At 45.6% G+C, this 57,671-nt stretch carries 38 protein-coding genes and 15 tRNA genes (2 of these 53 only partly in view); 25 read left to right on the top strand and 28 right to left on the bottom strand.

Features of this window, described 5'->3' with window-relative positions; genetic code table 11:
- The 9 genes from FLM48_RS13690 to FLM48_RS13650 form a co-directional block, all read right to left on the bottom strand.
- Positions 1–1,093, bottom strand: the 5' portion of a protein-coding gene (locus tag FLM48_RS13690; protein ID WP_179024999.1) for a tryptophan halogenase family protein. It extends 401 nt beyond the left edge of the window; 1,093 of the gene's 1,494 nt are visible here — the first part of the coding sequence; it begins with the start codon at positions 1,091–1,093; its stop codon lies beyond the left edge, outside the window.
- Between the two features lie 53 nt (positions 1,094–1,146).
- Complete coding sequence (locus FLM48_RS13685; protein ID WP_179026376.1) at positions 1,147–2,163, bottom strand: cupin-like domain-containing protein; 1,017 nt, start codon at positions 2,161–2,163, stop codon at positions 1,147–1,149.
- 24 nt (positions 2,164–2,187) lie between these two features.
- Positions 2,188–2,925, bottom strand: a complete 738-nt coding sequence (locus FLM48_RS13680; protein ID WP_179024998.1) for a SapC family protein — start codon at positions 2,923–2,925, stop codon at positions 2,188–2,190.
- Positions 2,926–2,979: 54 nt separating this feature from the next.
- Complete coding sequence (locus FLM48_RS13675) at positions 2,980–4,509, bottom strand: tryptophan halogenase family protein (RefSeq protein WP_306294385.1); 1,530 nt, start codon at positions 4,507–4,509, stop codon at positions 2,980–2,982.
- A 158-nt stretch (positions 4,510–4,667) separates the two neighbouring features.
- Complete coding sequence (locus FLM48_RS13670; RefSeq protein WP_179024996.1) at positions 4,668–7,676, bottom strand: TonB-dependent receptor; 3,009 nt, start codon at positions 7,674–7,676, stop codon at positions 4,668–4,670.
- Between the two features lie 349 nt (positions 7,677–8,025).
- A complete protein-coding gene (locus tag FLM48_RS13665; RefSeq protein WP_179024995.1) occupies positions 8,026–9,024 on the bottom strand; it encodes a LacI family DNA-binding transcriptional regulator in 999 nt (332 codons plus the stop codon).
- Positions 9,025–9,060: 36 nt separating this feature from the next.
- A complete protein-coding gene (locus FLM48_RS13660) occupies positions 9,061–10,389 on the bottom strand; it encodes a glycoside-pentoside-hexuronide (GPH):cation symporter (RefSeq protein WP_179024994.1) in 1,329 nt (442 codons plus the stop codon).
- 38 nt (positions 10,390–10,427) lie between these two features.
- Positions 10,428–11,963: an MFS transporter gene (locus FLM48_RS13655; RefSeq protein ID WP_028771807.1), complete on the bottom strand. Its 1,536-nt coding sequence runs from the start codon at positions 11,961–11,963 to the stop codon at positions 10,428–10,430.
- Between the two features lie 34 nt (positions 11,964–11,997).
- Positions 11,998–13,326 carry a GH1 family beta-glucosidase gene (locus tag FLM48_RS13650; protein ID WP_179024993.1) on the bottom strand — a complete coding sequence of 443 codons (1,329 nt, stop codon included), beginning with the start codon at positions 13,324–13,326 and terminating at the stop codon, positions 11,998–12,000.
- Positions 13,327–13,696: 370 nt separating this feature from the next.
- Here FLM48_RS13650 and FLM48_RS13645 point away from each other — a divergent pair, with 370 nt between their 5' ends.
- From FLM48_RS13645 to FLM48_RS13625, 5 genes are all read left to right on the top strand, one after another.
- Positions 13,697–14,983, top strand: coding sequence for a sugar MFS transporter (locus tag FLM48_RS13645; RefSeq protein WP_028771809.1), 1,287 nt, complete (start codon positions 13,697–13,699; stop codon positions 14,981–14,983).
- A gap of 69 nt (positions 14,984–15,052) precedes the next feature.
- Positions 15,053–17,605, top strand: coding sequence for an exo 1,3/1,4-beta-D-glucan glucohydrolase (locus FLM48_RS13640; RefSeq protein WP_179026375.1), 2,553 nt, complete (start codon positions 15,053–15,055; stop codon positions 17,603–17,605).
- Between the two features lie 426 nt (positions 17,606–18,031).
- Positions 18,032–18,931 (top strand): fructokinase, encoded by a 900-nt coding sequence (mak, locus tag FLM48_RS13635; protein WP_179024992.1) that lies wholly within the window; start codon positions 18,032–18,034, stop codon positions 18,929–18,931.
- A 133-nt stretch (positions 18,932–19,064) separates the two neighbouring features.
- Entirely contained in the window at positions 19,065–19,775 is a 711-nt protein-coding gene (locus FLM48_RS13630) for a YdcF family protein (RefSeq protein ID WP_179024991.1), read from the top strand.
- A gap of 12 nt (positions 19,776–19,787) precedes the next feature.
- The gene (locus tag FLM48_RS13625) at positions 19,788–20,462 is read left to right on the top strand and encodes a DUF2982 domain-containing protein (RefSeq protein WP_179024990.1); all 675 of its coding nucleotides are present in this window, start codon (positions 19,788–19,790) and stop codon (positions 20,460–20,462) included.
- A 57-nt stretch (positions 20,463–20,519) separates the two neighbouring features.
- On the opposite strand, the gene FLM48_RS13620 is transcribed toward FLM48_RS13625, so the two are convergent.
- The 4 genes from FLM48_RS13620 to galU all read right to left on the bottom strand — a co-directional run bounded on the left by FLM48_RS13620 (position 20,520) and on the right by galU (position 23,477).
- Positions 20,520–20,906 carry a polymer-forming cytoskeletal protein gene (locus tag FLM48_RS13620; RefSeq protein WP_037470394.1) on the bottom strand — a complete coding sequence of 129 codons (387 nt, stop codon included), beginning with the start codon at positions 20,904–20,906 and terminating at the stop codon, positions 20,520–20,522.
- A gap of 92 nt (positions 20,907–20,998) precedes the next feature.
- Positions 20,999–21,493 carry a ferredoxin-type protein NapF gene (napF, locus tag FLM48_RS13615; protein ID WP_179024989.1) on the bottom strand — a complete coding sequence of 165 codons (495 nt, stop codon included), beginning with the start codon at positions 21,491–21,493 and terminating at the stop codon, positions 20,999–21,001.
- A 50-nt stretch (positions 21,494–21,543) separates the two neighbouring features.
- Positions 21,544–22,560: a UDP-glucose 4-epimerase GalE gene (gene galE / locus FLM48_RS13610; protein WP_179024988.1), complete on the bottom strand. Its 1,017-nt coding sequence runs from the start codon at positions 22,558–22,560 to the stop codon at positions 21,544–21,546.
- The gene (galU, locus tag FLM48_RS13605; protein ID WP_179024987.1) at positions 22,557–23,477 is read right to left on the bottom strand and encodes a UTP--glucose-1-phosphate uridylyltransferase GalU; all 921 of its coding nucleotides are present in this window, start codon (positions 23,475–23,477) and stop codon (positions 22,557–22,559) included. Before galU ends, galE begins: the two co-directional genes overlap by 4 nt.
- 401 nt (positions 23,478–23,878) lie before the next feature.
- On the opposite strand from galU, the gene phhA reads away from it, so the two are divergent.
- The 5 genes from phhA to maiA all read left to right on the top strand — a co-directional run bounded on the left by phhA (position 23,879) and on the right by maiA (position 28,818).
- The gene (gene phhA, locus FLM48_RS13600; RefSeq protein WP_179024986.1) at positions 23,879–24,676 is read left to right on the top strand and encodes a phenylalanine 4-monooxygenase; all 798 of its coding nucleotides are present in this window, start codon (positions 23,879–23,881) and stop codon (positions 24,674–24,676) included.
- An 18-nt stretch (positions 24,677–24,694) separates the two neighbouring features.
- Positions 24,695–25,033 (top strand): 4a-hydroxytetrahydrobiopterin dehydratase, encoded by a 339-nt coding sequence (locus tag FLM48_RS13595; protein ID WP_179024985.1) that lies wholly within the window; start codon positions 24,695–24,697, stop codon positions 25,031–25,033.
- Positions 25,034–25,256: 223 nt separating this feature from the next.
- Positions 25,257–26,804 carry a transcriptional regulator TyrR gene (tyrR, locus tag FLM48_RS13590; RefSeq protein ID WP_028771819.1) on the top strand — a complete coding sequence of 516 codons (1,548 nt, stop codon included), beginning with the start codon at positions 25,257–25,259 and terminating at the stop codon, positions 26,802–26,804.
- A gap of 262 nt (positions 26,805–27,066) precedes the next feature.
- Entirely contained in the window at positions 27,067–28,053 is a 987-nt protein-coding gene (locus FLM48_RS13585) for a fumarylacetoacetate hydrolase family protein (protein ID WP_028771820.1), read from the top strand.
- Positions 28,054–28,158: 105 nt separating this feature from the next.
- Positions 28,159–28,818, top strand: a complete 660-nt coding sequence (gene maiA, locus FLM48_RS13580; RefSeq protein WP_179026374.1) for a maleylacetoacetate isomerase — start codon at positions 28,159–28,161, stop codon at positions 28,816–28,818.
- A 20-nt stretch (positions 28,819–28,838) separates the two neighbouring features.
- Here the strand turns inward: maiA and FLM48_RS13575 are convergent, their stop codons facing one another.
- Positions 28,839–29,729, bottom strand: a complete 891-nt coding sequence (locus tag FLM48_RS13575; protein WP_179024984.1) for a LysR family transcriptional regulator — start codon at positions 29,727–29,729, stop codon at positions 28,839–28,841.
- 111 nt (positions 29,730–29,840) lie between these two features.
- On the opposite strand from FLM48_RS13575, the gene FLM48_RS13570 reads away from it, so the two are divergent.
- The 4 genes from FLM48_RS13570 (at position 29,841) to FLM48_RS13555 (ending at position 43,229) form a co-directional block, all read left to right on the top strand.
- The gene (locus FLM48_RS13570) at positions 29,841–31,052 is read left to right on the top strand and encodes an MFS transporter (RefSeq protein WP_256870939.1); all 1,212 of its coding nucleotides are present in this window, start codon (positions 29,841–29,843) and stop codon (positions 31,050–31,052) included.
- Positions 31,053–31,170: 118 nt separating this feature from the next.
- Complete coding sequence (locus FLM48_RS13565; RefSeq protein WP_179024982.1) at positions 31,171–32,211, top strand: nitronate monooxygenase family protein; 1,041 nt, start codon at positions 31,171–31,173, stop codon at positions 32,209–32,211.
- Between the two features lie 631 nt (positions 32,212–32,842).
- Positions 32,843–42,814 carry an RHS repeat-associated core domain-containing protein gene (locus tag FLM48_RS13560; protein WP_179024981.1) on the top strand — a complete coding sequence of 3,324 codons (9,972 nt, stop codon included), beginning with the start codon at positions 32,843–32,845 and terminating at the stop codon, positions 42,812–42,814.
- A 1-nt stretch (position 42,815) separates the two neighbouring features.
- Complete coding sequence (locus FLM48_RS13555; RefSeq protein WP_179024980.1) at positions 42,816–43,229, top strand: DUF2750 domain-containing protein; 414 nt, start codon at positions 42,816–42,818, stop codon at positions 43,227–43,229.
- Between the two features lie 162 nt (positions 43,230–43,391).
- On the opposite strand, the gene FLM48_RS13550 is transcribed toward FLM48_RS13555, so the two are convergent.
- The 13 genes from FLM48_RS13550 to FLM48_RS13490 all read right to left on the bottom strand — a co-directional run bounded on the left by FLM48_RS13550 (position 43,392) and on the right by FLM48_RS13490 (position 53,074).
- Positions 43,392–44,096 carry a transposase gene (locus FLM48_RS13550; protein WP_179026373.1) on the bottom strand — a complete coding sequence of 235 codons (705 nt, stop codon included), beginning with the start codon at positions 44,094–44,096 and terminating at the stop codon, positions 43,392–43,394.
- 101 nt (positions 44,097–44,197) lie between these two features.
- Positions 44,198–45,571, bottom strand: a complete 1,374-nt coding sequence (locus FLM48_RS13545) for a sigma-54 dependent transcriptional regulator (protein WP_179024979.1) — start codon at positions 45,569–45,571, stop codon at positions 44,198–44,200.
- Complete coding sequence (locus FLM48_RS13540; protein ID WP_179024978.1) at positions 45,568–47,430, bottom strand: ATP-binding protein; 1,863 nt, start codon at positions 47,428–47,430, stop codon at positions 45,568–45,570. Before FLM48_RS13540 ends, FLM48_RS13545 begins: the two co-directional genes overlap by 4 nt.
- A gap of 96 nt (positions 47,431–47,526) precedes the next feature.
- A complete protein-coding gene (locus tag FLM48_RS13535) occupies positions 47,527–48,924 on the bottom strand; it encodes a TRAP transporter large permease (protein ID WP_179024977.1) in 1,398 nt (465 codons plus the stop codon).
- Complete coding sequence (locus tag FLM48_RS13530) at positions 48,924–49,553, bottom strand: TRAP transporter small permease (protein ID WP_179024976.1); 630 nt, start codon at positions 49,551–49,553, stop codon at positions 48,924–48,926. The genes FLM48_RS13535 and FLM48_RS13530 overlap by 1 nt, the downstream gene beginning before the upstream one ends.
- Before the next feature lie 57 nt (positions 49,554–49,610).
- Entirely contained in the window at positions 49,611–50,624 is a 1,014-nt protein-coding gene (locus tag FLM48_RS13525; protein ID WP_179024975.1) for a TRAP transporter substrate-binding protein, read from the bottom strand.
- Between the two features lie 259 nt (positions 50,625–50,883).
- Entirely contained in the window at positions 50,884–52,116 is a 1,233-nt protein-coding gene (locus FLM48_RS13520; protein ID WP_179024974.1) for an MFS transporter, read from the bottom strand.
- 318 nt (positions 52,117–52,434) lie between these two features.
- A tRNA-Val gene (locus tag FLM48_RS13515) sits at positions 52,435–52,510 on the bottom strand.
- Between the two features lie 36 nt (positions 52,511–52,546).
- Positions 52,547–52,622, bottom strand: a tRNA-Val gene (locus tag FLM48_RS13510).
- Between the two features lie 36 nt (positions 52,623–52,658).
- Positions 52,659–52,734, bottom strand: a tRNA-Val gene (locus tag FLM48_RS13505).
- A 37-nt stretch (positions 52,735–52,771) separates the two neighbouring features.
- Positions 52,772–52,847, bottom strand: a tRNA-Val gene (locus tag FLM48_RS13500).
- 37 nt (positions 52,848–52,884) lie between these two features.
- Positions 52,885–52,960: transfer RNA gene (locus FLM48_RS13495), tRNA-Val, on the bottom strand.
- Between the two features lie 38 nt (positions 52,961–52,998).
- Positions 52,999–53,074 (bottom strand) — tRNA-Val (locus FLM48_RS13490).
- A gap of 492 nt (positions 53,075–53,566) precedes the next feature.
- Here FLM48_RS13490 and gltX point away from each other — a divergent pair.
- From gltX to FLM48_RS13435, 11 genes are all read left to right on the top strand, one after another.
- Positions 53,567–54,976, top strand: a complete 1,410-nt coding sequence (gene gltX, locus FLM48_RS13485; RefSeq protein ID WP_028774841.1) for a glutamate--tRNA ligase — start codon at positions 53,567–53,569, stop codon at positions 54,974–54,976.
- 102 nt (positions 54,977–55,078) lie between these two features.
- Positions 55,079–55,154: transfer RNA gene (locus FLM48_RS13480), tRNA-Ala, on the top strand.
- A 267-nt stretch (positions 55,155–55,421) separates the two neighbouring features.
- Positions 55,422–55,497 (top strand) — tRNA-Glu (locus tag FLM48_RS13475).
- A 109-nt stretch (positions 55,498–55,606) separates the two neighbouring features.
- Positions 55,607–55,682: transfer RNA gene (locus FLM48_RS13470), tRNA-Glu, on the top strand.
- Positions 55,683–55,790: 108 nt separating this feature from the next.
- A tRNA-Glu gene (locus FLM48_RS13465) sits at positions 55,791–55,866 on the top strand.
- Positions 55,867–55,975: 109 nt separating this feature from the next.
- Positions 55,976–56,051, top strand: a tRNA-Glu gene (locus FLM48_RS13460).
- A gap of 108 nt (positions 56,052–56,159) precedes the next feature.
- Positions 56,160–56,235 (top strand) — tRNA-Glu (locus FLM48_RS13455).
- 108 nt (positions 56,236–56,343) lie between these two features.
- Positions 56,344–56,419: transfer RNA gene (locus tag FLM48_RS13450), tRNA-Glu, on the top strand.
- Positions 56,420–56,529: 110 nt separating this feature from the next.
- Positions 56,530–56,605: transfer RNA gene (locus FLM48_RS13445), tRNA-Glu, on the top strand.
- Positions 56,606–56,649: 44 nt separating this feature from the next.
- A tRNA-Ala gene (locus FLM48_RS13440) sits at positions 56,650–56,725 on the top strand.
- 205 nt (positions 56,726–56,930) lie between these two features.
- Complete coding sequence (locus tag FLM48_RS13435) at positions 56,931–57,128, top strand: hypothetical protein (RefSeq protein ID WP_179024973.1); 198 nt, start codon at positions 56,931–56,933, stop codon at positions 57,126–57,128.
- 183 nt (positions 57,129–57,311) lie between these two features.
- Here FLM48_RS13435 and FLM48_RS13430 read toward each other — a convergent pair whose 3' ends face one another.
- Positions 57,312–57,671, bottom strand: partial view of an ABC transporter ATP-binding protein gene (locus FLM48_RS13430; RefSeq protein WP_179024972.1) — the end only. It continues 1,470 nt past the right edge of the window; the window shows 360 of its 1,830 coding nt (coding positions 1,471–1,830); its start codon lies off the right edge, out of view — the gene reads right to left on this strand; it ends in the stop codon at positions 57,312–57,314.

Raw genomic sequence — 57,671 nt, 5'->3', positions numbered from 1 at the left:
CATTTTGATTGATACCATTTAATGGGAACATCTGCATCAAGCGGATAATGCCGCGCTGGAATAGGTGAATACCGGTTGACTCAAGCGGTTCGATGAAGCCGCTGGCGAGGCCGATTGCAATACAGTTTTTATTCCAATGCTGTTTACGGGTACCAGTTTGATAGCGAATAACCCGTGGCTCGTTTAGTGGCTCACCGTCAATATTGGCTAATAACTTCGCCTTGGCTTGCTCTTCGCTCATATAATGGCTGCAATAGACTAAGCCATTGCCGGTACGGTTTTGCAGTGGGATCCGCCACTGCCAACCCGCTTCTCTGGCAATCGAGCGGGTATAAGGGACTTGCTTATCGGTGCAACTGGTTTGCACGGCAATTGCGCGATCGCACGGTAGCCAATGTCCCCAGTCTTCAAAACCTGTATGCAGCGCTTTATCAATCAGCAAGCCTCTAAAGCCAGTACAATCAAGGAATAGGTCGCCTTCTACTGTTTGGCCATTATCGAGTTTGATAGCGGTAATATGACCGCTATCATCGTCTAGCAGCACATCTTCAATTTTCCCTTCGACACGTTTACAGCCATGGTCAAAGGCAATTTTTTGTAAAAACTTTGCATAAAGCCCGGCATCGAGATGATAGGCGTGGTTTAGATCGCGACTTGGCAATACCGCAAATCGTCCACGACGGGCTGCTAAATGTTCGGTGCAATAGTCGCCAATCTGGGAAGCAACCCCTTGCTGTTGGCCTTTCACCCAAAAACTGGTAAAGCTTGATGCCCAGCAATCTTTGCCTAAGAAACCAAAAGAGTGAATGTATTTGTCTTGACCATCTTTCCAGTTCTCAAATGAGATCCCTAGCTTAAAGGTGGCATTGGTTGCCGCCATAAACTCTTGCTCGTTAATACCCAGTAGTCGATGAAAAATATGCAAGGTGGGGATGGTCGCTTCACCTACGCCTACGGTGGGGATTTGGTCTGACTCTATTAAAGTGACATCTAGGGCTTTACCTAATAACTTGGCTAACGATGCAGCCGCCATCCATCCCGCAGTTCCCCCGCCAGCGATGACGACTCTTTTTACTTTGTTATCCTGTTGCATGCTTGTACCTCATAGTCTCGCTTACATTAGATTGCGGTCAACGCGGCGAGTTATTATCGTTTTAGTTGGTTGAGCAATTCTGCTCGAAGTTGGCGTGCACTGTGTTCATTCATGGGCTTGGCTAATATGCCTTGAGCATCTGGCTGAATATGTCGATTGTCATTATCATCATGGTCAAAGATGTAGTAGTCAAACAGGGCTTTCCAGGCCTGGCGTTGATCTTTAGGTAAGTTGCGTAAACTCAGCATTGCATGGTTTAACGCCGACTCTGGCCGTCCCATAAAAGCGTCACTATTGCGCCACCAGTGAGTGATAAGTGTGTTTAATGGCGCTAGACCTTGGACATGGTGCCACCACATACTCGGAATAAACAGTGCATCACCAGCTTCAAGTTCTATCACCTGCGCAGCGTCGATAGCTTGCTGAAAACGCGGGAAACGATCAAAGTCTGGATTGTCAAAGTCGACCATACTGATGCTCTGACCTCCTGGGGCGTGTTCCAAAGGCCCTGGGTATAAATTGCTGATCTGCTCGGGTGCAAATAGGGTAAAGCGACGTTTGCCTGATATACAGCAGGCAAGGTTGAGCGGGAAATCATAATGGGCAGCAATTTTACTTTGATTGCCAATCCAGATATTGGCCAGTGGCGCGATATCGGCAAAATCGATAGCGTTGTTTTCAGAAAAGCTTGGTAAGTACTGTTGTAAATTGGAGGAGCCAATGTACATGGTCGGCGCTTGTGGGTTTTTTGCCTGTGACAGTATCCGCTCTAACACTGCAGGCATTGGCACTTTGCTCGCGGTGTAATTGAAGCCTGTATGTAGATCATCGTAAAAAATCCGCCCTTGAGCACTGTGGGGCGCTAAGTAGGCAGTAACCGGCAGGCCACTGTAGTGGCTGAGCAGATATTCGCACATACGCTGATCAGAGTGCTTTGCAGCTTGCACTGCGGGCCAATGGTCACAAAAGCCCTTTAGCACCATAGGCTTGCTTGACTGCATTAACGCAGGCGGGAATACGCCCTTAACAAAATCTTGGTAATGGTCGACTTGCCGATTGACATTGAGCATCACAACACCTTCCTCAACTGCCGGTTAACTTTGTAGTTCAGGGCTGAGTGCATTCTTGCGATTAAGTAGCTCGCGAATGTTGTTTTGCGAGGCAATCATCATATAAATTGCCTGTAAAAAGCCACTTTGGTGTAGTTGGGCAACAATGTCGCTATCGAGAGCTTGCAACACATCTTCATTGATAGTGTAAAAGCCAATCATTTGATGTGTTGCACCTGAGTCCAGAGTGACCTCTAATGTAAAAGGTTCAAGTAGATCGTGGGCCAGCAATGTCGCGGTAAAGGCTTTACTCTCTTCTAATCCGTGGTGTATTGCTTCAAGCATATCTGCCGCATTGTCTAAAAACTCGGTATTGCCGCCATACTCTAAAAACAGTGCTTCACCTTTTTCTGTATTGACGCGCGGATTATCCATATCGATATGTAACACTCGCTGCTCTACTTCAACGCCATCTTCTACACCGGTGCGCTTACCGATTAAAAAGGGTTGGCGCTGTACGGTCAGTGGAATATACGAAACGGTCCACTTTCCTTGGTCAATAAACAAGTTCTCTTTGTCTTTAAAACCAAATAGAGCGACCGCATAAAACTCACCGGTAGTGGGATCTTTTTGATAAAAGATCGGGTAGTGGGCTTGTACACTTCGATATTCAGATGGAAAGGTTAGGGCATACCAAATATCGTCACCGTACTGAGGGCTACGCTCGGTGATCACTTTAAGGTCTTTATGATCAACGCTATTTAGAAGAAGGGTGTTGGCCATGTTAACTCCAGTTTGTTGTCATTTTATAGTTTTAAACTAGTGAGCAAATCTTTGCTAATGGTTGGGGGCTAACCCATGTTGCTGTATTTGTATTAGTAAATCTCTGTTGCTGCTAAGGTGGCGTTGCAATTGCTTGCCTTTGGCCACATTTTGATTGAACAATTGTGTCGCCTGCTGTTCGCTCATTTTCCGAAGTCGCTGCGGGGCATTTGTCTCAAAGCCCATGCCATAAAGAATGTATTGAAAACTGGCGGCAGGGAATAGCTCTTCAGTATGATGTGTGTCCCAATGATAAGGGAAGTGGTGCTGCCAAAGCGCTAGCTGCTCAGCTAAGTGTGCTGGAATGGTATTGCTCTCACAGTTATCAATCCAATAATCGCTGTCGCTGCGCTGGGTTAAGATATAGTGCAGTTTCAAAAACTCTATGATGCGCTGCCAGCGGTAACTAAAGCTGTCATTAAAGCGGCTAGCGATAATATCCATTGCCGCGCGATTTGCAGGCATTTGTTCGGCAAGCATTTTGGCAGACAACTCCACCATTGCCAGTGCCGAAGCTTCAAGTGGCTCGATAAATCCCGATGCCATTCCCACTGCAACGCAGTTTCGATGCCAAAACTTTTCTCTGTGTCCTGGAGTAAATGTCAGGTGACGCAATGGCAACTGCTCACTTTGTTTATCGCCAATACTGCGCGCTAAGTAGCGGCGCAAGTCAGTTTCTGCTTGGGTAGAATCACAATGGGCACTTGAGAACGTGTATCCAACACCGCGACGAGATGGCAGGCCAATATCCCAGATCCAACCAGCACTTTGCGCGGTTGAGTGGGTGAATGATGCAATGCTATCTTGCGTGTCAAGATAAGGGACTTGCGCAGCAATGGCAGCGTTGTTAAACAACACTTTATTTTGGTGGACCAGTTTTATGCCATAGTGCTTGCCAAGTAGTAGTGACTGCATACCACTGCAGTCGATAAACAGATCGGCTTCGATATCACCTTGATCAACGGTAGATACCGAGGCGATATCACCATTGGCTGCGCTATTGACCTTAGTGACATCACTAATGATGTGCTTGACGCCAAGCTTGTCAATACAGTGTTGCTTGAGGCACTGACCAAACTTGCCCGCATCAAGGTGATAGCCGTAGTTGAGCGCGAAGCCATACTCTTCGGTATTGAGCATTTTAGGTGCCAACCCTAATGAGGCTATTTTACCTTGTGGGCAAACCGCATCGGCAAAGCTCACCTGATCACGAAAAGGTTGCCAGTATTGGGCTAAATTAATTTGATTGAAACCTGCTGGCGGGGTAAAAGGATGGCAATAGCTATCATTGCCATTGCGCCAGCCATGAAATGCTGAGCCTTGTTTAAAGCTTGCATCGCATTGGGTTAAAAAGTCACGTTCGCTTAAGCCAATTTTTTGCAGGGTAGCACGCATAGAAGGCCAAGTGCCTTCACCTACACCAATGGGGGGGATTTGGTCAGACTCAATTAGGGTGATGCTGATACCTAGGTTTTCATCTGCATTAAACTGCGCGGCCAAAACGCCTGCGGTTAACCAACCCGCAGAACCTCCTCCGACTATCACAATTCGCCTTAATGCATCATTCATACAACTTGACCTGGGCCTTTTAGCGCTAAAAAAATAATATGATAAATAACTTTAGTTAACAGCCTGTAGCTGCTAATTAAAACCATTTAACAACAAGGTAACGCCCATTGCTGGGCGCTACCAGTGTTTTTTAGTTAAAAGGTGTATCGTGCACCTAAGCTATAACGCGCACCAGTCTGCGTATAGTTAAGTACTTCAGTGGTTGAGCGGCCGTGAACACGTGTTTTCTCATCGGTGATGTTTAACCCTTCAAAGAATACCGTTAAGCCTTCAACAGCAGCGATATCGTAGCTAACGTTGAAGTCAACTTGCGAGTATGCTTCGGTATATTGTGGGTTAGCACCTGTACCTTGACCCGTTGAATTTAGGAACTCATCACGCCAGTTATAAGCAAGACGAGCTTGGAATCCATAGTTCTCATAGATCAAGATGGCATTGGCGGTGTCACTGATATTAGTTAATACGTTTTGTTCAGCATCTGCAGGACGGCTATCCGAAGCAGGGCGGCCTAAGTTCGCATTATCATAGCTGTCACCGGCATTAACCAACGTGTAGTTAGCTTGAATACCAAAGCCTGATTCACCGAAGAAATGCTGAACAGCGAATTCCCAACCATCAATCACTGAGCTGTCAGAGCTATTAGACGGTTGGTCAAGGATAAAGTTAAGATCTGGATCGCCCGCTTGGCCAACAATCTGAATATTACCGTTATCATCTAAGAACACATGATCTGGATCTGATGACGCGTAGTTATCATAAATCCATTGACGTTGCTCTTGGTCTCCCACAATACCGGCATTGACTGCGGCTTGTGCATAAGCACCATTGGTTGGGTCGGCAATATTATAAATATTCGAGTTGACCTTGCCGCTATCAATGAAGTTTTTCACATCTTTGCGGAAGTAACCGACAGAAACATAACTGGCATCGTCATAGTACCACTCGGTAGAGAGGTCATAGTTGGTCGATTCAAGTGGTAATAAGCTTGGGTTACCACTGGTACCGCTACCACCACCACGGTTCGCTAGTGTACCAACAGTGGTACCACCTTGAATCGAAGTATAGTCTGGGCGACCAATTGTCTGGCTAAAGGCGGCACGGACATAAAAGTCATCAACCACTTCCATATTAAAGTTAACATTAGGTAGGAAGTAATCGTAGTCGCCTTTCTGAGTCTGATAAACTCGGTTGTCAGAGACTGTACTCGATAATGCCACTTCAGTTTCAGCTATCCAAGTTGCGGTATCGTAACCGGATACAATTGAGGTTGATTCGACATCTGTTTGCTCATAACGAACGCCAACATGAACGTCAAATGGCATGTCGCCAATTTCACCTTCATAGTTGTATTGGGCGTAAGCCGATACTGATTCTTCTTGAGTAAATCTATCGGTGTCACGACCGTAATCGGTTGATGGGCAGAATGCGTTACCACAATCACCCACTTCGCCTGAAGTATAAAGCTCAGCCGCACGAGCACGAACCGCTTCAAAGTCCCAGAAGAAGATAGTATTTAGCGGATCTGTCGAAGCGCTACCTTGGTAATCAGAAAAGTCACCTTTTGAACCATCAAGCTTATCGTGAATGGTATCAGCAGGGAACCAAGCTGGGTCTAAATCGCCGGCTTGGCCAACACCACCCCAGTCATTACGTTGTACGTTCACTGATTTAGAGTGATTATTAACATTGGTTAGTGCTAAACCAAAATCAATGCTACCAGCGTCTTCTAAATCAAATACACCATTAATTTGCAGTTGATCTATCTCAGAGCGGTTCTCTGAGTTACCAAACACAGAACCGGTAACACGCATATCTTCTGGTCTTACTGCATTACCACCACCAACAGCGAGGACTGGAATCTCACCAGTAAAGTCTGTTGCAGCGCTCGTACGGATAAAGGCTGCGGTACTTAAGTTAGCAGCGCTACCATGTGGGCTATTGGGCGTACGCTCAGCGTAAGAGTCATGATAATCAAGTTCTAATGCTAAACGGTCTGTTACGTCCCATTCAATGTTGAAACCCAATGATCCTGATTGGTCACGTGTACCTGACATACCCGCAGCCATTGATAAATCTGCACCGCCGTCAGGGTAGGTTTCTGAATAAACCAAAGGTGATGAAACTGGGCCATCAGACCATGTACTTTCTTGAGTAGGTACAAAGTTGAACCAGGCTGATACATCTTGATGCTGAGTATCAATATCATTTTGCATCATCGTGTAATCAAGGGTAGCGCGAATTGAATCAGTAGGCTGATATTGCAGTACTAGTTGGCCGTTAATACGTTCGCGTTGCTGCTCTTCAAAACGATAAATCGTCGTTTGTGGCACACTGTAAATATCATCTTCACCAGCACGGTTAATCTGGTTGTCATCTTTTGGTACACCGCCCCATTCAGCGTTATTACCGCTCCAATCTTGGTCAACAATACCTGGGTAGCTACGCCAGCCGGTACCGACCTGCGCTTGCTGGTTACCGCTTTCACGCTTCTGGTAGCTGGCAGACAGTGAAATACCAAATTTGTCATCAGCAAACGTGTTTGAATAGAGACCTGATAGCTCAGGTGTTACAGAGCCTTTGTCAGTTGATGTGTCATCAACAGCTTTGGCACCGAATGTCGCTTTAAGACCCGGTGAGCTTAGTGGACGGTGCGTGAGTACATCAATTGTTGCACCGATACCGCCGGTTGAGTTTTTAGCTTGGCTGGTTTTCTGTACTTCTACTGCACTAATCGCTTCTGACGCGATATTGGCAAAATCAAATGAACGTGAACCAGTAGTAACTGGCATTTGACGTCCATTGAGCATCACCAAGTTTTGATCTGCACCAAAACCACGTACCGAGACGCGACTACCTTCACCATTTTGGCGGTCGATAGACACACCGGTAATACGTTGTAAAGATTCTGCTAGGTTACTGTCAGGGAATTTACCGATATCTTCGGCGTTAATCGCATCGACGATACCGTCTGAGCTGCGTTTAAGATCCATTGACTTGATTAGACTACCGCGAATACCTTTAACTGCGATAACTTCAATTTCTTCATTTTGTTCTTCAGCGTAGACAGGGTTTAGCACGGTTGCACTCAATGCGAGTGACAAGCTAGTGGCTATCCTTGTTCTTTTAAACAGTGTTTGCTGCATTTCCATCTCTCCCCGGGAAATAGTGAAACTCTCGTTTTCATCGTTTTCTATGTAAGCGCTTACAAGTACCGCTAAAAAAATGAGGTCTTATAATTTTTAAAAATTGTAAGCGCTTACACAAAGCTAGATTAAATCGTTTGTTTGGTCAACAAAAATATCACTTTAATGTAACATTTGCTGCGGGGTTTTAGCGTGCACTTTGCATTAAGTATTTGTTAGTATTGATTTTGGTGTGATTTCGGGTGGTAAATAAAATTGATAGAATTGTATTGTAATTATGTGTCAATTCCTGGTCGTGATTCACACAACCAGGATGTTGTTCGCCAACAAGAATTATTGGTGCGGAGGGTTAACGCAGACTAATCGAGTCCCGCAGTACAAGTTTTGGGTCGAATATGTTGTTAAGGTTGGTTTGCGGTGATTGATAACACTGTTTAAGGACCATTTTAGCCGCCATATGACCCATTTCTGCGATTGGATAATCAACCGATGACAATTTAGGGAACATATAGTTAGCCAACACATTATTATCAAAGCCCATTACGGACATATCGTTTGGCATCGACAAACCTTTACCCCGGACTGCATCCATGGCGCCGGATGCCATTTCATCGTTGGCACAAACAAGGGCGCTAAAGGGTAAGTTAGTATCATGCAGGGCGCGAAACCCTTTGGCGCCGCTTTCTTCGCGGTAATCGCCTTCAAATACCAGTTGCTCATGAAATGTTAAGCCATGTTCTGCTAATGCGCGTTTATGGCCATGCAATCGGTTTTGGGCATCCTCTTTCCAATAGGGCCCAGCGATATATGCAATATCACGGTGGCCTTGGTCAATAACCGCTTTGGTGGCGATATACCCACCGAGTTCATTATTGAGGTGGACACAGCGATCTTCTATTTGTTCAATATAGCGGTTAATCAATATCACGGGTATTGAGCCTTTGCACAACTCAATTAAATATTCATCGGATACCGCTTCAACGTGCAATATGAGCGCATCACAACGGCGGCTAATTAAGAATTCAATGCCTTCTTTTTCGAGTTGTTCTTCACTGTGACCGGCAGCAATAATGACGTGTTTGTGGGCAATACGAAATTCGGCTTCGATACCGCTCATCATTGAACCATAGAAGTGACCTCTGAGCTCAGAGACCAATACTCCAACACTATTTGAACAATTAGAAGCCAGTGATTGGGCAATGGCGTTGGGGCGGTAGCCAAGCTGTGCCATAGCGTCGAGCACTTTTTTCTCGGTTTTCTCGCTCACTTTGGCGTTCTTATTCATGACTCGTGAGACGGTTGCTAATGAAACGCCTGCTAATACTGACACGTCGTAAATCGTTGCCATATGCTTCCTTTTCTTGCAGCTACTTTTTAGTGCTAATTAGCTACTTTTGGCATTAAATGCTAAATGAATTTGTTCTATCTTACTGCTCGTTAGGGTGTAGCGTGTCATGATTAATGCAGCAATTAGTGACCCTAACGCTGGAAACAGGGTAAAGGAATATAATATCCCTTGCTGTGTTTCAGCCGTTTGCGTGGTATCGGCTTGGTAGCCATAATAGGCTAATGCCCAGCCCGCGAGGGCACCACCTAGTGCGATACCTAACTTGATGAAAAATATCACAGTAGAATATACCATGCCAGAAAGTCGTATACCTATTTTCCACTCACCATAGTCAATGGTGTCAGCCATCATTGCCCATAATAGCGGCGTAGCCATGTCGAGCAAAAACTTCCAGATGAAAAAGGCCGCGCAGGCTAGCAGGGTTTGATCAGGGGCAATGAAGATGGCCAAAGCGCAGACAGCCACTGCAAGTAATTGCAAACTAATGTAAGCCTTAATCTTGCACACATACTTAGCTAAGGTTTGCGAGAAAGCACAGCCTAGCATACTGCCCACCATGCCTATGGTCATGAAAGGGGTGATGAGATCTTCGCGAACTAAGATGTATTTGACGTAATAAACCGCGAGGGTGATTTTTAATACCTGTCCGGTCAGCAAAAACAGCCCGGCAAGGCACAGCAGCCTAGCTTGATCATTTTGCCATAATAGTTTGAGGCCATCGATGAAGTTGTGCTTATGTTCACTGGGTACCCGAACTCGCTCTTTGGTTCCGGCGAAGCAAACTAAGAAAAATAACACTCCGACGACGCTCATCGCCGCCATGGTTAGCTGATAACCTTTGGCTTTGTCACCACTACCAAACCATTCTACTAAAGGCATAGTGCATGAAGCCACAAACACACCGCCTAACATGGCCAATACAAAACGATATGATTGCACGGAGACACGTTCTTTCGGGTTAGCTGTGAGTGCTCCGCCGAGGGCGCAATAGGGAATATTGATTGCTGTGTACACCAGCATCAATAGGGTATAGGTGACAAAAGCATAGATGAGCTTTTGATCGTCAGCGAGATCAGGCGTGGTAAAGGCAAGGACACTTATTAATCCAAATGGCAGCGCTAACCACAGCAAAAAGGGTCTAAATTGTCCCCATTTACTGCGTGTACGGTCAGCAATATTACCCATGATAGGGTCAGTGACGGCATCAAAGATACGCACAATAAGAAACATGGTACCAACAGCTTCTGGTGCCAAGCCGACTACATCAGTGTAGTAAATAAGCAGGAACATCATCACGGTTTGGAAAATGATGTTACTGGCGGTATCACCTAAACCATAGGCAATTTTTTCTTTAACTGAAATCATTTACAACACCTAAATAGTCTTAATGAAAAGCAAACTAACTATGCCATGCTGGGCTCATTACGGCGCTTGATCAATGTCAGGGTAATGTCTTCATTGCGCGCACTGGTTAATGGATAAAAACACATGAGTAGCGCGGCGGCAAAAGCAAATGCCGCCGGTATCCAGCTCATCAGCAGTTGCATTCCGGGCAGGGAAGCGGCAATCGTTTCAGGTCGCATGCCGTCATAGCCGTAACTGGCTAATACTACTAGTACCAAGGCGCCAGCGAAGCCGCCACCGGTTTTTTGTACGAAAGTGCCGGCTGAATAAATCAGTCCAGTTGCTCGGCGACCATTTTTCCACTCTGAATAGTCAGCTGAGTCGCCTAGCATGGAGAAGAACAGTGTTGGCATCATGGCTGCAAAGAATTCCGCTGCGCACCCAAAGGCAAACACCAAGGCGATGTTGTCGGCAGATACCCAATAAAAAGCTGCGGTTAGCACTGCACTGGCTAACAGAGTCACAATGAATAATTTACGCTTATCAAAGCGCTGTGAGAAGTAACTGGTAGACAGTGCGCCCAAAATGGAGACGATCAATAGCGCAATGAAATATTTCCCCGCCATCAGTTCATCACCAACTTGGTACTTAAAATAGTATGCGATAACACCATATTTAATGCCATTGAACATCATGGTAAGAAAACCAATACCCAGCAAAATTAGCCATGGCTTATTGGTGAGTAGGTCTATCATATCTTGCTGAGTACCACTGATATTGGTCGAGGGTTGTTTCAACAATCGCTTAATCAATAGCCCCATGCCAACAAATACAATGACAAAAAACAGCGCTGAATAACCGTTGCGATAATAGAAAAATAGTGTCATTGCCAATAGGGGTAAGATAATAAACGGCAAGTTTTTCAATAGATCGCCAATTTCGCTGCCTAGACTGGCGTTGGAGTTGACGGCTGGCGTGATACGTTCTTTAGTTGAAAAGAAAGTGACTAACATCAATACCGCTAACAAAGCCGCAAACAAATACATGGTGTATTGATAGCCCATTGCATCATCGCCTTGGCCAAAGTATGCCACCAGTTGAGGTAAGAACCCCATAACGAGTAAGCCACCGGCAAAAGCGCCCGCAAAGCGAAAACCAGACAGGCTAGTGCGTTCCTTATCGTCTGGCGTCATCACCCCCATAAGCGCAGAGTAGGGGACGTTGTTCACCGTATAAGCCAGTGTCAGACCAATGTATGTGACATAGGCGTACACTAACTTGCCTGAGTCTGATAATGCTGGCGTGGTGAAGCACAGCACCATAAATAGCGCTAAAAATGGTGTTGACCATAGGATCCATGGTCTAAACTTGCCCCATTTGCTGTCGGTTCTATCCGCTACCATGCCCATGATAATGTCGGTTACCCCATCAGATAGCCGCACCACCAAAAACAGCATGGCCGCTGCTGCGGCGCTGAGGCCGAAGGTATCGGTATAAAATACCGCTAAGTAGGCTAAGGCGCCACGCCAAACTAGATTGGCGGCGGCATCTCCCATGGCATAACCGACTTTCTCATGAAAAGGTAGAGTACTCATTCGTTATCCATTGTTATTATTGTGTGGAGTATATTTATCGCTGAGTAATTAACTGTTTATAAGCTAAACCGCTGGACTTTATTGTGCGTTTTTGGGTGGCATAATCAACATAGACAATACCAAACCTTTTTAAATACCCTTCCGCCCATTCAAAGTTATCCATTAAGCTCCAAGCAAAGTAGCCTTGAACGTTGACCCCTTGCTCACAAGCCTGATGTACGGCATTAAGGTGTTGGTGATAATAATTAACGCGGCGTACATCATCGACAATACCGGCTTCAATCTCATCATCAATCGATGCGCCATTTTCTGTAATATAGATGGGAGGCAAGTTGTAACGTTCATTTAAAGAACATAACAGCTCTGTCATCGCTTGGGGATAAATTTCCCAGCCAATATCGGTACGTGGTACGTCTAAGTCCATTACCTGCTCGAAGATATGCTTATCATCAGCTCGGTAAACCGCGCGGGTGTAAAAGTTGATGCCTAGAAAATCCAATGGCTGGGCAATAATATCCATATCACCGGCTTCAATCGGTGGTTTTACGGCATCAGGTAGGCTGTCGATGATGCTCGGGTAGCAGCGGTCAAACAAAGGTTTGATGTACCACTGGTTGTGATAATCCTCAGCATACTGGGTGGCGGCTTTATCGGCGGCCGAATCGGTTAGCGAGTAGGCTGGAGTGAAGTTAAGTACAATACCATTAAGGCTATCGGGGGCGTATTGCTGTAACACTAGCATAGCAAGACCATGGGCTAGCAGTAAATGGTGCGCGGCTGCTCTACCGGCTTGCTGACTTTGTATTCCTGGCGCATGTATGCCTTCTTCGTAGCCTAAATAGGCGCTACAAAATGGCTCGTTAAGTGTGGCATATGAATGAACACGGTCGCCAAATGCTTGTGCCACCTTAGCGGCATAATCTTGGAATAAGTAGGCGGTTTGACGATTCTGCCAGCCACCATTGTCTTCAATATGTTGGGGTAGGTCCCAATGGTATAACGTCACATAGGGTTTAATATTCAGCTGATTGAGTTTATCTAGTAACTGAATGTAAAAATTCATCCCAGCTTGGTTTACGCTACCGTCTTGATTGAGCACTCGGCCCCAAGAGACAGAGAAGCGATAGGCATCGACACCCAAAGAGGCGATTAACTCAACATCCTGTTGCCATAAGTGAAAATGATCACAGGCAATGTCACCATTAGAGCCGTCAGCGATGGTTCCTTGCTTGGCGCAAAAAGTGTCCCAAATATTGTTGATACGCTCATTGGCGCCACCTTCAATTTGAAAAGCAGCTGTGGCTACTCCGTAGGTAAAATCAGCTGAGCGCATCACGGAATGCTCTGGTAGCGTAATTGTCATCTTGGTCATCATTTTTCTCATCGTTCCATTACATGTGGTGCGATTAATCTCTGAATCCTGTAAGTGAACTTCGCTATGCCGATGGTCAACTCTAGCTAGCGGCCGCACCTCAGTACTACCTATTTATCAAATCCTAATCAATGAAAGCGCTTACAAATACTATCGAAAATGGCTTGAAAATTGTTATTACTGTGTTATAAATGAAAGCGCTTACATAACAATAGAGCTTTCATTATTAAAGGTCAACCTGTTTATAAACGTGCATTTCAGGGCGGTATTCATTTTTACCACTTGAGCGGCGCAACATAAAGTTAACACTGGACTGATGATTTATTTTGAAAGTAAATAACTGAGTTTACTGGGGAATATTATGGCTATCACACCGCAGGCTGAAACAGCAGTGCAGGAGAATAGTACGCAGCAAGGGCAAAGTTATGCTTTTCCTTTGGTGTGTCTTACATCGTTATTTTTTATTTGGGGATTGATAACGAGTCTTAACGATATCTTGATTCCGTACCTTAAAGGTATGTTTGAATTGAGCTATACCCAGGCAATGTTAATTCAGTTCTGTTTTTTTGGGGCTTACTTCTTAGTGTCGGTGCCTGCCGGGGCGTTAGTGGCTCGCGTGGGCTTTCAGCGCGGCATTGTGGTTGGCCTGTTAGTGGCGAGTGTTGGGGCGCTAGCATTCTATCCAGTGGCAACGACAGGCTCTTATGGCGCTTTTTTAACGGCTTTATTTGTGTTGGCTGCGGGTATCACCATTTTACAAGTATCGGCAAACCCATACGTGAGTATATTAGGAAGTGCCAACACCGCATCTTCTCGATTAACTATGACCCAAGCGTTTAATTCACTTGGTGCTACCGTAGCTCCAATTTTAGGAGGCTGGTTAATATTGTCAGTGGCGGCAGATACCTTAATGCCGGCTGCAGAGCAAACAAAAGTACAAGCTACCGCGGTACAAACGCCTTATCTCATCCTGGCAGGGACATTGATATTAATGGCGGTGATTTTCTCGCTACTTAAATTACCTAAACCTGCAATGCAAACAGCAGCGGTTTCGCCAACGGAGCAAGTCGATGGCGGGTCGGCTTGGCAATACCGCCACCTAGTATTGGGGGCACTGGCGATATTTGTTTATGTCGGCGCAGAGGTGGGTATCGGCAGCTTAATCATAAACTTTGCAGCGCAGGGTGACATTGCCGGATTGACGGAACACCAAGCTGCCAAATATGTCACCTATTTTTGGGGCGGCGCCATGATTGGTCGCTTTATTGGTGCACTGATTATGCAGAAATTGCCTGCGAGTGTGGTACTGACATTTAATGGTGTGGTGGCAATGGTATTGTTGCTAGTGGCTATTTTTGCCAGTGGCATGACAGCCTTGTGGGCCATCACATTAGTGGGATTGTGTAATTCAATCATGTTCCCAACTATTTTCACTTTAGCATTAAATGGTTTAGGTAAGCATACCAGCCAAGGTTCAGGCATACTTTGTTTAGCCATTGTAGGTGGAGCAATTCTTCCAGTTGTTCAGGGGGTTATGGCAGACAGTTTAGGCATCCAATTGTCATTTATCGTACCACTTGTCTGTTTCGCTTATATCGTATTTTATGGCTTATCGGGCCACAAACTTTTGCAAGATGCTGCTAAATAGGGACCTAACGTCATGAGGAACAAAGTCATGTTTTTGACAAATAGCGCGTTGATTAAAAAGTCATTAGCCATGGTGATTGCCGGGGCTGGGTTAGCGGGTTGTGCCGAACAAGCTGCAACCACTACTCCCGCATCTGTGGCGGCAGAGAAACCAGCGCAACAGAAAGCGTCGCTCAGCGCCGCAACAGATAGGCAGCTTAGCCGTTGGCCGGTGATTGACAGTGAAGTCAAAACCGATAACAGCACTGAAGAGCAAATAAAGTCATTGTTAGCTGAGATGACTTTAGAGCAGAAAATTGCCCAGATGATCCAGCCGGAGATCCGCGATATCACCGTAGAAGACATGCGTAAATACGGTTTCGGTTCGTACCTTAATGGTGGTGGCGCTTTTCCAAATAACGATAAACACGCAACGCCACAAGACTGGATAGCCCTAGCTGAATCCATGTACCAAGCGTCAATAGACAGCAGCCTTGATGGTTCGAGCATTCCAACCATGTGGGGCACGGATGCGGTTCATGGTCATAACAATGTTATCGGTGCGACATTATTCCCACATAATATTGGCTTAGGCGCTGCAAATAACCCGCAACTCATAGAGCAGATAGCCAGCATTACGGCGACAGAAGTGATGGTGACCGGCATTGACTGGGTATTTGCACCAACAGTCGCGGTGGTCCGCGATGATCGCTGGGGGCGGACTTACGAAGGTTACTCTGAAGATCCTGAAATAGTAAGAGAATATTCTCGATCGATTGTTAGTGGTCTGCAAGGCCGTGTTGACCAAGACTTTTTGGGCAACGAGCAAGTTATCGCCACTGTGAAGCACTTCTTAGGGGATGGCGGGACAGTAAAAGGTGTTGATCAGGGTGAGAATCTCGCGACTGAGCAGCAGATGATTGATATTCATGCCCAGGGCTATGTGGGAGGCTTGAGAGCGGGTGCTCAAACTGTCATGGCATCATTTAATAGTTGGCATGGTATTAAGAACCACGGCAACCCGTATCTGTTAACCGATGTGCTTAAAGATAGAATGGGTTTTGATGGTTTTGTGGTAGGAGATTGGAACGGCCATGGCCAAGTAAAAGGCTGTACCAATGAATCTTGCCCAGAATCAATTAACGCCGGATTGGACGTGTTCATGGTGCCAACAGGTGCATGGAAGCCTTTATATGATAATACGCTAGCCCAAGCGCGTTCAGGTGAGATCCCTATGGCCCGCATTGATGATGCCGTCTCGCGTATTTTGCGAGTTAAGTTACGTGCGGGATTATTTGATAAACCAAGCCCAGCACAGCGTCAACTATCAGGCAAAACAGCGCTTATTGGTGCAAAAGCCCATCGTGATGTTGCCAGACAAGCGGTGAGAGAGTCACTGGTACTATTGAAAAATAACAACCAGTTATTGCCGCTCGCCGCTAAGCAGCATGTGCTAGTAGCCGGTGATGCCGCTGATAATATTGGTAAACAGTCAGGTGGCTGGACAATCACATGGCAGGGGACTAATAACGAAAATAGCGATTTTCCAGGAGGAAGTTCAATTTACCAGGGCATTAAGCAGCAAGTTACCCAAGCCGGCGGCAGTGTAAGCCTCAGTGAAGATGGCAGTTTTGAGCAGCGCCCGGATGTGGCCATTGTGGTCTTTGGTGAAGAGCCCTATGCAGAAGGCCATGGTGATCGGGATGATCTTGAATACCAACGAGGTGATAAGCGTGATCTTGCCTTGCTAAAACGATTACAAGCCCAGGGAATTCCAGTTGTGTCAGTATTTATCAGCGGTCGCCCAATGTGGGTGAATGCTGAGCTAAATGCATCGGATGCTTTTGTCGCTGCTTGGTTACCGGGCTCAGAAGGGGATGGCGTAGCGCAAGTGTTATTCCGTGACAGTGAGGGCGCAGTTCAACATGACTTTAGTGGTCGCTTATCGTTCTCTTGGCCTATTCGGGCAGACCAAACCGCAGTCAACCGCTTTGATGCTGATTATGCGCCGCTGTTTGCCTACGGTTATGGTTTAAGTGCCGCAGATAACGTCAATATTGCCGCTGATTTATCCGAAGTGGTCGAACGTGATGTAGAAGCATTGCAAGCACTAGCCTTGTTTGACCGCGGTGTGGTGACTCCTTGGATGATGTCGATTGGCAGTGGTAAAGGGACAACTCGCTTGCAAGATACCATTGTGGAAAATGACGTGGTGTATACCCGTACTATCGATAAAAACGTTCAAGAAGATGCACGTTTGTTTACCCTAAATGGTAGTGCAGAAGGTGGTTTTGCCATCTTTGGTAGTTTCCCGCGTGATTTAAGGGCATACAGTGAAGCCAAAGGGGTATTGAGTTTCGATATTGATAAGCGCCAGCTTAATGCTGATAGCGTATTGTTGACTATGGATTGTGAGCCTGAATGTCGCACTAGTATCGATATTGTTAAAACCCTACAAGCTTTGCCTGCAGAGCAGTGGTCAACACTGACAGTAGACTTACAATGTTTTGCCGATAAAGGTGTCGACTTTAGCAGAGTGAGCAAACCGCTTGAGTTATCGTCTAAAGGCCAGCTCTCTATTGGTGTGGCGAATATTGCAATCCTTCCAGGTGGTGCTGAGCAGGCGACTATCAGCTGCCAGTGATTTTGGTGCTGCAGAGTGAGTGGCTAGGTTAGCTAAGTTAAAGTTGGCTAGCCTAGCAACAAAGGGCAGATTGGATGAAAGTGGCTCATCATCGCGCTGTAACTTACATCGCTGAGAATGGGCCCGTGTTTGATAGTCATGCTGCGCGAGTTGTGCCGCATTGCGATAATGACTGCGGGTAAAGATTGAATATCAAAGCAGGACTGAATACGAATGCAGTAGAGGGTGCAGCGCTTTTATAATGGCCATAACTGACATAGTATCGGCTATTGGAGTGTGAACATTTTGTAAATCGTCAATGGCTAAGTAGACGAGTTGCGACAAAATAAGCCATTGCAAAAGCGACGGTGTTAGTCGCTAAATATAATAGATCAATGGCAAAAACAAATTGAGTATGGTGTAACTAATGGTGATTTGGAGTAGAACATGATGCGGATGGGGATAGATCTTGGTGGCACAAAGATAGAGTTAGTGGCTATTGATGATCAAGGTAAAGAGATTTTTCGTAAACGCGTTCCTACGCCCAGAGAGTACCAGCAAACACTCGATGCCCTTACGCAACTGGTCAATGAAGCCGAGACAACACTCGGGCAGCAGGGCAGTGTCGGAATTGGTATACCAGGTGTGATATCACCATTTACTGGCTTAGTTAAAAATGCCAACTCGACTTGGATCAATGGTCACCCATTAGATAAAGATTTAGGTGCACGATTAGATAGAGAGGTTCGTGTTGCTAATGATGCAAACTGCTTTGCCGTGTCAGAAGCAGTTGATGGCGCCGCAGCTGGTAAAAGCGTGGTGTTTGGAGTGATTATCGGGACTGGCTGTGGAGCTGGCTTGTCAATTAATGGCAAAGTACATGGTGGTGGCAATGGTATCGGCGGCGAGTGGGGTCATAATCCCATGCCGTGGATGACGGCTGATGAGTTTAATAGCACAGAGTGTTTTTGCGGAAATAAAGACTGCATAGAAACTTTTATTTCGGGTACTGGTTTTGTACGCGACCATAATCTGCACGGTGGCAATGTTAAAACCGGCAACGAAATTATGGCATTGTATGCACAGGGTGATGAACGAGCTATTAGCAGTTTTGAGCGTTATATCGACCGGTTAGCACGAGCCTTGGCCCATGTGATCAATGTACTCGACCCAGATGCAATTGTTTTGGGCGGCGGAATGTCTAACGTGGAAGAGATCTACCCGTTATTGCCTGAAAAGCTTAATCAATATGTGCTTGGCGGTGAATGCCGCACGCCTGTGGTGGCTAACTTGTATGGCTGCTCTTCTGGTGTTCGTGGTGCCGCTTGGCTTTGGTACGGAAACTAACAACCTACTTGTTGGATAACCGTATTTATCTGATGTAGACTTGCCCTATTCTATATAGGGCAAGGAGCGCAACCGCATTGGTTGGCTTTAAAATATCGTGTTTGGCTTAAAAAAATTCCTGTCACAGTTTTTCATGCCCATCCCATTTACTGTGCTGATGCTAGTATTGGCACTGATTTTTTGGCACCGCTCGCGGCTTGCTAAGTGCTTTGTCGTGGTTGCAACCACTTGGCTGCTGTTACTCAGCAGTCAGTTTGGTAGTTACTACTTGGTTAATCAGTTAGAGCAACAATACCCTGTTAATAATAGTGTGATGCCAGAAGGTTGTGTGATTGCCGTATTAGGTAACAGCCATAATACAACCCATAGCGATGTTGCCCTGCAGCAGCTATCCGCCACCGCACTGTCAAGGCTGATTGAAGGATTACGTCAAGCCTCCATTAGCCAACACTGTCAGTTTATCTTTAGCGGTTGGAACGGTGGCGTAGGTGGCCCAAGTCATGCCGAAATTCAAGCGCAAGCTGCGATTGCACTTGGTGTAAATAAATCGAACATGACGCTTTTCCCGCAGGCAAGAGACACCATTGAAGAAGCGCAATATATCAAGCAGCAAATCGGTAGCTCACCGTTTAAATTAGTCACGTCTGCGACACATATGCCACGCGCGATGGCCACTTTCGAGGCTATGGGTTTAAGCCCTTTAGCGGCACCTACCGATTTTATTTCCTCAGATGATTCCTGGTGGCACATCAGTATTGCTAATTTATCCGCTTCTCAGCGAGCCATTCATGAGTACCTTGGCTTACTGTGGTTACGTATCAAACATAGCCTTTCTAATTCTTAAGAGTGACATTTCATGGCACAAGACGATATTAAACTTATTCACTCAATCACTAAGCATAATGGCATTTCCTGTACGCTCGGTGGTGCGGTTGCGCTTATTGTTGGGCTGAGTATATTTCTGTTTTACAAAGCGATATTTGCAGTAGGCATGGTGCTGTTTATTATCGGTGCTATTCTCCTGGTCATTGGCATAGCTAAAATTATTGAACCTGCCATACCGGTAGAGCTTAGCGAGCGAGGGATTGTGTATCGGCACCGCCGCGGTACGATTGCGGTTGAATGGCACAATATTCAACGTATCGACATTCCTCGCGTACATACCGCTGAGGGCTTAACCGACTTACCCTATATTGGGCTTAAGTTGAAAAAAATCTCGCCTCTACTGCACCTTATCTCGCCTAGACTGGCGACGGGTTTGTTGACTGAGCAACGGCCATTGCTCATTTCTTCTATTGAGCTCGATGGCGAACTGTTGATGCTAGAAAACTACCTAAACTCGGAATTTACGCCATTAGAGGTTGATGATGAACGCTTTACTGGGGTGATGGCGATGTTTGGTCATCGTTGTCGCTTTTTAGGAGAGCATTTGGGCTACCATGTATACATTCCATGGGATTGCCTAGACAGAGATGCTAAAGATTTTATGCAGTTATTACGACAATATCAGCAACAAGCTGTTTGCGAGTAGGGTTACAACATAGGGTATATGGCGCTAAGATCATTGTTAGCGCCAATGTAGGGATGTTTAGCCGTTGGCTGCAATGCTGTCATCATCGATAACGCTGGACAGTAAGTTAACCTCTTCACGTACTCGCATTCCAATAAACTGACCACCTTCAAATATTTCCATCGATTCGCAAGCTATCTCGCCCTCGACCGAGCCAGTATTGGTAATATTGAGCTTATCGCATTTGAGTTTACCTTTGAAAACACCGGAGACTTTGAGCTCTTTACAACGTAGATCGCCGTCGATGTAGCCGTCGGCTTCTATGGTGATTTTACCGGTTGAACTAATTTTCCCGTACAGCTCGCCGCCAATTAGCGCTTCGCCTTCAAAATGGGTTTCGCCTGATAACTTAGTGCCTTGGGCGATAAAAGTGAGTCCATTGCTATTTTTCTTATTTCCAAACATAAACAAGATCAATTTTGAGGTTGTAGCTAGATATTATCCTGAATTTTTACACAATCAAACCACTAATATTTGGCGCCATTGTCAGATTTTTGTCATTTTGTAGTGATGTCAGGGTTAACAATAATTGCAGAGTTAGGGCACGGTGCCACACACGCTCCGCAACCTGTGCAAGCTTGAATGTCTATGATCGGCTGCGGTGCTTGACCGATTTGTGGGCTAAATGTAATGGCTCTTGGCTCACAGGCATCTTTACAGCTTTGGCACCAAACGCCATTAAATGCTAAGCAATTATCGCTAATTTGCGCCGCGATGGTCCAAGGTTGAGCTTGATGAGTATCGAACAGTGGCTCAGGACAACTCTCAGCGCACTTGCCACAAAATGTACATTCATCACGGCTAAAGTCGATTTCGGGAAATCCACCGTCGCCGCGTTTAATAATTTGCGTTTCACAGTTGCTGATACATTTGTCACAGCGAGTGCACTCGTCTGTAAATTCAATATCCTGTTTTATCCAAGGCGGGCGAATAACGTTACTTTTGCGGCGGCTAAAAAGATTGCGCCTACTTTGGTTGATGCGATTGGACATGAGAAACCTTAACTAGGCGCTGGCGGTAAAAGCGCAGCGCAACGACGAGATTACTGACTATTATAACCATTGGGGTTATTTGATTGCCAATGCCAACTGCTTTGAGCCATATCTTTAATGCTATGGGTTGCACGCCAGCCAAGCTCTTGATTGGCTTTGCTTGGGTTGGCGTAACATGCCGCGATATCACCAGGGCGACGAGGCTCAATGGTATAAGCAATACTGTGACCGCACGCGGCCTCAAACGCTTTAACCATATCCAATACACTGTAGCCGTTACCTGTCCCAAGGTTATAAGTGACCAACCCAGGCTTTGTGGCGATTTTTTGCAGCGCCTTTAGATGACCATTGGCTAGATCAATAACATGAATATAGTCACGCACACCTGTGCCATCGGTTGTGTCGTAGTCGTTGCCCCATACATTGAGTGACTTGCGTTTGCCGACCGCGACTTGCGAGATAAATGGCATGAGGTTGTTGGGAATATCATTGGGGTCTTCACCAATTAACCCACTTGGATGCGCGCCCACTGGATTAAAATAGCGCAAAATTGCGATATTCCATTTGCTATCAGCTTGATATAAGTCCGCCAAAATGTGTTCGACCATCAGCTTAGACTGTCCATACGGGTTGGTCGCACTGGTTGGGAAATCTTCAGTGATAGGTAAACTTGCGGGGTCACCATAAACCGTAGCCGATGAGCTAAAGACTAAGTTTTTGACATTAAATTGGTGCATCACTTCACACAGGCTCAAAGTGCCGGTGACATTGTTTTCATAATAGCGCAGTGGTTGTTCGACCGATTCACCGACAGCTTTAAGCCCGGCAAAGTGGATCACAGCGGTGATACTGTGATCAGTGAATATCTTTTGCAGTAACGCTTTATTGAGTACATCGCCTTGATAAAACGTGATCGGTTTACCGGTGATATTCTCAACCCGTGCTAGTGACTCAACACTGGCATTACTGAGGTTATCTATGACAACCACATCTTGGTTATTTTCAAGCAACTGCACTAGGGTATGTGAGCCAATATAGCCAGCGCCACCGGTAACGAGAACGGTCATACTTTAGGTCCTTGTATCTCACTTGCAAGCTCAACAATTAAATCAGAAAAAGAATCACCAATTTGATGATGGCGCAGGCCATACTCTAGATTTGCACGCATATACCCCAATTTATTGCCGCAGTCATGGCTTTTACCTTGCATTAGATAGGCGTTTACCTGAGTTTTCTCCATCAACATAGCAATTGCATCGGTTAATTGAATTTCGCCGCCAGCACCGGCCGGTGTTTTCGCTAACAATGGCCAAATCTCTTTTGGCAAAATATATCGACCAACGACAGCTAAATTTGAAGGCGCTTCATCGATAGCGGGCTTTTCAACTAACTGTGATATGGGTAAAGAATCGCCTGCATGCAGGTCTTCCCCTTTTATATCGGCTATACCGTATTGGTCGACACTTTGATGAGGCACAGTCTCTACCATGATCTGAGCTATGCCGTTGTCATCAAAACGCTTCACCATGTCAGCTAGGTTGTCTTTTGCCAAATTGCAGTGGTATTCATCGACAATAACATCTGGTAGTAAAACGGCAAATGGCGCATCACCGACAACTTGTTGGGCGCATAAAATAGCGTGCCCTAGGCCTTTAGCTTGCGACTGTCTAACGCTAATAACCGTTACGCCGTCGGGACAAATTGCTTGAACTTCACTTAGCAATTGGCGTTTAACGCGGCTTTCTAACTGCGCTTCTAGTTCAAAGCTGCAATCAAAGTGGTTTTCAATTGAGTTTTTACTGGCATGAGTTACCAATACAATTTCAGTTATGCCGGCGGCAATTGCTTCATTAACTACATACTGAATCAATGGCTTATCGACTATTGGCAGCATCTCTTTCGGAATCGCCTTGGTGGCCGGTAGCATTCTTGTGCCAAGTCCGGCAACAGGGATAACGGCTTTGCGGATACTGTTTGCTTTCATGAAAATCCTTGTCAGTAGTGGGGTAGCGCATATTTAAGTGGCTAATTGTACTCAATATCCGCAGAAGATCCATCTTCTAAAATGGGCTTTATTCTTGTTTTGATTATAGCTAAATTTTGTAAATTCCGTTAACTGATATTTTTGTGTGGTTGGTGGAAATGATATAAGCAGGCTTGGTTATTTAATGAACGGGTGGAAGTCGGTTTGGATAGTATGTGGATAGATATTGTTACGGCTTAGGTTTTTGATTAATATTCATTTTTATGGCTGGTGGGCAGGGGGTGTTTCGTTTGGTTTACAACTAGGGTCATGAATGTAGCTCAATAATAGCGGCTTGCGCTATTAACAAAAGTGCAACTTTGGTCAACTATGAAATAGAGAGCCCTAATGATAACTACAATATGAGCAAACAAACACAGTACCAAGCACGGCTACCCAATGCTGATGGAGTCATTGAGTATCCGCAAGCTGAACATGATATTTGGCAGCAGTTATTTGCACGTCAACAAGACAATTTGCCCCCTTTTGCCTGTCAGGAATATCTTGCTGGCTTAGAGAAGCTAAATTTGCCGAGTGATCGCATTCCACAATTGAGCGAAATCGACGCCGTATTAGCGCAAACCACAGGTTGGAGAACCGCTGGAGTGCCAGCATTGATCTCGTTTGAAAAGTTCTTTCAATTGCTGGCAGACAAAGCATTTCCGGTTGCGACATTTATTCGCAGTAAAGAGGAGTTTGATTACTTACGCGAGCCGGATATTTTTCATGAAATATTTGGCCACTGTCCGTTGCTAACGAATCCGTCATTCGCCCGTTTCTCACATGCCTATGGCAAACTGGGTTTAGCTGCGAGTAAACAAGAGCGAGTATATTTAGCGCGTTTGTATTGGTTTACCGTTGAATTTGGCCTGTTGCAGTCAAGCGAGGGGAAAAGGTCGATTTATGGCGGTGGCATTTTGAGTTCGCCCGGTGAAACCGAATATGCCATGAGCAGTAAGCCCATAGTTAAGCCGTTCGATCTTATTGAAGTATTACGCACTCCTTACCGAATCGATATAATGCAACCAATATACTATCATATTGAGTCAATTGACTTTTTAGATGAAATTGTTGCAATGGATATTATGTCAGCGGTGAAACAAGCGATGTCGCTTGGGTTATTACCACCGCTGTTTGAGCCTAAGTGCCAAGCTAACTAATTGATAAAAGGAAAAACAATGACCAAATTAGCTGAAATGAAATGTGAGGCATGCCAAGCCGATGCACCCAAAGTTACCGATGCAGAGCTTGCAGAGTTAATCAGAATGATCCCCGACTGGGGTGCGGAAGTGCGCGATGGCATTATGCAACTTGAGCGCGTATACAAGTTTAAGAACTTTAAATTGGCTATGGCATTTACCAATAAACTGGCTGATTTAGCGGAAGAAGAGTTCCATCATCCTGGTATTCTGACTGAGTGGGGCAAGGTCACGGTTACGTGGTGGTCGCACTCAATTAAAGGTCTTCACCGTAACGATTTCATTATGGCTGCGAAAACAGACCAGTTATTAGATTAATAAAAAAACATATTTATTAGTGCATTACCTACGGTGGTGCACTATTTTTTTACTCAAAACACCGTCTCTGTGTAAACAATGCTTGCCACAAGCGCCATTCCATTCTAACGTATCGTAATCTCTACACTGAGCAAAATTAACCTGTTAACGGTTTGATACACGTATCTATCAGTCAAGAGAAATCCCACTAGGGTAAAATTAAAATAATAGGGACAATGACACTATGCGCTTGGAAGTGAGCTGTTTAGATCGCGTCGGTTTGGCCAAAGATATCTTAATGATTATGGAAGGCTACGGCATTAATTTGCTAGCCATCGATGCGAGCAACCAAGGATTCTTATACTTACAATTTGCTGAAGTTAATTTTGATACTTTGAGTGAATTGCTGCCGCTGATTCGAAAAGTCGAAGGAGTACATGATGTGCGTACTGTTTCGTTTATGCCATCAGAGCAAGAGCACTACGCGTTAAAAACGTTGCTGAAAACGCTACCTGATTCGGTATTTTCAATTGACGTGAAAGGTCGAGTTCGCATCGTTAACGAATCAGCACTGATGACTGTCGGCATGGAAGAGCATGAAGTACTAGACGAGTCAATTAACCATTGGGTCCAAGGGTTTAACTTCGGACGTTGGCTGAGTGAAAGTGTGGTCTTAGCACAAGCGACACGGGTTAATATTGGCCCCAATGAATACTTGGCTGAGATGCTACCCATATACTTACCCGATGAAAACAACAGCACGATTCTAGCGGGGGCTGTGGTATCACTAAAATCACCTGCCAGGGTGGGTAAACAGTTTAATGCGCTACAAAACCAAACCACCGGTTTTGAGAATGTGCTCGCCGCCAGCGACAAAATGAAGGAAGTTTTAGTGCAAGCTCGGCGTATGGCGCAGCTCGATGCCCCTTTGCTGATCACCGGTGAAACCGGCACCGGAAAGGAGCTAATGGCTAGAGCTTGCCATGATGCCAGTATGCGCCGTGAACATCCGTTTATTGCCATCAATTGCGCGGCAATGCCAGATAGCGCAGCCGAGGAAGAACTGTTCGGTTTCGTGAGTAGTCAGGGCGAAGTGATTAAACGCGGTTTCTTTGCCGAGGCCAAAGGTGGCACGGTTTTTCTTGATGAAATCGCTGAGATGTCACGTTCGGCTCAGGTAAAATTACTGCGCTTGCTGCAAGATGGCACCTACCGCCGCGTTGGCGGTGATGAAGAGGTACAAGCCGATGTGCGTATTATCTGTTCAACACAGAAGAACTTAGCTGAGCTGTGCCAAACCGGTGACTTTAGAGAAGATCTCTATTATCGGATCCACGTATTGAGCTTCCATATGCCGTCACTACGGGATCGCAAAGTAGATGTCATTCCACTCACTGAAATGTTTTTAGAACATTACAGCCAACAATTGTCGATTCCCATTCGAAGAATTTCAGCACAGTGTCGTGAACATCTACTGGGCTATGCATGGCCGGGTAACGTGCGCCAACTTAAAAACGCTATTTTCAGGGCGGTCTCAATGTGGGATGGCTCGGCTGAACTGACTGTTGAGCAACTCAAGTTGCCATCCTATGCCGAGGGCTTTGGCTATTTTGATCATCAATTCGAAGGTAGTTTAGACCAAGCAATGAAACAGTTTGAAGCGAGTTTGCTACGCCGTTTGTATCCAGCGTATCCGAGTACGCGCCAGTTGGCTAAAAAGCTAGGGGTATCACATACCGCTATTGCCAATAAATTGCGCGAATACAAAATCAGCAAGCAAAAAGGGATGTAACAGCAAATTGCCACTTTGATGCTGGTAATTTGTGCAATGTTTAAGGGAAAAGCAGCGAATTAGCTGCTTTTTTTTGACTGTAAACTAATTTGTACAAAAAGCAGGTTCTAGGGTGAGAGTGTGATTAATATCACGCTATTCCTATCTGGATTGGCTTGATGTATTTCTATAATAACAGCAGTTCCGCACAGGCAGCGCTTTGCCGTAGCAAAGCAAAAATATGACAACATGATCCTGTGCTCATCAGTTTTTAGGAGTGGGTATGAAGTTAGCAACTTATGATAACGGTCGTCGCGATGGCCAGTTGATGTTGGTTAGTCGTGATTTAAAAAAGGCCGTAGCCGTGCCAGCCATTGCGCATACTATGCAGCAACTGCTAGACGCTTGGTCACTACTTCAACCGCAATTACAAGAGCTGTATGAAGCGCTAAACGACGGTCAGATGGACAACAGTGTCGATTTTGACGAGAGTAAGTGTTTATCGCCGCTACCACGTGCATACCAATGGGCCGACGGTAGTGCCTATGTCAATCACGTAGAATTAGTGCGTAAAGCACGTGGCGCTGAAATGCCAGAAACATTTTGGACCGATCCGCTAGTTTATCAAGGTGGCTCTGACTGCTTTATCGCGCCTAAAGCTGACATTGAATTAGCGAGCGAAGATTGGGGTATTGATTTCGAATCAGAAGTGGCAGTGATCACCGACGATGTGCCAATGGGCGTGAGTAGTGATAACGCGGCGCAGCATATCAAGTTATTGATGCTTGTGAACGATGTATCGCTACGTAACCTCATTCCTGGTGAGTTAGCCAAAGGCTTTGGCTTTTTCCAATCGAAACCATCTAGCAGTTTCTCGCCAATCGCTGTCACGCCTGATGAGCTTGGTGATAAGTGGCAAGAAACTAAAGTGCATCTGCCATTAGTAACACATTTAAATGGTGAGCTCTTTGGTAAGCCAAACGCTGGCATCGATATGACATTTAACTTTGGCGAGCTGATCACTCACTTTACTAAAACCCGTCCATTGGGTGCTGGCGCCATTATAGGCTCAGGTACCATTTCTAACTATGATCGCAGTGCTGGTTCAAGCTGCCTAGCAGAGACCCGCATGTTAGAAACCATTGCAGACGGCAAGCCAGCGACATCGTTTATGCGATTTGGCGACCGTGTACGCATTGAAATGTTTGATGACAATGGCGCAACTATTTTCGGTGCTATTGACCAGCAAGTCGTGCAGTACAAAGGCTAAGTTTGCTTGAGTTACATTGACGGGGCGACAGGTGTTGCCCCGTTTTGCTATCTATTAGGCTGCAACGCGACCACAACTTAGGCGGCTGCAGGAGGGAGAGTGAATATGAAGTTATACGGCTATTGGCGCTCGAGTGCTGCTTACCGGGTGCGCATTGCGCTCAATTTAAAGCAGTTAGAGGCTGAACTGATTTCAGTGCATTTAGTTAAAGGCGGTGGTCAGCAGCATGCCGCTGATTACGCTAAGCTCAACCCGCAAGAGTTAGTGCCAACGTTGGTAACAGATGATGCTAGCGGCGATGAGTTCGTCCTAACCCAATCGATGGCGATTATTGACTATTTAGATGAACGCTATCCACAGTCAAGCTTATTGCCAGACAACCTTGAATTAAAAGCACAGGTGAGGGCGATGGCATATACGATTGCCTGTGATGTGCACCCGCTGAATAATCTAAAAGTGCTGCAGTATTTGGCCAACACCCTTAATGTGGCCGATGATCCAAAGTCACAGTGGTATCATCACTGGATACATCAAGGTTTCACTGCGATTGAGCGCCAATTACAACAGCATGCTGGTCAATACTGTTTTGGCGAGGTTGTTACGCTGGCTGATGTGGTGCTGGTGCCGCAAATATACAACGCCAAACGTTTTAACGTTGATCTGTCATCTTATCCATTAATTGAGCAAGTATGGCAACATTGTAATCAGCTTGAAGCCTTTAAACAGGCCTTGCCAGAAAACCAAGCGGACGCGGTGATAAGTTAATTTAGCACTTATCGTTGCTGTTAGCGGTTTTGCATTAAGAATTCTACAAACGCCTTGTCGGCTTGGCCGAGCGGGCGTTTTTTATGCCATGCAATATGCAGATCTAAATTGACTGCGGGGGCGAAAGGCTTAGCCAATATGGGATCGTTTTTCTCAATGACCATCTCCAGCACACTAGTAATGGCATAGCCTTGTGAAACCACTTGCTTGATCAAGTTAATTAAGTTGGTTTCAAACGCGATATTGACTTCAATGCCTAAACGTTGAGCATGTTTAAGCATCCATTCACGATGAAAGTACCCGGGCTTAAACATCACCAGTTCATGTTCAAAAAATGCTTGCAATGGAATGGCTTTAAGGTGAGCGAGTGGATGGTCTTCAGCCATGGCAACCACCATTTGTGCCGTTAATAAACATTGGCTATCTAGCTCTTCAGTCAGATCTTGCTCGGTGATAATGGCAATGTCGACCTCTTCATTTTGCAACATTCTTAAGGTGTCACGGGTGCCACCTTCAAACAGAGACAGCTTTAAAGCGGGGTATTGATGGCGAAAAGCCATGAGTCGCCGCGGCAAGTAGTAGGAGCCCAGCATACCCGGTACGGCAACCCTGACTTCCCCTCGGCTTAAGTTGGCAAGCTCATGCAGATGCCTCTTAGCTTGCTCTACCTGTTTTAGAATGACTTTCGCATGCTCATTGAGCGCTACACCTTCAGATGTTAATGCTAAGCGGCTGCCTTTTTGACCACGATGATGGGCATTGCGGTTAATCAGCATTACACCCAGCTCATCTTCTAAGCGTTTAATGCTTTGACTGATGGCCGGTTGAGCGATACTTAACTCATTAGCGGCTTGAGTAAAGCTGCCTGAGTTAGCCAGTGTATGCAAATGTTTAAGTTGTTTAATGTCCATAAGTGAAAATTATAGTGTTGATAATTTCTATGTATTTTTATTATGTTATCGTCAGTGATAGCCTGAGTCTAGAATTTACACCTATTTATACCGACCATGCTCACAAACCCGATGCAAGCCAAACGTCTTATCAGCGCACTTTCCATTGCCTCAGTGGTGATTTATATCAACCTGTATATTGTGCAGGGCATGCTGCCTCTAGTTTCAAAGCAATTTGAGGTAGCACCGGCTCACGCAACTTTACTGTTATCAGTCACCAGTTTTTCCATGGCCATTTCATTACTATTTTATGCGCTGCTTTCAGACAAGATTGGCCGTAAAATGCCGATAGTGATTAGCCTATATCTGTTGGTTCTCGTTGATTTTTTACTGATTTGGGTGGCAAGTTTTGAGCAACTCATGGCGATGCGGTTACTGCAAGGTATCTTGCTGGCGTCAGTTCCTGCCATTGCCATGGCCTATTTTAAAGACATGCTGACCTCGATGCAGTTACTGCAAGCTGGTGCCGTTTATATTGCCGCTAACAGTGTGGGCGGCATCGTGGGGCGGCTGATAGGGGGCATGATGACGGCCTTGTTTGATTGGCAACAAGCCATGTTACTGCTTACAGGATTGTCGATGATAGGTGTAGTGATCGCCATGAGGCTATTGCCAGAACATGACACTAGCAAGCCTGCACTACCTGCAAGTAAAGCGATAACCGCTAGCGATCTGCGCGGCTTTAAACTGCATCTGCAAGATAAAAAAATGCCGTTAATCTACTTGTTAGGTGGCGCAGCGTTTATGGTGATGGTCAATCAATATAGCTATATACAATTGCATTTAATGCAAGAGCCTTTCGCTTGGGGAAGTTTCACGGTTACCTTGATATTTCTATGCTATTTTGCCGGAACTTACGCCTCATCGCGTAGCGGAAAGTGGGTTAAGCGTTATGGCCGCGAACCGTTGTTGATGTTGGCGAGTGTGTTAATGGTTGTCGGTACACTCATTACGCTGATTGATACCGTTAGCGCCATTGTGATGGGTTTCGCGATAATGAGTTTTGGCTTTTTCACCCTGCATAGTACTTGTAACACTTGGGTTGCAGAGCGGGCCAGTGCTCATCGAGCCAAAGCCACAGCGTTATACTTGTGTAGTTACTATTTGGGCGCGGCGTTGGGTGGCCCCTACTTGTTACCGTTTTGGCAGCAAGCCAATTGGCAGGGGGTAGTCGTAGCCAGTCTGGCGATTTTGCTACTGCAGCAGATACTGGTCATAATACTTAGCAAACAAAAATTACTGGCTTTTTACCGCTATGCGCGTTTGCATCGTGGGGCGACTTAAATTTGGCTCACCGGTGTTAAGCTATGTAACTAAATAGGTCGTGTTAATAGCGCACAAGTAGAGTGTCACAACAATAATGCCACTGCGCGTTTGCGCTGATAAAGGATGGATAAGCCTGATGGATATAGGTCAACAACTCAGACAAGCCATAGGGATTGAAAAACCTATTGTTCAAGCGCCAATGGCTGGCGTGCAGGATTGGCGCTTAGCCGTTGCGGTGTCTCAAGCAGGTGGGTTAGGTTCCATTCCCTGTGGCATGCTGACTCGCGAGCAAGTCCTCACAGAAATAAATCAGTTTCGCCAGCACAGTAACAAACCCTATAACCTCAATTTTTTCTGTCATCAAATGCCGACTGTAGACACCGCAATGTTACAGCGTTGGCAGGCCAAACTTGCGCGCTATTATCACCACTATAAACTGCAAGCTAATGATGAAATAAGCGGTTTACGGGTGCCATTTGATCAAGCAATGGCCGATATGCTTGAACCGATAAAACCACCTGTTGTGAGTTTTCACTTTGGGCTACCGCATCCGGACTTAGTGGCACAGATAAAAACTTGGGGCACAACGATATTATCTTCTGCAACAACAGTTGAAGAGACTATCTGGCTGCAAACAAACGGGGCGGATATTATCATTGCCCAAGGCTGCGAGGCAGGCGGGCATCGCGCGATGTTTTTAACCGAAGACCCCAGCACCCAGCAACCGACGCAAACATTACTGGCCGAGATAATAGACGCTGTTTCTGTTCCAGTGATTGCCGCTGGTGGTTTAGCGACTGCTGCTGATGTAAAGCGCATGCTCGCTAACGGCGCTGCAGGCGTGCAGCTAGGCACAGCATATCTGTTGTGTGACGAAGCTAATACATCGGCTTTACACCGACAAGCCATACAGAACCCCCACCACACCACCGCGCTGACTAATATTTTTTCCGGTCGATTAGCTCGAGGAATTTGTAATAAAGCCATGCACGAGCTAGGCAATATAAATGCAATCGCCCCAACGTTTCCATATGCATCCATCGCCATGGCACCCTTAAGATCTAAAGCGGAATCACTAGGACAGAACCATTTTTCACCATTATGGGCGGGTAGCAATATCGCAGGTTGTAAAGCTATCAGTGCGGTTGAATTAACGCGGTTATTATGGAAAACCTAGAAATTGGATTGAGTAAAGATTAGCTAGCAGTTAAATACTTATCTGCGATGCAGGTATAGCGGTTGTTTGATTCAATAAGTGAGTTAATGTTTTTAGTTTTAATTATTGAAGGTTGTGAAGTTATCATTTTCATTTTTACAGTTTATTAGTTTTAAATTCCGTCATAACTGGTTTAGTTAGTTATATTTATATTTTCCCCGCTAATAGCCCTATTAGGCGTGAAGAGCAAGGCCTACATCTCAGAGAATGTAGCCTGCATGGTTGCGTTTGTAAGTTAAATGTTGTACTTTTCGTCAAAAAATTATAGTCAATTAAATGGTTGCGCAAAATGGACTTTGGTTGTTGTTTTCTATTATTGGTTTTTCACTATTAACAATAGGGAACGATGAGACAATTTAAATTTATGTAAAAACACCTAATTTAGTTTTTGGTAAGTCAGATTTAAATCATTAGTAGTGTGGGTTGCGCTGAGTGTTCTCATCGCGACCTTGTTATTTGGTTGTTGCTTTAATGTTGATTTCCATAGCGATAACTGGTTACGTAAAGCAGCCAAGGTTAAGGCTAAATTTTGCGTTGGATGGTATTAATTAAGATTTATCTTGTTAATACCAAATATAATAAGGTATCAAGGATGAACAAGACTGTTTTTTGTCTATTTTTTTATTTATTGGTCTCACTGCTGTCGTTTGCAGCGAATGCCACCATGAAAGTAAAGGTATTTGAGTGGCGACCTAACAATTTGCCTGTTGGTACCGCCGCTCAATTTCATTGGGACGTTGAAGGGGCTGAAAAGTGTTTTGCCACAACGGCTGGTGCGGGTAAGCCCGCTGAACGTCCTGCCAAAGGTCAAAATGTTGCAGGAGTCCATAACACTGTTGGTACCTTTGAGACTAGATGGTATTGCTTAGATAGCAGTGGTAACCGAATTCCCTCCTCATCCTCTCAATATTTAAAAGCTTCAAGAACGGTATTTGTGCCAGTACCCGCCACTCTAAGTAAATCGGCTACTTACGTTAAAGTTGGTAGCAGTGTTACTTTATCATGGAGCTCTGTCGCCAATGCAACGAGTTACCAGCTCTATAATAACAATACGCTGGTAAAGACGGTGAGTGGTACGAGTACAGACCATTCGGATTCAAGTTATGGCTGGAATAGTTATAAAGTTAAAGCGTGCCATGTAACTGGCTGCAGTGCGTTGTCGAGTGCACAAAATGTTTACTTTTATACCGGCCCAGGTGGGGTTAATAACTTGGCCGTGAATAAGGGGACGGCGCAATTAGGCGAGAGCGTAAAAATTAGTTGGAGCGTCGCTGGCGGTTCTGTGCCAGGCGTTAATTATAAAGTTATCATAGGTAACCGTGTTAGTTACGTGAGTAACACAGAAAAAACCTTCACAACATCCGAAGTAGGTAGCAATACAATTAGAGTATGGGCCTGCAATCCTGGTGGATTATGCGGCAGCTCACGTACCATCAATGTCATTGTTGTTCCCCCTGTTCCAAGCAAGCCATCACTGAGCAAGTCAGCCACTTATGTAAAAATTAACAATAGGATGTCCTTGTCTTGGCCTGCCGTCCCACATGCGACAAGCTACAAGTTGTTTGATAATGGCACTTTGGTTAAATCTTTGACCGGTACCAGTATCACCCTTACCGATACGAGCTATGGTTGGAATCGATATAAAGTGCAGGCCTGCAATAGCAGCGGTTGTAGTGGACTGTCGGGTGTACAAAATGTTTACTTTTATACCGTAACCGGCGCAGTGAATAACCTCGCTGTAGATAAAAGCACCGCGACGCTTGGTGAAACGGTTACCATAAGCTGGAGCCCGGCCGGTGGCATTATTCCTAGTGGCAAGTACAGAGTGACCATTGGCAACTCTGTCAGTGAAGTCACAGGTACCAGCAAAAGCTACGAACCCAGCGAGTTAGGTACCAACACCATCAAAGTACAGGCCTGTAATCCTGGGGTGAATTGCAGCAGTACTCGAACTGTCAATGTTAAAGTTAATCCACCAGTGCCAGCTAGAGCGGCAAAACCGAGTCGTTCTCACGCCTATCGGCCATTAGCGGCGGCTGTGACTATACTTTGGCAAGCTGTGCCACATGCGACTCGTTACGTACTTTATAACAGTAGTACAGTTATTTATGATGGTCCAAATCGAAATAAAACCCATATACGGCACACGTTAGGCGAAAGCCGTTATGCAGTAAAGGCCTGTAACGTTTCTGGCTGTGCTATTGGTTCGGAAGTGCAAACAGTTTTCTATTACAGTAAAGCAGATGCCGTCGCTAACCTTGCTGTAGACAAAGCGAGCATAATTGCTGGGCAAACCGCCAAAGTTAGCTGGAGTGGAGCAGAAGGGACGATCCCAACGACCAAATATAAAGTTACTGCTAATGGCACAACAAATCTGCAGTCAGATAAGAGCTTCAACTTTACCAGTAATGTAATCGGTACCCATACGATTAGAATTGCTGCGTGTAACCCCAGTGTTGCTTGTAGTAGTGAAAAAACGATTTCGGTCACGGTCAACCCACAAATTCCTGCTACACCACCAAGTTTTTCTGTTCCTTTAGTGACTAATCAACCTAGTATGAGTATAAGTTGGGGGGAGGCGGAGCGAGCAACGCATTATGAGTTAGCGGATGCAAGCAAAATACTGTACAGCGGCAGTGCACGTAATAAAGTAGTGACATTAGCACTGGGAGACTATGCCTATAAAGTCCGAGCCTGCAATCAGACTGGCTGTAGTGTATTTTCTCCGTTACGAAGAGGCAAAGCAGTTCCTCAAATGCAAGTTAAACAGTTTAAGTGGGTACCTGCAAGATTACCTGTTGGTGGTACTTCACAGTTCCATTGGAATGTTGAGCACGCAAAAACATGTTTTGCATTAACAGCTGGTGAAAATAAACCCGTTGAACGTCCTGGATATGGGGAGAATGTAAATGGTGTTTATGAAGAAGTTGGAGTTCATACTGCTAAGTGGTATTGCGAAGATGCTTATGGTTTTAGAATCCCAGCTGCGACAAATCAATATTTAACTGCCGATCGTGAAGTGTATTTGCCTAAGCCTGCAGCTCAAGCTTCACTTAGTGCAGATCGTACCTATGTCAAAATTAATTCCGAAGTGAATTTGTCTTGGCCAGGTGTGGAGCATGCGACGAAATATGAGCTCCTCAACAATGGCAATCACGTTAAGTTTGTCTTTGCCAATGCGGCAACTACAATAACCACACCTGATTCTGATGACACCTATGGTTGGAATCGCTACACCGTTAAAAGTTGTAATGACACAGGTTGCAGTGATGCATTATCGCCTCAAAGAAATGTTTATTTTTATACCGCTACTAGTGCAGTTAAAAATATTAAAGTCGATAAACCCAGTATCGTCGTAGGTGAGACGGTCAATGTGACTTGGGATATGGCTGGTGGTGAAGTTCCTGGCCGAACTTATCAAGTTGATTATCTAGGTGGTACAAAAAATATTATCGGCCATGAGTATCCTATTACCGATGCACCGATAGGGACCCATGAAGTTAAAGTACGGGCCTGTAATCCTGATGTGGCTTGTAGTAGCGTTGCCACTGTATCATTTACTGTTACAAACACCATGAAGGTCGAACAGTTTGAATGGATACCCGCTAGGCTATTTGCTGGACAGCAAGCCACTTTCCATTGGAATGTGGAAAATGCCAGTCAATGTTTTGCCATTACCGCAGGTGAAAATGCGCCAAAAGAACGGCCAGCCAGCGGCCACAATATTCCTGGTACCTATACTGAGGTAGGTACCCATACCACTAAATGGTATTGTAAAGATGTTCACGGCAAGCGTATTCCTCATAACACCAGTGAGTTTTTAGAAGCCCAGCGTACTGTTGATCCTGCACCACCTATGTCGGAAAATACTTTTGAATGGGTGCCAAGTCAAATTGAGGTTGGGGAAACATCGGAACTGCATTGGGATTTCGAAAATGCGGTAACTTGTACCGCACAAAGTGGTAGTCCTGAATCAGCAACCAATTTGGGTGGAAATGGTTCAACGAGCCAACTGGCATTTAATGAGCAGCAAATCCATATCTCGCGCTGGTATTGTAATGACCAATATGGTAATCGCTTTCCGAGCGAAGAGACTGAGTTTATTGAAACTGTCCTCAATGTTGGCGGTGAAGATTGGTTAAATACTAGCGAAACCCCAGTCGATGACGCAGGGGGAAGCAATAGTGCACCAAATCAATCGGTTGATATCAGCGCCAGTTGGGTGAAAGGTCAAGCCAGTGTCAGTGGTGGTCAAGCGAGCTACCAAATCCCAATTGATTTACCTCCTGGGCGCAATGGTGTACAGCCTAAGGTATCACTGAGTTACAACTCACAAAGCGGTAACGGCATTGCCGGCGTGGGTTGGTCACTTAATGCTGGTTCAACTATCAGTCGTTGTGCGGCCACTTATGCGCAGGACGGCTATACTCGAGCGGTCACCTTTAACGCCGATACCGACAGGTTATGCCTAAACGGGCAACGCTTGATGAATACATCAGGTGTTTATGGCCAAAGCGGCACTGAGTACCACACCGAGATGGACAGCTTTGTTAAAGTAGTACAATCAGGCGATATTAACGGTGCTACAACTAACTTTACGGTGCATCGTCCAGATGGCTCAGTTGCGACCTATGGTGCCAATGCCGACAGCCGATTTATACCCAGTGGACTAAACACGGTATTAACTTGGAAAGTAACCCAAGAGTCGTGGGCCAATGGGCAAAATACCATTGATTATAGCTATGATGACAGTGTGGCGGGTGAGCATCTATTGGAGGCGATTTATTATACGGGTACTGGAGGCGTAAATGGTGTTCGTTTCGTTGAGTTTGAATATGAAGCACGCAATGACAACCGTCAAAGTTATATATTTGGAGGGCAAATTGTTTCGTCTCGCCGACTAGTTCAGATTAATACCTACCTTGATAGCCAGAACCAGGTTCGTCTTTATAAGCTCAATCATACATATAGTGGGAGCTCCTCTCGAAGCCTGTTACAGAGCATCGAGCTGTGCGGCTTTGAGAATCATAACCCACAATGTGCACAACCCATTGATTTTAACTGGGCTGAATCACATCTTACCACCACCGTAGAGGCGTTGACACTTGGTGATAGCATGGCGTTTCCTGATGAAAAGGACCTATTTGAGGTGCTGCCAAAAGGTGACGCAAATGGCGATGGTGTCATGGATTGGAGTGGTATATTTGTTAATGCCGAAGGGGAGCATACAGGTACATACACAGCAAATATAAACCCGTGTTATAAAAACCGTTATCGCCTTACTGCACCTGATTGTATTGCTGTGGATATGAATCAAGATGGGTTGACAGACGATTGGCGTAATGCTAGCGGACGCTTGCAAATTAAGTTATCTGGCGGCAATTGGCAAAATACCGGTATTGATTTAGAAGCGAGTGATAAGTACAGCTTGGATGACAGCAGGCTAATTAATGCGGTTGATTATAATGGCGATAGTTGGGTTGATTTGATGGTATATCATCACAACGGGGGCTCGCCTCAGCTGAAGCTATATTTGCACAGTAAAGACCAAAATACCCCATACTCGAATAACGGGCAGCTTGTATTCTCCTACCCTGTGTTTGATAAGGATGTGACTGATTCTGTGTTGTTAGCCAGAATTGACTTTATGGGAGATATTACTGGCGACGGTAGGCCCGATCTTGTGGTCATGCCTACCCCAGCGACGGCCCAATCTTGGTTTAGCTCAACACCTTCAGTATTGCTGATGAATACACCGAGCAGCAGCGAAGTGGTCACTTTTACTGAACAAACACTTTATTTAGGTTCAACAGAAGATTTAGTTGCCCCCAATTTTAATTATTTCATCGACATTAATGGCGATGGCTTAGATGATTGGATCGGTTGGCAGAGTCTAACTGACCAAGAGGGGATCGCAGTACGACTCAACATGGGTAATGGACAGTTTGCAGCAAAACAGCTGATAACAGGAGAGGCATTAGCTACCCGGATTGAGTATGGAGCTGACCCTCACACACCGAGTGAACAAATACAGCGTGTTACGCCAAAGTTCCTAGGGGCTTTTAAAGCGTTTGACGTTAATTTTGATGGTAAGAAGGAATTACTTGTTCCTGGTCAGCGTATCTTAACGGGGTGTGCTCAGATTTATAATCGAGGCGTGCTAACGACCAGATGCGGTGATGCGCTATATGGGGCGAGAAGTTTAGGCGTTGATGAGGGCTTAGAGGCAATCGCGAGCTATCATTTTGATGATAGCATTTATCGCTTTGACTCCATTTCATTTGAAATCGATGCGCAAGGTGCAATTACCTCACATCGAGTGCCGACAGACCTGTATGGGCATGCTTACCAGTCAACTGTGTTAGACATCTACGGCACTGGATTAGCTAGTTTGTTGTTTAACCACAGGCAACAAAGTGCCACAAGCTTTAGTGGGTCTGCTGTAGGGACGCCTTTTGCTGGGTATGAAAATGATTATGGTATTTATGTCAGTCGTAACCATGGCTCAGGCACTGGTGTCACACCAAGCGATTATGCAGCCGTAGATTATCTACAATCTGTCACCGACGGCCTTGGCAATCAAAGTCAATGGCGGTACCGCCCACTATCAACGGGTGAAGGTAGTGCCGGTCAAGCTAAGATGTACCAAACTGACCATGACTATGTGGGTGATGGCTACATCCACTTTGGCTCCAGTATGTATGTGGTACAGTCTTTTGAACAAAGCAATGGTGTAGGTGGTAGCAATACTACCGAGTATGCATACAAAGGCGCTATGTATAACCTGCAAGGCCGTGGTTTTACCGGCTTTAGAGAAATTATTGAAAAAGATGTGGCACGCAATAAAACCGTGCAATCTGTCTTTAAGCAAAAGTTTCCACAGGTCAGTCTGCTAGAGTCGCAAACGGTGAAAGTGAGTGGCACGACCGTGGCGCAAACCACTAACATTTGGGCTGATAATCCACAGCACAGTATTAATGGCGTCTATCACAACGTGAATACTCAGTCACTTATTGAGCATTATGGACTCAGTGGCAGTAGTGAGCAGCGCTCCAGCACCTTGCAAACCGTTGATGCGACAGATGTCACTGAATACGGCAACATTAAAAAGCGCACTCAAACCGTGACCGACTATATCGGTGGCGTTGCAAACAGCTATCGAACAATTGTCGAAACCAATTACACACCTGATATCAATAATTGGTTCCTAGGTAAGTTTGCAGATAAAACCACTAAGACGAGGGTGATTGAGCGTAGCTGGGCAAATGACCCTTATAGTGGGGCAGATGCTGAGCAGTGGCAAACCATGACGGTTGATGAATGGCATCCAGTGCACCATAAGCCCACTACTGCGACCTATACAGCCAGTGGCAGTACCTGTAACCGAGAAGAGATTACCGAGCTTAACGATTACGGCTTACCCACTACGGTTACCATTAACGGTAGCACGAGTGATTGCACTGCTATGACCGCGCGAACAACCGGGTTTACTTACACTAAAAACGGTAGCTCATCTGCTAGTGATGGTTACTTGCCATTTACCGTGACTAACGCAAAGGTTCATGCGACTACAACCGTGTATGATATGGGGCTCGGCGTGCCGACTAGGGTTACCGCGCCAAACAGCATGATTACCGAAACGCAGTATGATGCCATTGGTCGCCCAGTGCAGGTTGAACAAACGGGTAGCCCGACCCAATACCTGCGTTATTTGTTGGCGCAAAACGGCAATCATGCACCAAGCCATGCCAAACTACTAATGCGTACGACTTCGGCGGGGATGCCGACTCAAGAGGTGTACTCCGACAGTTTAGGGCGCCAAATTAGAAGCGCTAGCCAAGCATTTGATGGTAGCAGCTATCAATATGTGGATAAACGCTATGACAGCCTTGGCCGCCTCACCCATGAATCCATGCCCTATTATGATGGTGACATGCCTGAATTTACTATTTTCAGTAACTTTGACCGGTTCGATAGGCCAAGGCAGCGCAGTTTGCCCAACGGTCAATCAGGCGGGTTAATATCAACGTATAGCTATAATGGCCTAACGACCAGTATCACTGTTGAAGGTCGCACCATGTCGCGCACCTACGGGATGCAAGGCTTGTTGTATGAAACGGTAGATGCTGCTCAAGGCAGTAACCGCTTTGCCTATGATGGGGCTGGCAGGCCGTTGGTTATTGAAGATGCCAATGGCAATGATATTGTCGCCAGTTATAACGGCTTTGGGCATAAAACGCAGGTTGTTGACCCCAACCAAGGTACCACCAATTTTGGTTATAACACCATAGGCGAGCTCGATAAGCAAACCGATGCTAATGGTGCAATACAACGCTTTAGCTTTGATACCTTAGGGCGAGTGACAACTAAATCCACCAGTGGCAGTCATGCCAATGGTTCGGCAAGTTTTGTTTGGGATACTCGTAAACAGGGGATGCTCAGCACAGAAACTGAAAATGGTATTACTCGCGACTATACCTACACCAGTGCAATGCAACTGGCCAGTAGTTCGGTAAGAGTGGCCACAAGCGAAGGCGGCGACAATGTCACCCGCACAATAAACCATCAGTACGATAGCTTTTATGGCCGCCCTAAAGGGGTCAGCTATCCAAATGGTTTAACACTGGAATATGTCTATAACGATAGCGGTTATCTATATCAAACCCGTAATGCCGCGTCTGATTACATTTACCAAACCGTGACAGAAATGGATGCCGCAGGTCATGTAACGGGTAGCCAAATGGCCAATGCCTTGTTAACGCAAACAAGTGTGTATAACAGTGAAGGCACCATGGCGAGCACCCAAGTGACCTCGGCCCTAGGCACGCTGCACGCGCATTATTACGATACCTATGACAGCTTCATGAACCTAGTTGAGGAACGTAATGGTGTAACAGGATTAGAAAAAGGCTACCAATACGATAGCCTGAATCGCTTGACCCAATACACCTACAGTAATGCAGGCTTTGCCCTAAATGGCAGCAGCACGCCTTTTGCGGCAACGGTGGACTACGACTACGATGCCGTGGGTAATATTCTCTATAAATCCGACTACAGTCGCAGTCAGTCCAACGCTTATGAGTACAACAATGGTTGCTTAGCTGGCAGCAATGCTGGGCCGAATGCGGTATGTGCTATTACTAAGCTAAATGGCTCGCGCGTGCAATTTAGCTACGATAGCCGCGGTAATTTAGTCAACGGTGATGGGCTTACCATGACCTACAATGCGCTGGATAAACCATTAACTGTGGTAGGGCGAGGGCCGAACAACAACACCAGCACTGGTTTTGTGTATGGCAGCGATAATATGCGTGCGCTACAAACCCGTAGCGTCAGTGGTAAAACGACTAAAACCCATTATGTCGATAAGCTATTTGAAGCAGATAATGATGGTAGTTGGCGCGCTTACATTGGTGATATTGCGGTATTGAGTTACACCCCAGAGCGCAGTCATCAGTTACTGTACACCTTGCGTGATAGACTGGGTAGTGCAACGACCATGGTCGATCACCAAGGTAATATTATCTCGCATCGCTACTTTGACCCATTTGGCCGAACGGCGACCGACAGTGTGGCTGGCAGCTTAGGCGACCTGATTGAGACCAATGGCAATCGCCGCGGCTTTACCGACCACGAACATTTGAATGAGCAGCAGCTAATTCATATGAACGGGCGGGTGTACGATTACAACATGGGCCGCTTTATGTCGGTGGATCCGTTTATTCAATCGCCGACGTCGACCCAGAGTGTTAATCCGTATTCATATATTATGAATAACCCGCTGGCTGGGACGGATCCAACGGGGTATGTGGCGGAGGACGAGACCATGACAGGCTCAAGGATTAAAGGTGTAGATACTGGAGCACATGGTGCAGCTTTTGGAGCAAGAGCTGAAATGGGGAGGAAAAACAAGAGCGACTCAGGTGCAAATAAGTCACAATCGACTCAGCAGACAGATGTTAAGGCTAATAATATTGGTGGGCTTGAGTCTGTATCTAACCAAAGCTATGGCAATGACCCTAATTTTGCGGCAGGCTATGATTCAGCGAATAAAGGAGATATGTCTACTGTGTTATCATGGACTCCTTTAGGCCAAGCAGTTGACGCAGCAAAATCTACTGCTGAAGGTTTTAAGGCGGGTATTGATGAGTATCAAGAGACAGGGAGTCTTACTGGAGCTGCATTCGTTGCTGGTAAAGCAGGCGCTGAAGCTTACGTAGAGAAAAAGTTGAAGCTAGGGAGGGGGCCCGATGTTGTTAAGGGGGCTGGCCGACAAGGAAAACAGCCAAGACTCAGGGAGATGATGAATGATCCTAAAGTTAGCTCAGCTGATAGAGGTTGGCTGAAGAATGATGCTCGACATATAGAGTTTGGAAACAAGTCTGGCTTACGTATCCCAAGAAACGGAAGGAATTCTCCCGGCCGTAAAGCTCAAGACAAAGGTTATGAGTTGGCACATCCTCATAATGCTCCAGCTAGCAAAGGCAATGGTTATGCAGGATCAAAGCTGAAGAATCATGCAGATCATAAAGTTGAAACCCGCTTACAGAAGCATAGGTACTAACATGAAGAGCTATAACAAGATGCATGAAAAACAAATAGAGAATTTGCTTAAGCAGTCTCCGGAGCAAAGATATGAGTATTTTGTTCGCTACAGTGCTGATTTTGAACAAGTCTGGGGGCTAGTTGTGGCAGATGATAACTGGGTCATTTTCAAAGATGCTGACGGAGAAGAAATTTTCCCACTTTGGTCCCATCCTGATTTAGCAGAAGCGTGCTGCTTCGAAGAACATAAACAGATGGGGGCTAAGCCCCAAGCAATAGGTTTGGAATCGTTCATTAAAAACTGTATTCCTGACATGGTTTCTGATGGTGTTTATTTTGGCATATTTTATGACAAATCGAGAGTTGGGCTAGTAGTTGAAGGTGAGGTATTAAAAGTCGAACTTGAGGAAGAAGTGCGAACTGTATGGGAATAAAGAAAAGCGGGGTCAGAGAAGGGAAAAGTGAAAAGTGGGGTCAGAGTAAACTTTTTGCTCTGGCCTGAGTAGTGGCCTTTGCTGGTCGCCCCATTTTCTTTGGTCTGATGCTTTTGCCTGTGAGCAGTTCTATTTTGGAAAGTGGGGTCTTGGAAAGTGGGGTCAGAGTAAACTTTTTGCTCTGGCCTTTGCTGGTCGCCCCATTTTCTTTGGTCTGATGCTTTTGCCTGTGAGCAGTTCTATTTCATCCTTAAATTTATCATTGCCAATCGCCATACCTTTATTAGTCGCGAGACGAATATCTTCAATCAATTTATTGGCTAAATGATGTTTGAACAGTGCTCGATATGCCGCCTTTCTAGTATCTGGGTTTTGATGTATTGCTAGGTATATCGCATGAGGAGTGCAGAGTTTTGATAACCTGCCCAGAGCATTGATTTGATAACTCGACCATGGATATTCAGCGGGGTCGTTAACCATGTTTGCCCTCACAGGATTGAGCTCAATGTAACGATATAGGTTGAGTAAGTATTGCTCAGACTGAACTAGACATGATTTATAGCGCCCCTCCCATAATGTTCCTGTACGTCGGTAGGTGTGATTAAAGTACCTAACATATTGCCGGCCAAGAGATTGCATCATAAGACTAATGGCATTATCAGCTTGCGGCGTACAGAGTATGTGAACATGGTTCGTCATTAATACCCAAGCGTGTACGTCGACTTGATATTTGTCGGCATAGTCTTTTAGCCAGCCAATGTAAGCCTCAAAATCTTGTGTTGCCGTAAAACAGGTTTGGCGGTTGTTGCCACGCTGGATGATATGTTGGGCGATGCCAACAGGGCTGATTCTTGGTTTTCTGGGCACTTGCAAGTTCCGTTTGCAATAAGAGCGAATCCGCTGAGTATAGTTGAACGATGTTAATTCAACCTGTTTTAGTGTCATCTAAATTGCTTTAACTTATTCAGTTAATTGTTAGCGACAAAGTGCTTCCGGTTAATAGCGTATTTTTGCATTTTGTCGTACAGGGTTTTTCTTGGCAGTTCGAGCTGCGCCATGGTGAGCTTGATACTGCCTTTGTGCAAGCTCAGTGATTCTTCAATGAGCATTTTTTCGAAAAACTCCACCCGCTGCTGCAGTGACATGCCGCTGCTAATTTGTGGTTGCTGCGCCAGTGATGTGGCAAAAGCCGCGTCAGCACCAAGTAGCACGTAGCGTTCGGCAAAATTACGTAGCTCGCGCACATTGCCTGGCCAGTCATGGGAAGTCAGAATCGCCATCTGCTCTGGTGAGAGGGCGATATGCGCTTTGTGGTAACGAGTTGAAGCAATACGGGCAAAATGCAGAAATAGCAACGGGATATCTTCTCGTCGGTCACGCAGCGCAGGAATAGGCACAGTGACTAAGTTGAGCCGGTAGAGTAAATCTTGGCGAAACTCACCATGCTCACACAGTTCGCTTAAGTCTACTTTGGTGGCAGCAATTACCCGAATGTCTAACTGGATGGATTTATTGGAGCCTAAACGCTCGATACAGCGGTCTTCAAGCACCCTAAGTAACTTAACTTGCAGCGATAATGGCGTGCTTTCAATTTCATCTAAAAACAGCGTGCCGCCGCTGGCATATTCAAATTTACCTACGCGGGTTTTGTCTGCACCGGTAAATGCGCCCGACTCGGCGCCAAACAGCTCGCTTTCGATTATTGTTTCGGGAATGGCGCCGCAGTTAATGGCAACAAAATTAGCCTGATGCCTAATGCTGTGATCATGCAAATAGCGCGCGACCAACTCTTTACCCGTACCCGTTTCGCCATCAATGAGTACATCAGCGGGCAAGTCGATCACTTGGTCGATAATATGCCGCATTTGGTTGATACCCGGGCTGTGGCCCAAAATACGAGGTCCAGGGCGGCTGTGGCTTTCAAGCTCTTTCTTAAGGCTACGGTTTTCAAGGGTTAGGCAACGTTTATCAAGAGCGCGTTTTACGACATCGAGGATATGTTCGTTGTTAAATGGCTTTTCTAAAAAGTCATAGGCACCTTTTTTAAGCGCATCAACCGCCATGGCGATATCGCCATAACCGGTCAGTAATATGACGGGTAGATCGGCGTCTCGTTGCAACAGTTGATTGAGTAAACTCACGCCATCCATCTGTGGCATATTGACGTCGGTGATCACTATGCCGGGCCAATTTCGCGGTAGGGCATCGAGTAGCAATTGGCCATGGCTGATAGTGGCAGCTTGGTAGGATTCTAGGTCAAACAGTTGCACTAAAGCCGCACCAATCAGTGGCTCATCATCAACCACAATAATATTAAGCGCATCGATATTAGCTAAACTCATTGGCTATCTCCGTTGTCTGCAACAGGCGGATTGGCTGCAGTTGCAGGCATATCATAAGCGGGCAGCGTAATGGTGAATATCGCCCCATGAGTCGGGGCATTCTGGACACTGATCTTGCCATTCATGGCTTCGATGATGCGCTGTGAAATCGACAAACCTAAGCCTAAACCATGACTTGAGCTGGTGTAGTAGGGATCAAAAATTCGCTCGATTTTGTTTTCTTGGATCCCGGTGCCTGAATCAGAAATGATCACTCGCAGTGGTTGGTCGCTCTGGGTGGCAATGTGCAAGCGTTTACTTGGGCTGTGGTTCATTGCAGAAATCGCGTTGCTCATAAGGTTGACCAACACTTGCTGCAAACGAATGCTATCGCCCCAAATCTCCAATTTGTCATGACTTAAACTCAGTTGTAGAGCGACGCCTTGCTTATCGATTTCTGGTTGGACTATGGTCAGGGAATCTTTAATGCATTGGTGTAAGTCAATGGCACTGTCTTGGCCATGACTTTTACGGGTGAAGCTCTTAAATTGCGCCACTATGGCAGCGAGACGGTCGGTCAGGGTGATGATGGTATCAACATTGGTTGACACCATATCCAATCGGCCACGTTCGACCATGGTTTTGGTGTTTTGCGCGTAGCTTCTAATCGCGGCTAATGGCTGATTAATTTCGTGGTTAATACTGGCTGATAAGCTACCAATCACGGTGAGTTTTGCCGCTTGAATCAGCTCATCTTGGGTGTCTTTAAGTTTGGCATTACTGGTTTCAAGTGCTTGGGTGCGACGTTTGACGCGTTGCTCTAGTTGCTGCTTTGCGTGTTGCATCTGATTGATATTTTTGCGCCGTTCAAGACTAAACAATAACGCTAAAGCCGCCGCCACATATAAGGCAGCATATAACAGTAAAATAGCCGGCAAGCGTTGATAAACTGGCTTTACAGGTGACAGCAAATGCAAGCGCCAGCTGGCTTTATTCATGATGGATTTAATTTCTAAGTAGCGCGCGTCGGGGTGATCAGCTTGGTTGATACTAAACAGCCGATACTTAACCCCGCTTTGATGGTAGCTTGGGTCAATTTTTAACTCGGTGATCACTCGGTTTGCATAGCGTTTACTGTTATTAATATTAATTTGTGTTTGCTGATCTAGCGGTAAAAATGATTGCAAGCGCCACTCTCTTTGACTAGACAAAAAGATGATGTTGTCGAGATCTGAAATGGCAAATTCGTAGCCGCTGCCGCGAGCAATACGGGTACTTTGAGTTTCGATATCACTGATGTCGACTTTAACCACAATGACACCAATCACTTGTTTGTCGGGTGCTGCTGCCCCGGCTCCGGGCTTAGCACTGGGATAGATAGGATAAGAGAAGTAAAAACCGCGCTTGTTGGAGGTTACCCCCACGGCAAAATAGCGGCCTAAGTTACCAGCGATGGCGTCACTAAAATAGGGCCTAAAACCAAAGTCTTTGCCAACAAACGAGTAACTGGTTTGCCAATTACTGGCGGCCACAGCAACGCCGCTGCGATTAATTAAATAGATATCCAGCGCTTCGGTAATGTTTTGTACCTCTTCGAGGTAGGCATTTACATCAGTTAAGGCTTGGTTATCGTCTTGATGGGCTAATGCTTCGCTTAACAGCGGGTTTGTCGATAACACATGGGGAATACTTTCATAGCGTGATAAGGCGCCATCAATAAAGCTTTGCAGCTCTTTCATCTGGGTTTGGGTTTGTGCTTTAGTTTCTAGCAGTCCTTGGTCTAGGTGAAACCAATAGGCAACCTTCAAGGTTAGGGCTAATCCTAGGGCGAAGACTAAAATCACCCTAATATGTTGCTTATTCTTTTTTGACAATGGCATATCTACACATCCAAGTGAACACACATTGAGCCTAAGGCAGATCGCTTTGCTGCCGCACCTTTAGGCTCGCTTAAATGTTGCGCTTAATCAAGCACTTTAATAACCATTGATGGAATCAATATACTCAGGCAAAAATAGCGATATTTGCGGTATATAAGTAATTAAGCCTAAGAACAGTAACAATAATGCTAACCACGGTAGGCATGATTGTATCACCCACCCCATACTCTTACCTGTGATGCCTGCGGTAACAAACAGATTTAGACCAACGGGCGGCGTTAACATACCAATCTCCATATTGACCACCATGATGATGCCAAGATGAATAGGGTCAATCCCGAGTTGGGTGGCAATGGGAAATAAAATGGGGGCCATGATCAGCAAAATGGCTGATGGTTCCATAAAATTACCGGCTGCCAATAACAACAAGTTGACGATGATGAGAAAGCCCCATACTGGCAGGCCCATTCCAACAATTGCCTCAGCAATGATGTGCGGGATACGCTCAGTGGTTAACACATGGGCAAACAACATGGCGTTGGCGATAATAAATAGCAGCATGATGCTGACTTTGGCGCCGTCTCTGACCACGTGCCTCACTTCTTTATCCAGTGGCGTTTTAAGCAAGCCGCTCACCATGGCAATGAGGTTGCGCACTACTGCTTTAATGATGGGCTCACGCGTTTGTCGCCACGCCACAGATTTAAGTGGACCAATATCGCGATAGCCAAATACCGCAATAAAATAAGCGTATACACAAGCTACTGCCGCCGCTTCGGTAGGGCTTGCGACACCGCCGTATATCGACCCGAGCACGATAAAGATAAGCGCTAGTCCTCCCATCGCTTTAGCACTGGAAATTGCCAGTACTTTTACTCCAGGAAAGGGGCGAGAAGGTAGCTTTTTAATGCGCGCAACGACATAGATTGCCAACATGAGTAGCAGCCCCATCATGAGACCCGGGATGAGACCTGCCATAAACATGCGTGCAGCGGAGACTTCAGTCGCGGCGGCATATACCAACATCACAATTGACGGAGGGATCAATATCCCTAAGGTACCAGAAGTGGTGATAACCCCAGCCGCAAATTTTTCTGGGTAGCCCGCTTGTACCATACCAATAATCACGATAGAACCAATGGCAGCGACGGTGGCAGGCGAAGAGCCAGATACCGCTGCAAACAACATACAGGCCATAACTGATGCCATGGCTAACCCGCCACGAATATGGCCGACACTGTCCATGGCAAAATTAATGATACGTCTAGCAACACCACCGGTAGACAGAAATGCTGACGACAGAATGAAAAAGGGGATAGCCAGTAAGGTGTAATGTTCCGAGGCTGACTCGTACAGTTTCAGTGCAATCGATGCGAGTGAGTCATCTGAAAACAGCATGATAGTTAACATGCTTGAAAACCCAAGTGCTATGGCAATTGGCATACCTATCAACATACAGACAAACAGGGCGATGAACAGGGTTGCAATAGTCATTATTGTTTCTCCTTGGTGTGCTCTTTGGCGAGTTCATCAGCTAACTGCATGCTTTCTTTTGCTTCGTCGGCAAGGTGAAATCCGATCGCTTTGTTTTGTACAATAGCGATAAACAGCTCTATAAAGCGCCAGCTCAATAGCCCAAATCCAATCAGTAAAATACTTTGCGATAGCCATAGAGGCACCGCAGGCTCTTCAACATCAATGCGAAAAATCTCCCAAGCTTGGTCCGGGTCCAACTGACTTACCAAAAAATGTGGAAAATCGATATCTTCCATTGGCACGCCAATTTCGTACATTTTGGCGAGGTAGTCCCAACTGCCTTTTAGAAACATGGCGCAATAGACTAAGCAGATTGTGGTTGCCAATAGGGCAACGTACTTTCGTGGTCCCTTGGCTAGCTTAGAAACAAAGGCATCAACACCAATATGCGCGCCCACTTTGACGCCATAGGACATACCAAAGAGCACAAACCAGCCACTGAAGGTCAAGGTCAGCTCTTGGATCCATAAAAATCCGGTGTTAAAGAAAAACCGCGCAATGACTTCAGCAAAAACCAAAACCGTCATTGTGGTAATGAGTAGATTGAGAAAACCTTCCTCAAAATGTGCAAACCAACGAGCAAACATCGCACTCTCCTTTCATTTGAGTAGCCACTGATAGCAACAGCAGTGGCTATATCAGGCTTATTGACGGTTAGAGGCTTCGGCTGCTTTGATCATGTCTTTGCCGATTTTGGCTTCAAACTTAGACCACACAGGTTTCATCGCTGCAACCCATTGCTGGCGTTGCTCGGCGGTCAATGCCACCAACTTAGAACGCTTAGAGTCTAAAATGGCTTGTCTATCTTTGTTGACCTTAGCGGCAGCAATGTCATTGCCGTAGGCAATCGCTTCGTCTAACGAAGCTTTAATCACATCGCGTTTGTCACTAGGGAGTGCTTGCCAGAAACTGTTTGAGGTAACGACCATATAATCAAGCAGGCCGTGGTTACTTTCGGTTATATGACTTTGTACTTCATAAAACTTTTTCGAATAGATGTTTGACCAGGTATTTTCTTGGCCATCAATCGCACGCGTTTGCAGTAAAGTGAAAACTTCAGAGAAAGGCTTTTTAACCGGAATGGCATCGACCGCTTGAAATTGCGCAGCGAGGACATCAGAGGCCATAATGCGGAATTTTTTGCCTTGGGCATCTTCTGGCAGAACAAGCGGCGTGCTGGCAGAGAACTGCTTCATGCCATTATGCAGGTAGCCAAGACCCAAAATACCTTTACGTTTCATTGAGCGTAGTAGCTTTTGGCCGCTTTCACTTTGCTGAAAACGGTTAACTGCGTCCATATCTTCAAATAGGAAGGGCAGATCAAACAGTTGCAGTTTCTTGGTGTAACGTTCAAATTTTGAAAGTGATGGCGCCACAAATTGTACGTCATCAAGCAATAAGGCTGACAGCTCATTGTTATCACCAAATAGCTGCGAGTTTGGGTAGACACTGACGACGTACTCACCCGGTAGACGCTCCTCAACCAGTGACTTAAATTTAAGTGCCATTTGACCTTTTGGCGTGTTTTCTGCCACAACATGAGAGAACTTTAGTTCAACGGGTGCCGCTAAGGCTTGTAAACTGGCAGACATCAGCAATGTTGCCGCCGCAATTTGAGCTAAGGGTTTGAGCAGTGAGGTACGGGTTATTAGTGACATAGTGATTCCCTTTGGTTATATATTTTGTTTAGGTCCCCTAACTGCGGCCAATACATTTGCAGCTTATCGTTAAGGGTGACTACCTAAAGGGAATAGCAATTCGCGAGCCAAGCCTGTTGCTTTTTTGTTATTTGATTTGATAACAGGGTGTTGCGGGTTGGTTGCTTATTTTGGTGTTTATTTATTAGGGCTAAATCGGTGGGATTTCATCCATTGAATGATGGCAAATGAGTGGAAAACCACCCATTTGCCTTCGCAGTCAACGGCTCGCTTGTTGCCAAAGGTTGGCGCGATAATGACCATGATAGAAGAGTGCGGCCGCAAGTGCGGATATGACGGCGCCAAATAGTAGCGCAGCACGCACATCAAACATGGAAAATAGCCCACCCAAGAGCGCAGCAACTAAATTACCTAAGCAAAAAATCGTTACCAAAATACCCATTAGTTGACCTTGAGGGCGTTGCTCATATGCTGTTGAAAGGTATGAGGGCAGAAAACCATTGTAGATGGCGATACCCACTCCCATTAGCGCAAACGTGGCCATAAACAGTATCGAGTGGGTAAAGGCAAACAAACTCAATGCAGTGGCAAACAGCAACATACCAATAAGCCCGGCTTGAGCATGGTTAAATCGACGCTGAATTTTGGGGTTAAGCAAGATGCTGGCCGCAATCATGCAAGATGTCAGTAGCACCGTAACCCAGCTTATATCCACCGAGGTATATTGATATTGGCGAACTAGGTGAAGCGGATAGTATTCGTAATATAGATTCACGCCTGTGGTTAGCATTAAATACAGTAAACAAAAGCGGCGAATTGCTGAATCCTTAAGTAACGCCAAACTAGACTGTTTTTCTGCATTTTCAGCTGCAATATCTAAGCTGTTTGGAAGACTAATATGGCTTAGTAATGCACAAAATAAACAGGCGGCTGCCGCAATCCAAAATACGGCATCAATGCCAAGTAAAACCAGATAACCGCCAGCAAGCGGACCAATTAAATAGCCGCCATAGCCCATGGCACTAATGAGTGAAAAGCTGCGTGTTTTATCAATAGTCGGGTGAAGATCAGCGGCAATAGCACGGGCAATAGAGATGTTTCCCTCACATAAACCGGTAAAAAATCGTGCCAAACAAAACAGTAAAAACTGTTCAGATAATGCAGCCACTGCGGTTAAGCCATAACCTACGGCGCTGCCAAGTAGAGTCAGTGTCAGTAGGCGCTTACGACCAAATGAGTCAGACAGTGAGCCTATCATGCTACTGCCAATGATGATGCCAAGTGGATAGATACCTAGCACTAGCCCAAGCAGTAGTTCAGGTGGCAAGCCCATAAACTGCGTGAGTTCGGAATTAGCTTCAGCAAACAGTGGCGCTAACACGGGGTAGGGTAGCGCGATACCCGCCACGCTGATTAAGGTAACGAGTAACGTCACCGCCAGTATTTTTTGGGCTTTTACAGTCGCTATATTGCTTGAAGTGAGCTCTGTCATGGCTGTTGAGTATTTGAATGAGTTATTCAAACTATAAGAGCAACGTCTAGTTAAGTAAATAAAAAACTTTACTTAATTGAGGAGTGAAAATAAATCTGCATTTAAAACAGTATCATAATATGAATATTATATTTGAGGGTATTGATAGGCTAGCTGTGTAAACCGTCATTTTGGTACAGAATGATTGATGCTGACAAGGTACTTCATCTCGACAAAGGGGAGTATAGATAACGGCGAATCATTCAACGACAGTTTGTCGCTCAGCAAAAAACTAAGAGATTGACTTTATGACTGACTAAATGGGGAGTGTAAAGAAAATGGTGGTCGATACTGGGCTCGAACCAGTGACCCCCTCCTTGTAAGGGAGGTGCTCTCCCAGCTGAGCTAATCGACCTGGGATATATAATGTTTTAATTCTTTATAAAAAGAATGGTGGTCGATACTGGGCTCGAACCAGTGACCCCCTCCTTGTAAGGGAGGTGCTCTCCCAGCTGAGCTAATCGACCTGGGATACATAATGTTTTAATTCTTTATGAAAAGAATGGTGGTCGATACTGGGCTCGAACCAGTGACCCCCTCCTTGTAAGGGAGGTGCTCTCCCAGCTGAGCTAATCGACCTGGGATTACATAATGTTTTAATTCTTTATGAAAAGAATGGTGGTCGATACTGGGCTCGAACCAGTGACCCCCTCCTTGTAAGGGAGGTGCTCTCCCAGCTGAGCTAATCGACCTGGGATTACATAATGTTTTAATTCTTTATGAAAAGAATGGTGGTCGATACTGGGCTCGAACCAGTGACCCCCTCCTTGTAAGGGAGGTGCTCTCCCAGCTGAGCTAATCGACCTGGGATTTACACAATGATTTTAATTCTTTAAAAAAGAATGGTGGTCGATACTGGGCTCGAACCAGTGACCCCCTCCTTGTAAGGGAGGTGCTCTCCCAGCTGAGCTAATCGACCTCGCTGTGTGGGGCCGTATTATAGGGACGGTAGAACGACTGTCAACGGTTTTTTATAGAAATAGATTAGTACGCTTTAATTTTGCTCGCCTTGACGAATACTTGTGCATTACAAGGTAAAGTTGCTTGAAATGTCAGCATAAAAGTCAGCATTTCTATGTATAAATGAATGAGCACCTTCTCTATTGTGTCGCTGCCAACCTGATATAGGCTTAACTGTAGCCAAATTTTTGCCTATTTGTGTTGCACAACACAAATAGGTAGCGACGATTTCAGCTTATCAAACTCGTTAGCTTTGCCTTCAACGGACACAGGGCGTGCCACGGGGTGACTAGCGTGCTGGTTAGCCATCAAAAATTACTTGGCATTCTCAGCATTTTCGTTAAGGAGTATTTTGTCAATTCTTTATAGGCTGCTAGAATACGCCACACGATTTTATGTATAGCCTCTTTTATTGGGCTCTTTTTTTTAAAACATAGGTTAATGTTCAAATATGACGATTAAGACACGCTTTGCGCCAAGCCCAACAGGTTTTTTGCACGTAGGTGGAGCTCGTACCGCTCTTTATTCTTGGCTTTATGCTCGCGCCAACCAAGGTGAGTTTGTCTTACGTGTTGAAGATACCGATCTTGAACGTTCAACGCCAGAAGCGTGTGCTGCAATCCTAGAGGGAATGGAGTGGCTAGGTTTGACCTGGGATGAAGGTCCTTATTACCAGACAAAACGTTTCGATCGCTACAATGAAATTATTGCTCAAATGTTAGAGCAGGGCACAGCGTATAAATGTTATTGCTCGCGTGAACGTATTGAAGCTATGCGTGAAGAGCAAGCCGCAAAAGGCGAGCAGCAAAAGTATGATGGCTGTTGTCGAGATAAGGCACCACGTGATACCGATGAGCCGTTTGTTATTCGCTTTAAAAACCCAACAGAGGGAAGTGTGGTATTTGACGATCACGTTCGTGGCCGTATTGAAATATCGAATGAACTGCTTGACGATCTAATTATTGCTCGTACCGACGGCACACCGACTTATAACTTCTGTGTGGTTGTGGACGACTGGGATATGGGTATCACCTGTGTCGTACGTGGTGAAGATCATATCAATAATACACCACGCCAAATTAATATCTTAAAAGCGCTGGGTGCGCCGGTACCTGAATATGCACACGTTGCGATGATTCTTGGTGATGATGGCGCCAAATTGTCAAAACGCCATGGCGCAGTGGGTGTGATGCAATATCGCGATGACGGTTATTTGCCTGAAGCACTATTAAACTATCTAGTTCGTTTAGGTTGGTCACATGGCGATCAAGAGGTGTTTTCGGTTGAAGAGATGCAGTCGCTATTTAAGTTAGATGACATTAATAAAGCAGCTTCAGCCTTTAATACTGAAAAACTAATCTGGTTGAACCAACATTATATGAAAGAGATGGCACCAGAATATGTTGCATCACATCTGCAGTGGCATATGGATGATCAGAATATCAATACTGACAACGGACCAGCGTTACCTGAAATTGTGACGGCACTAGCAGAGCGTGCGAAAACATTAAAAGAGCTGGCTGCTTCTAGCCGCTATTTTTATGAAGATTTCGCTGACTTTGACGAAACGGCTGCCAAAAAGCACCTGCGTGGCGTGGCACTTGAGCCTTTGACACTTATTCAGCAAAAATTGACTGCATTGACGGATTGGAATGTAGAAGCTATCCATCAGGCTATTCAAGACACGGCAAGTGAACTTGAAGTGGGGATGGGTAAAGTGGGTATGCCATTACGTGTTGCGGTAACAGGGGCAGGGCAGTCACCTGCGGTAGATTTAACCATATTCTTGATTGGGCAAGCTCGTTGTGAACAAAGAATCTCCAAAGCGATTGAATTTGTAGCAAATAGAATAAATTCCTAAAAAACGAGTTGACACTTTTGGGTGTGCTGCATAGAATGCGCCTCGCAGTTGAGGGAGATGCAGTGAATCACTAGCAGCCACTCAAATGTCAATTAGGTAAAAGGGGCCTTAGCTCAGCTGGGAGAGCGCAACACTGGCAGTGTTGAGGTCAGCGGTTCGATCCCGCTAGGCTCCACCATCTAATTGCTTAGCATTAAAGTAAAAGCCTACTAGCTTTAATGAGTATTCACTCGGTACAGAGTATAACGTATCAAAAGTGTCCCATTCGTCTAGATGAAATAGACAAGGACACCGCCGCCCAGTCTTTAATAAAGAGTACGGCGGTAACAGAGGTTCGAATCCTAGTTCATGTTAAATGTCATTACGGTTATTCGATAGCGTTGAAGCAAAAGCCTACTAGCTTCAACGAGTATTCACTCGATACAGAGTATAACGTATCAAAAGTGTCCCATTCGTCTAGAGGCCTAGGACACCGCCCTTTCACGGCGGTAACAGGGGTTCGAATCCCCTATGGGATACCACTTATTTTGAGTGGTTGACTGTTAAAGTTAACGATTCGATAGCGTTGAAGCAAAAGCCTACTAGCTTCAACGAGTATTCACTCGATACAGAGTATAACGTATCAAAAGTGTCCCATTCGTCTAGAGGCCTAGGACACCGCCCTTTCACGGCGGTAACAGGGGTTCGAATCCCCTATGGGATACCACTTATTTTGAGTGGTTGACTGTAAAGTTAACGATTCGATAGCGTTGAAGCAAAAGCCTACTAGCTTCAGCGAGTATTCACTCGATACAGAGTATAACGTATCAAAAGTGTCCCATTCGTCTAGAGGCCTAGGACACCGCCCTTTCACGGCGGTAACAGGGGTTCGAATCCCCTATGGGATACCACTTATTTTGAGTGGTTGACTGTTAAAGTTAACGATTCGATAGCGTTGAAGCAAAAGCCTACTAGCTTCAACGAGTATTCACTCGATACAGAGTATAACGTATCAAAAGTGTCCCATTCGTCTAGAGGCCTAGGACACCGCCCTTTCACGGCGGTAACAGGGGTTCGAATCCCCTATGGGATACCACTTATTTTGAGTGGTTGACTGTAAAGTTAACGATTCGATAGCGTTGAAGCAAAAGCCTACTAGCTTCAGCGAGTATTCACTCGATACAGAGTATAACGTATCAAAAGTGTCCCATTCGTCTAGAGGCCTAGGACACCGCCCTTTCACGGCGGTAACAGGGGTTCGAATCCCCTATGGGATACCACTTATTTTGAGTGGTTGACTGTAAAGTTAACGATTCGATAGCGTTGAAGCAAAAGCCTACTAGCTTCAGCGAGTATTCACTCGATACAGAGTATAACGTATCAAAAGTGTCCCATTCGTCTAGAGGCCTAGGACACCGCCCTTTCACGGCGGTAACAGGGGTTCGAATCCCCTATGGGATACCACTTATTTTGAGTGGTTGACTGTTAAAGTTAACGATTCGATAGCATTGATGCTTAGCCTACAGGCATTAATGAGTATTCACTCTCTTCAAGAGTCTAAAACGAAGACCGGCGTCCCATTCGTCTAGAGGCCTAGGACACCGCCCTTTCACGGCGGTAACAGGGGTTCGAATCCCCTATGGGATACCACTTATTTTTTAACACTGATCAAGTTATGATTAGTATTAAGATTTGGGGCCTTAGCTCAGCTGGGAGAGCGCAACACTGGCAGTGTTGAGGTCAGCGGTTCGATCCCGCTAGGCTCCACCAAATCCTACTGTTAAAGTAGTGCAAAAAAGCCACCTTTAAGGTGGCTTTTTTGCGTCTGGGATTTAGGTTTAGCGAGTCGATTTTTCATCCTTGTTAGCGTGTTATACCAATCAGTATAAGAATTTGATCTACTCAGCGCGCTTTTGGCAAACTAATTCAAGGCCGGCTAATTCAAAGTGAGTACTGAAACAATGGTTGCTCCCTTGTGAGGTTATTCAACGCAGAAGTAGGTAGCCAAAAACGCGCCAGAATGGCGAGTTTTAGCGATTCTGATGCTGTGTTAACGAGCTTAACCGTAGAACAACTATGCTCTTCACTCGTTGCAAGCCACATGGATGTGGTGAATGTCATTAATGCAGGAACATTTAATGACCTTGCCTCAGAACCGCTAAACTCTCGCTGAGTGACTAAAAGTTTATACTGATTGGTATTAATCGGCTCTTTGTAAGGTACTTTGCAATAATAATCGTGCTAAATAAGCGCATTGGACTTTTGGGTTTGATGAATTACCAGTGTTGTTTAGTGGTTTGAGCCGAGCTGCACCAGCAGCAATAATCATTTTACTGCTGCTGGTACTAATCACTGCTTAATCGGTGCCGATAAAGCCACCCGTTTGATGTGCCCACAGTTGAGCATAGATTCCGCCTTTAGCTAACAGTTGCGTATGTGTGCCTTGTTCAACAATCTCGCCTTTATCGATAACCACTAAACGATCCATTGCCGCAATTGTGGACAAGCGATGGGCGATAGCAATAACAGTTTTATCTGCCATCAGCTGGTAGAGGCTTTCTTGTATGGCGGCTTCAATTTCTGAGTCGAGTGCTGAGGTGGCTTCATCTAGCACCAATATCGGTGCATTCTTAAGTAATACTCGGGCAATGGCGATGCGCTGACGTTGGCCGCCAGATAGTTTGACACCACGTTCGCCGACTTGGGCATCGAGGCC

This window comes from Shewanella sp. Scap07 (assembly GCF_013394145.1).
Classification (GTDB): Bacteria; Pseudomonadota; Gammaproteobacteria; order Enterobacterales; family Shewanellaceae; genus Shewanella; species Shewanella waksmanii.
The sequence above is the reverse complement of the archived record's forward strand: the minus strand, read 5'-3'. Positions and strand labels throughout refer to the sequence as shown.

Excerpts from the sequence above, each read along its gene's own strand:
- napF (WP_179024989.1), bottom strand. The coding sequence starts at position 21,493 with ATGTCCAATCGCATCAACCAAAGTAGGCGCAATCTTTTTAGCCGCCGC.
- FLM48_RS13595 (WP_179024985.1), top strand. The coding sequence starts at position 24,695 with ATGACCAAATTAGCTGAAATGAAATGTGAGGCATGCCAAGCCGATGCA.
- FLM48_RS13555 (WP_179024980.1), top strand. The coding sequence starts at position 42,816 with ATGAAGAGCTATAACAAGATGCATGAAAAACAAATAGAGAATTTGCTT.
- phhA (WP_179024986.1), top strand. The coding sequence starts at position 23,879 with ATGAGCAAACAAACACAGTACCAAGCACGGCTACCCAATGCTGATGGA.
- FLM48_RS13685 (WP_179026376.1), bottom strand. The coding sequence starts at position 2,163 with ATGCTCAATGTCAATCGGCAAGTCGACCATTACCAAGATTTTGTTAAG.
- tyrR (WP_028771819.1), top strand. The coding sequence starts at position 25,257 with ATGCGCTTGGAAGTGAGCTGTTTAGATCGCGTCGGTTTGGCCAAAGAT.
- FLM48_RS13530 (WP_179024976.1), bottom strand. The coding sequence starts at position 49,553 with ATGTTTGCTCGTTGGTTTGCACATTTTGAGGAAGGTTTTCTCAATCTA.
- FLM48_RS13670 (WP_179024996.1), bottom strand. The coding sequence starts at position 7,676 with ATGCAGCAAACACTGTTTAAAAGAACAAGGATAGCCACTAGCTTGTCA.
- galU (WP_179024987.1), bottom strand. The coding sequence starts at position 23,477 with ATGAAAGCAAACAGTATCCGCAAAGCCGTTATCCCTGTTGCCGGACTT.
- FLM48_RS13575 (WP_179024984.1), bottom strand. The coding sequence starts at position 29,729 with ATGGACATTAAACAACTTAAACATTTGCATACACTGGCTAACTCAGGC.
- galE (WP_179024988.1), bottom strand. The coding sequence starts at position 22,560 with ATGACCGTTCTCGTTACCGGTGGCGCTGGCTATATTGGCTCACATACC.
- FLM48_RS13630 (WP_179024991.1), top strand. The coding sequence starts at position 19,065 with ATGCCCATCCCATTTACTGTGCTGATGCTAGTATTGGCACTGATTTTT.
- FLM48_RS13650 (WP_179024993.1), bottom strand. The coding sequence starts at position 13,326 with ATGACAATTACGCTACCAGAGCATTCCGTGATGCGCTCAGCTGATTTT.
- FLM48_RS13660 (WP_179024994.1), bottom strand. The coding sequence starts at position 10,389 with ATGATTTCAGTTAAAGAAAAAATTGCCTATGGTTTAGGTGATACCGCC.
- FLM48_RS13645 (WP_028771809.1), top strand. The coding sequence starts at position 13,697 with ATGGCTATCACACCGCAGGCTGAAACAGCAGTGCAGGAGAATAGTACG.
- FLM48_RS13560 (WP_179024981.1), top strand. The coding sequence starts at position 32,843 with ATGAACAAGACTGTTTTTTGTCTATTTTTTTATTTATTGGTCTCACTG.
- FLM48_RS13655 (WP_028771807.1), bottom strand. The coding sequence starts at position 11,963 with ATGAGTACTCTACCTTTTCATGAGAAAGTCGGTTATGCCATGGGAGAT.
- mak (WP_179024992.1), top strand. The coding sequence starts at position 18,032 with ATGATGCGGATGGGGATAGATCTTGGTGGCACAAAGATAGAGTTAGTG.
- FLM48_RS13585 (WP_028771820.1), top strand. The coding sequence starts at position 27,067 with ATGAAGTTAGCAACTTATGATAACGGTCGTCGCGATGGCCAGTTGATG.
- gltX (WP_028774841.1), top strand. The coding sequence starts at position 53,567 with ATGACGATTAAGACACGCTTTGCGCCAAGCCCAACAGGTTTTTTGCAC.
- FLM48_RS13545 (WP_179024979.1), bottom strand. The coding sequence starts at position 45,571 with ATGAGTTTAGCTAATATCGATGCGCTTAATATTATTGTGGTTGATGAT.
- FLM48_RS13570 (WP_256870939.1), top strand. The coding sequence starts at position 29,841 with ATGCAAGCCAAACGTCTTATCAGCGCACTTTCCATTGCCTCAGTGGTG.
- FLM48_RS13625 (WP_179024990.1), top strand. The coding sequence starts at position 19,788 with ATGGCACAAGACGATATTAAACTTATTCACTCAATCACTAAGCATAAT.
- FLM48_RS13565 (WP_179024982.1), top strand. The coding sequence starts at position 31,171 with ATGGATATAGGTCAACAACTCAGACAAGCCATAGGGATTGAAAAACCT.
- FLM48_RS13540 (WP_179024978.1), bottom strand. The coding sequence starts at position 47,430 with ATGCCATTGTCAAAAAAGAATAAGCAACATATTAGGGTGATTTTAGTC.
- FLM48_RS13640 (WP_179026375.1), top strand. The coding sequence starts at position 15,053 with ATGGTGATTGCCGGGGCTGGGTTAGCGGGTTGTGCCGAACAAGCTGCA.
- FLM48_RS13680 (WP_179024998.1), bottom strand. The coding sequence starts at position 2,925 with ATGGCCAACACCCTTCTTCTAAATAGCGTTGATCATAAAGACCTTAAA.
- FLM48_RS13620 (WP_037470394.1), bottom strand. The coding sequence starts at position 20,906 with ATGTTTGGAAATAAGAAAAATAGCAATGGACTCACTTTTATCGCCCAA.
- FLM48_RS13525 (WP_179024975.1), bottom strand. The coding sequence starts at position 50,624 with ATGTCACTAATAACCCGTACCTCACTGCTCAAACCCTTAGCTCAAATT.
- FLM48_RS13665 (WP_179024995.1), bottom strand. The coding sequence starts at position 9,024 with ATGGCAACGATTTACGACGTGTCAGTATTAGCAGGCGTTTCATTAGCA.
- FLM48_RS13520 (WP_179024974.1), bottom strand. The coding sequence starts at position 52,116 with ATGACAGAGCTCACTTCAAGCAATATAGCGACTGTAAAAGCCCAAAAA.
- FLM48_RS13535 (WP_179024977.1), bottom strand. The coding sequence starts at position 48,924 with ATGACTATTGCAACCCTGTTCATCGCCCTGTTTGTCTGTATGTTGATA.
- maiA (WP_179026374.1), top strand. The coding sequence starts at position 28,159 with ATGAAGTTATACGGCTATTGGCGCTCGAGTGCTGCTTACCGGGTGCGC.